Source organism: Bacillus sp. XF8 (genome assembly GCF_017498755.1).
In the GTDB taxonomy this organism is placed as follows: domain Bacteria; phylum Bacillota; class Bacilli; order Bacillales; family Bacillaceae_G; genus Bacillus_A; species Bacillus_A bingmayongensis.
Genome location: NZ_JAGDQK010000049.1, coordinates 1 through 43,275 on the forward strand (window position 1 = coordinate 1; position 43,275 = coordinate 43,275).

The following is a 43,275-nucleotide window of genomic DNA, read 5'->3' on the forward strand; positions in this document are numbered from 1 at the left end:
GAAAGGATAACGTTTTTTGGTATTTGAGGGTATTAAAATTTCCTAAGTTGATGGGCATGTATGGTGACCCCTTATAGGGGGATCACCTCATGGCTATCAGCCTAACAATAGAAACTACCCCAGAACGAAATTTTTTTACATTTTTCTCGTTTTGGGGCTACTTCAAAATCTTAGCTTGATGGGTATGGGGTGCTACCCCATCACCATCAACTTAAGAATACAAAATTACTCCAAAATGATAAAAATGAACTTCGTTGCTATAAAAAACACAAAATTACCGTTTAGGGGGTATTTTAAAATCTTAGCTTGATGGGATGGGTATGTGGCGGGACTACTGTATATTAAAAGACATATGAAAGTAGAAACACTGGATATGTGGTATACTTTTCTGAGACGTTTTAATTATTGAGGAAAGAATAACACCCATTATTTATAAGTAGACAATATAGTATCGGGGTTAGAAAAGAGGTATTTGTTGTGAAAAAAATAAGAAAAGCGATTATTCCTGCAGCTGGTTTAGGTACACGTTTTTTACCAGTGACAAAGGCAATGCCAAAAGAAATGCTTCCAATTGTTGATAAGCCAACAATCCAGTACATTGTAGAAGAAGCAGTTGCATCTGGTATTGAAGATATTATTATTGTTACGGGTAAAGGAAAGCGTGCTATCGAAGATCATTTTGATAATGCGTTTGAATTAGAACAAAATTTATTAGAGAAGAAAAAGTTTGAATTACTTGAAAAAGTACAAGCTTCTTCAAAAATGGTAGATATTCATTATATCCGTCAAAAAGAACCAAAAGGACTAGGTCATGCTGTTTGGTGTGCACGTAAGTTTATTGGTGATGAACCATTCGCTGTATTACTAGGTGATGATATTGTACAAGCCGAGAAACCATGTTTACGTCAATTAATGGATGAATATGATAAAACACTTTCATCAGTAATTGGTGTACAAACTGTTCCGGAAGAAGAAACACATCGTTACGGAATCATAGATCCATTAGAGCAAGTGGGACGTCTTTATCAAGTGAGTGATTTTATTGAAAAGCCAGCACAAGGTACAGCACCATCAAACTTAGCAATTATAGGTCGTTACATTTTTACGCCGGAAATTTTTAAGTTTTTAGAAGAGCAAAATATTGGTGCTGGTGGTGAAATCCAATTAACAGATGCTATTCAAAGCTTAAATGAAATTCAACGTGTATTTGCTTATAACTTTGAAGGAAAGCGTTACGATGTTGGAGAAAAATTAGGATTTGTTCGAACGACAATTGAAATGGCACTTCAACATGAAGAACTGCGTGAAGATATTTTAGGATTTATGAAGAAAAGTTTACAAAAATAAGAAAATTAAATTCGGTTTTTAACTTCCCAAAAATGTATTAACATGGGTTTTATGTCATTCGGTTGACAGGACTTCATCGCTATCAAGCTAAAAAATTGTATCCATAACACGAAAAAACGCTATTCTTTTTGTAGAAATATACAGAAAGGGTGGCGTTTTTGGTATGAATTTATCGATTTCTGATGAATTACAATTGTTTTCTAAAGAATTACAGCAACATATGTCACCACATGCTCTGGATCAATTAGCTAGAAAAGTAGGATTTGTTCAACGAAGAAGTAAATATCGTGCACAGGATTTTGTTGCTCTGTGTGTTTGGTTAAGCCAAGATATAGCTCATACCTCATTGGCACAATTATGTAGTCGATTAGAAGCTAACACCTGTATTTCTATGAGTCCAGAAGGACTCAATCAACGCTTTAATTCTCAGGCTGCACAGTTTTTACAACAAATACTAGCATATTTACTTCATCAACAATTTTGTTCTACTAACAAAATTACAACTCTGTATTCAAATTATTTTCGTCGTATTCGTGTATTGGATTCTACACATTTTCAGGTTCCGGATAAATTCGCTTCTACATATCAGGGCTCAGGTGGTAGTGGGAACAGTGCAATTGAATTAACAATAGAAGAGTTAGAACGATATTCAAACTATTAAAAGTGGATTGATGTCTGTAAAGGATACATAAACTAAGGAAGGTATACAAATTTCTCCTCTTTCTTGTCCAAATAAATGGATAGGAAAGAGGATATTTTTTAAATAAAAGACAAGTGGATTTGTTCCCGTAAGATTCAAATTTCCAGGAAATAGATGGGAAATTTTGTGTGTTTAAACCATTAACCATAAACACTAGTAAGAAATTTGGAAATAATAGATAGTTCTCATGTAGTTCTAAGTTATAACGCGAAGCTTTTTTATTCAGTGATTTAGAGTACAGACATTGGTTAATTATAGAATACGATTAAAGGGTTATAGATTTTTGTGAACAACCTTTACTAATGAATGCACATATAAATGGCGAATTAATGACTTCTATACAGCTGTGAAGAAATATAGTTCTTTATTTTAATTAATAAATTTGTTATTGATAATCATGAAATATATATAAATTATATACAACTGAAGCAATCTCTTTATAAAAAAAGTATCCATTTTCTTGTCTAAAAAGTATCTACTTTCATGTCTTTCTACAACAAAAGGGGGAAGGGTATGAATCGATACTTTATATTAAATTCTTATTTAACAGATAGCTGTGTTTATTAGGAGTCAAGTTAAAATGCTAGTGTTTTTTCTTGTTTCTTCAGTTGAATCAGGTAAATCTGAGAAATGATAAATAAGGAGCTCCGTTTATTCATAATAGCTATGTAGAAAAAGTTTGTAGATTGAGTTATAATTATACTTATTAAATTTGTACCTATAAATTTAATAAGTGTATACAAATTTAATTTATTGCTATGAAATGGAGGTATGTGTTTTGAAGTTTCCACATGATTTTTTATTTGGGGCTGCTTCAGCTTCTTATCAAGTAGAAGGTGCATGGAATGAAGATGGAAAAGGTGTTACGAATTGGGATATGTTTTCAAAAATTCCTGGTAAAACATACAATGGGACAAATGGTGATGTAGCTGTTGATCATTATCATCGATATAAAGAAGACATTCGATTAATGGCTGAAATGGGACTAGAGTCTTATCGTTTTTCTATTTCTTGGGCGAGAATTTTACCGACTGGAGATGGAGAGATAAACGAAAAAGGGATAGAATTTTATAACAATGTTATCGATGAATGTTTACAATATGGGATTGTACCGTTTGTGACCTTATACCATTGGGACTTACCGTTAACATTAGAACAAGATGGTGGATGGACGAATAAGCGAACAGCAGAAGCTTTTGTAAAGTATGCAGAAATTTGCTTTAAAGCATTTGGGGATCGGGTAAAACATTGGATTACATTTAATGAAACAGTAATGTTTTGTGGCTTAGGATATTTAAAAGGAGCTCATCCACCAGGGATTCAAAATGATATGCCGAAATATTTTCAAGCCACTCACTATGTGTTTTATGCGCATGCTAAAACGGTTGAAATTTACAAGCAATTAAAGCAATATGGAGAGATTGGGATTACACATGTTTTCTTACCTGCGTATAGTGTGGATAATCAGCCAGAAAATATACTAGCAGCAAATCACGCAAATGAATATGAAACATTTTGGTATTATGATCCAGTATTGAAAGGTCAGTATCCATCTTATGTTGTACAACAATTAAAAGAAAAGGGCTGGACACCAAATTGGACGATTGAAGAATTAAAAATCATAAAACGAAATGCTGAGAAAAATGACTTTATTGGTTTGAATTATTATCAACCTATAAGAGTTGAACGATATAGTAAAGATATTAAGAATGAGGAACATTCTAGAGAGAGCTCTACTCTTGCACCAGGTAACCCTTCTTTTGATGGATTTTACCGAACAGTTAAGATGGAAGATAAAACATATACAAAATGGGGATGGGAAATATCATCAGAAGGATTTTTAGATGGCTTGCATATGTTGAAAGACCGATATGGTGATATTAAAATGTACGTGACAGAAAACGGACTTGGTGATGAAGATCCAATCATTGATGGAGAAATTGTAGATGTTCCAAGAATTAAATATATTGAAGAGCATTTAAAAGTTGTAAAGCGTGCGATTCAAGAAGGGATTCATTTAAAAGGGTATTATGCATGGTCAGTGATTGATCTGTTAAGTTGGTTAAATGGTTATAAAAAGCAATATGGCTTTATTTTTGTTGACCATAATGATAACTTAAAACGTAAGAAGAAACTTTCGTTTCATTGGTATAAGCATATTATCGAAACGAGAGGAGAAGAGTTATAAAAAGGAAAAGAGAATTTTAGGAGACGGAATATGACTGTAAAGTACAAAAAAATTGCCGATATTTTAGAGAAAGATATTCGCGATGGAATGTTCGATGAGACGAAAAAATTACCAACAGAAGAAGCATTAATGAATAGATTTCAAGTGAGCCGAAATACGATACGTAAAGTTGTTAGTCAGCTTGTCAATAGAGGGTATATTTTTCAAGTACAAGGAAGTGGGATGTTTTTACGAGAAACATCTGTAACAGATTACATTAATTTAGGAAGTCTACGTGGTTTAACAAAAAATCTTGCTTCGCAAAATATTGAAACGAAAGTATTAGAATTAAAGGTAATAGAGGCCAACGAGACAATAGCAGAACGGATGCAATGTCAGTTAGGAACGAAGCTATATTTTTTAAAACGATTACGAATTGTAGACGATAAATCGTTTTCTATTGAAATAAGCTTCTTTAAAAAAGATATTGTTCCATATTTAAATGAAGAAATTGCATTGAAATCCATATACAGCTATTTAATTGAAGATTTACAGCTCAATATCGGATTTGCTGATAAAGTAATTAGTTGCGAAAAAGCAGATAAAGAAAGTGCACAATTATTAGAAATACACGAACATGATCCAGTACTTCTAATCGAAAATACAGTACATCTTGTAAATGGAACGATCTTTGAGCTATCTCAATCTATGTTCCACTATCAAAAGACTAAGCTTTTAAATCGAATTAATTTTAAATAAAGTGAAGTTTCTCTCGAGCTAGAGAAGTGCAAATTCATCAAGTTAAAAATATTTGTACACAAAACCTGGTCTTTCCATATAGTTTTTAGGAGGGTAATTATGAATATAGAGAAGGTAGAAGTAGGTGGGGAAAATATTGCCGTCGTGAGAAGCGATGAGATATTAATACGAGATGTTCAGTCAGCTTTGGATTTTATGGCAACCGTACAATATGAAGCAGCTTGCAATCGTATCGTTATAAGAAAATCTCTACTAAGTGAAAGTTTTTTTGATTTGAAAACACGACTTGCAGGCCAAATCCTTCAGAAGTTCATCAATTATCGAGTGAAGGTTGCAATTATTGGAGATTTTTCTGCGTATTCAAGTCAAAGCTTAAAAGACTTCATCTATGAATGTAACAGCGGATACGATATCTTTTTCTTACCAACTGAACAACAAGCGATTGAAAAGTTAAGCACGTTGAAGTAGAAGATGGAAAGATCACTGTAGGTCCCGAAGGTATAAGTGAAAGAATTAGAACAATATCTTGTAAAATAGTTGGCTCCTTTCATAGGGGCTTTTTTTAGTTAAACATAAATAATTTCACATACTGTATTTACTAATAAAAATAATACTTATTCACTAAGGGGTTCTTATCCTTTTTAGTTAGTGCTGAAGCGTAACTTGCGAAATATGTCACTGTACCGGTATTTATATGAAAATGTGATACGATTATGAAAAGGGAGTGGTTCATATGAAGGATTTACAAGAACAAATATATGAATAACTAAAAGAGAAAAAAGAGCAAATCACTGTATTTTTAAAGAGTGGCGTTCGGATACCTGGGCAGATTCTCGCAATGGACCAATTCACTGTTCTTATGATGGTTCATGGTAAGCAGCAACTCGTATACAAACAAGCCATTTCAACAATTACTACATAATACATATTAGAATTATGTAAGGTTTTCTAGATATTATACGTATATTCAACAAATTAATTCTCTTTATTTTATTGCTATAATTGGCATTAACAAAGAAGAAACAGATACCGAACTTGATACGTTTTTCATATAATTTGGATATAACAATATATTTAATAAAAAAACTACTTTTCTTTTTTCCATGATATTAAAAATTCCTCACTGTGTCCTTCCGTTTTAATTTTCACCTTATATGTACCATCTTTTGATACTTTGATATTTTTTCATATTTTCCATTATTAAATTCTAGTATTGTATTATCATTTGAATCCACAACATAAGCAGTTATAGTTCCTTGTTTCGTAATACCTACTCTTCATCTTTTTTGACTTTCATATCTTGAGTTGCAGAACCAGAGAATTTTTTATACTTCCCAGATATACTATCTGAAGAACCATGTACTTTCCCACCGACAATTGTTCCCTCTCTAGTAAAATAACCACTAAGCACTACTAAACATAAAAGAAACAAAATTGTATTTTAAATTATTTTCAACATAACTCCTCCTCCTATCCTAAATATTTATGTACTTATTTTTAATACTCGAAGCGTTTAGAGGTAGTTTTTACTGTTTCTATGCTTTTCTTTAATGCTTCCGTTGCTTTATCATCTGGTAAACCTAGGGAGTGAGTTAGATATAACATATCTGACTTTGATAGGACGTTATAAAGTGCGTCTTCGTAGTCTCTCGGAAGTCTCTCTTTTTTCACTTCTAAAAACGCGTTTTTTAGTTGTGTAACCTGTAACTCCATGTCGGAAATAGTGGGAACTCCGTTTTTAGATTCCTTTAAAATTTCATTCGCTTTATTCATAAAATCCTTTATCGTTTGTTTATCCCAGGATTTTGAAGCCGTTCCGCCTTCTGTTTTTTTTAATTCTTCGATTTCTTTAGTTAATTCCTTAACTCGTTCATCTTCCTTCGAAGAACATCCTGTAAATAATAATGCCGTTGTTGCTAGTGTAAATAAAACTTTTTTCATAATGTTATTTCCTCTCTTTGTTAATAGTCTTAATCTGATCTTTATATTCTCCTCTTAAAGGTTTTCTTTTTTATCTTTAGGTAATAAATCAATAACATTTGGAGCTTCAAAACTATTGTAATCTCCAATATTCACTTCTATATCTACTTGCTTTTCTATAACTTCTTCCTGATAATTCAACTAAAGTTTTATCACTAATAGAATTACTCATATTTTTCTCCCAAATATATTATTTTAGTATAAATCTTTTTGAAAGGGAAAATATGGTTTTTTTCTAAAAAAGAATATTATAATTCTAATAATTTTAGCTATTATAGTTTTAATCATAGGTTATACGATATCGATTATCCAAAATGACAACCAGACAAAAGAAAAAGCTGCTAAAGTTGCAATACAACATATAAAAACGAAAAAAATAAGGAAGTCTTGATATTATTGTAACTTAGGTTAATATTAGACCAACAATTAGCAGAGGCTTTTATTGATGTTATTAGCTGTAAAAAAATGACGAAAAAGAAAATCTCCTGTTACAAAAAATAAAACTTAAAATTATTTAGAGAGTTAGCCGAGATACGTGTGAAAATGAGCTATATAATGGAATTTATCCCTATTAAATGACCCGTATAGATTTATTCTATATAATAGAATATAAAGCATGGCAACCAGCTTTTTCTAAAGGAGAAAATGATGAAAGCCCAACGCTTGCTGCACTAGCAAAAAAATATAGTCAGTTGCCTGTAATTGTAAATGGCAGTTTCCATGATTCAGAAAAAGCGAGAGAAATCGTTGGAAAAGGCGAAGCGGATGTGATTACTTTAGGTAGAGGAGCACTAGCTAACCATGATTGGGTCAACAAAGTGAAAAATGGAGAGCCATTAGCAGAGTTTAATCCAGAAAAAGTATTGAGTCCGAATGCAAAAATTAAGGAATTTGAAATATAAGTCTTATATAAAGTGAGATTGTATAATTAAAAAGAATGCCGATGAATAGTCTATATAAGAGGCTTTCTAGGTGTTCTTTTTTGATATTATCCAATGTTATTAATAGAAGTTTGAAGCCGATGCTTAACATTAGCTTCAATTACAAATGAGCATTCGTCGCGATTTTCTGCGGATGTGAATTTTTTGAGGGAATCTTCACGTAAATTCAATTATATTGAAATTATGGTTTGTATTTCTAATATAGATGTTATTTTCTATTTAATTTACATATATTAATTTCCAGGAAAAGTAATTGTATTTTTCAGATAAATAAATTATTATGAAATAAGTAATTTTTTAATTTTATGACGAAGGAGAGATGGGTGAATTTTCGTACTATTATGAATGATCAGAGGGAAGTGGGGAATGATTTTAGGGCATCTTTTAAGAGAGAGACAAAAGTGACGCTTGCTTTATGATTTTTTACCTAATAGGAATTGTAGTATCCTATTTCGCTTATGAATCGTGGATGAGGAGGAAATGGAGTGGCAAATAAAGAACTAAAAAGGGGATTGGAAGCGCGTCATATTCAGATGATTGCTTTAGGCGGTACAATTGGTGTTGGTTTATTTATGGGTTCTGCCAGCACGATTCAATGGACAGGCCCGTCAGTAATGCTTGCTTATGCAATCGCAGGTATTTTTATATTTTTCATTATGCGTGCGATGGGAGAAATGTTGTATGTAGAGCCAGGAACAGGTTCATTTGCGACATTTGGCCATAAGTATATACATCCATTAGCAGGGTATATGACGGCATGGAGTAACTGGTTCCAGTGGGTAATCGTCGGAATGTCAGAAATTATAGCGGTTGGGGCATATATGCAGTATTGGTTCCCGGATCTGCCTGCTTGGGTGCCAGGTATTATCACAATGGTGATTCTTGGTGCGGCGAACTTAATTTCTGTTAAATCATTTGGTGAATTTGAATTTTGGTTTGCAATGATTAAGATCGTTACCATTGTGTTAATGATTATTGCGGGATTTGGGCTTATTTTCTTCGGATTTGGTAACGGAGGGAATGCAATCGGTTTATCTAACCTTTGGGAAAATGGCGGCTTCTTTACGGGCGGCTGGTCAGGATTCTTCTTTGCTCTATCACTAGTTGTTGGAGCTTACCAAGGTGTTGAATTAATTGGGATTACAGCTGGTGAAGCAAAAGATCCGAAGAAAACGTTAACGAAAGCAATTCAAAGTACGATTTGGCGTATTTTAATCTTCTATATTGGTGCAATTTTTGTTATTGTAACTGTTTACCCTTGGGATCAACTAAATTCGATTGGAAGCCCGTTTGTAGCAACTTTTGCGAAAGTTGGGATTACAGCAGCAGCTGGCCTGATTAACTTTGTCGTAATTACAGCTGCAATGTCTGGCTGTAACAGTGGTATTTACAGTGCGGGACGTATGCTTTATACATTAGGAATAAATGGACAAGCACCAAAATACTTCGCAAAAATTTCCCGTAACGGTGTGCCTTTATTTGGTACGATTGGTGTGTTAGTTGGTTTAGCGATTGGCGTTATTTTAAGTTATATTGCACCGAAAAACTTATTCGTGTATGTATACAGCGCAAGTGTACTTCCTGGTATGGTTCCGTGGTTTGTCATTCTGATTAGTCAAATTCGATTCAGAAAAGCAAAAGGAGCTGAAATGGAAAATCATCCGTTCAAAATGCCTTTTGCGCCTGTTACAAATTATTTAACGATTGTCTTTTTAATTATGGTATTAATTGGTATGTGGTTCAATGAAGATACACGAATCTCACTTATTGTAGGAATTATTTTCCTAGCGATCGTTGTCATTAGTTTTTATGTTTTTGGAATAGGGAAGCGTGTTCCAGTTGATGTTAAAAAAGAGAATGAAGTGGCTAACCGTTAATTCGCTTTGATTGGTTAACATTTTTCTAATTAATAATTTTAAAAATTTTTGATGTAGGTATAAAGAAGCCCAAATGTATCAGAGAGCTAATATAAAGCAAACAACCGATGAGAAAGACTCAGTAGGTTGTTTGCTTTTTTGTTGGTATTGTTCTTTTTAATAACTTCAAAAGGAAGTTTACATTTCTTTTTTACTTTTTAGTGGTAGTAATTTCTTAGAATCCCTATTTTATACTCGTAAAGTGGATGAGCAAAAAGTTGTAAAAGTGGATGGTCCTTTTTAAATAAATATCCCTTATTATAAAAGAGAAAGATAGTATTCTTTAAGTATCTCGGTTATGTTCTCATCCGGAAAAATATAAACTTTTAAGTTGAAAGATTAGATTTTCTGTTCGAATAGACGGTTTTTAGAGAGGGGGAAGCCAATGAAATTTGCAATTTCGTTAGTCGTTATTATTGTAATTGTATCACTCTTGGGAACGGTACTAGTGGCAAGAAACGTGGAGGAAAAATACGGTCAGTCTACGAAGCAAAATGTGACGAACTTGTCTGCTATTTATATCGTCCTTCTTTTAAGCCTTCTCGTAGGAGTTACGTGGTATGCGGTTGTCGTTTTGTAGTTTTTCTATTTTCGATAAGTAGATAGTCTAAATTATAATAGTTGGAATGGTTATTTCTTAGCACTATTCTTTGTTATAAGGATGGAAAGATTATATTATCTTTTAACGAAAAGAAGTTCCATTCCTCAAGTATGTGGGTGTAGTAGAAGAAGGGGGTTATATGTCTGTTTAGTTACTACTATTCGCATTGTAGAATGAGTGAATATCTTCATAACTAGGAATGAATAGAGCAAACTATATGAAACCCAAACAGGAAATACTTTCAAACTAACTTACTTACAGAAGTATTTAGTATATAACAAACAGAGGTTAACGCTTGAACTTTATTTCAATTAGTAAAAAACCTGCTGATAAGGGGAAGAGGGAATGAGATGGAATGGAGACCCAATCGTGCAGACAAGACGCCGATCTACAAACAAATTGCTGACTATATAGAACGGGGGATTTCTTCAGGAGAGTTTTCTTCAGATAGTATGTTACCTTCGGAACGTACTTTGGCGAAAGAGTTGCAAGTGAACCGCAGTACGATAGTAGCAGCATATGAGGAACTAAAATCACTTGGGGTAGTAGAGCGAAAAAAAGGAAGTGGAACGCGTGTAAACACAGATATATGGGGGATATCGTGTAAACGTATTCCAAATTGGGGTAGGTATGTAGAAGATGGTTCATTTCTCCCGAATTTGCCATTGGTTCAACAAATTCGAGCGGAAACGCAAAAGGATGATTTGATTAATTTGGCTAGTGGTGAATTGTCACCAGACTTGTTTCCAACTGATCAGTTTCGTACAATTCTCTCAGAACAAACATTTATAGGAAATTTAGGCTATGATCATCCACAAGGAAATGAAATGTTAAGGAAAACAATTTCTTCACATGTTGATAAATATAAAAACATAGATGTTAATCCGCGTTCTATTTTAATTACATCAGGAGCTCAACAAGCGCTTAACCTTATCGTTCAATGCTTGCTTAAGCCGGGAGATGCGATTGCGATTGAAGATCCATCTTATTGTTTTTCGCTTCCAATGTTTAAATCTGCTGGGCTAAAAATATTTCATTTACCAGTGGATCAACATGGCATGAATCCAGATGATTTGATAGATTTACACAGAAAGCACCGAATTCGAATGGTATTTCTAAATCCAGATTATCAAAATCCAACTGGAACGATCCTTTCATTGTCTCGTCGTAAAAAGATTTTGGGATTGTCATCTGAATTTGGTATACCAATTGTGGAAGATGATCCTTATAGCTTAACTTCTTTCAATGGAGAAGTAAATCAAACTTTAAAATCCATGGATACGAATGGAAATGTTCTATATATTAGTTCATTATCGAAAATCGTAGCATCTGGATTGCGAATTGGGTGGATTATTGGCCCCCCTCGGGTCATTGAACGTTTAGCAGATGCAAAGCAGCAAGTAGATTTTGGACATAGTGTCTTTCCTCAATGGGTGGCAAATCAATTTTTAGAATCAGAAAATTTTCATGCACATATCTCTATGCTTCGTAAACAACTCAAACAGAGAAGGAATCAATTAATTACAAGTCTTGGTGAACTCTTAGGTGATCGAGTTGATTTTCTTGTTCCAGAGGGTGGAATTCATTTATGGTGTAAAGTGCAGGAGTCAGTTCATGAATATGATTTATTAGGAAGAGCTATACAAAATGGTGTAGCTTTTCTTCCAGGAAGTGTTTTGGGATCAAAAAAAAATTATGTACGCTTTACTTTTGGAAGAGAGAATACAAACCATATTGAAGTAGGGATTACAAGATTTGCGGAGACTCTAAACAGCATCCGATGAAAATATGAGTCATGTAATAACAGGAATTTAGCATGTAACGGAGGTGATAAAATATGACGACCTGGTTTATAGTTATGTTATTTCTTTTCGGTGGCCTAAAAATATTAGTGTCGAGCCTTCCAACCTCTGTTGTGGAATCTTTTATCAGTAGATTTGAATTGCATCCACAACTTAATGGTGAGGCTGTCACCGTAACAATTGACGGCAACCGATTAGAAGGTGCAGATAAACTTCAAATTATTGATTACTTTAACGAAGCAATATTTTTAGAGAAATATTATTTTCCGCCACAGCACGATGGAATTCCATTGGTGATTGAGACAAAGAGAGGCAAATATGATGTTAGGTTTTCGATTTACAGTTTCGATGATCACGTTGATGTAATTAAACAATATAAGAAGAAAGTAATTGCGTATAGCCTACGTTCAAAAACACTTCAAAACCGTTCTATGTTAGTAGTGGGAGATGTAGTTTAACGGATTGTCAAAGGGACAGTCTAAAATCCATTACAAAGACGAATCATAAAGAGAAGGAGCAATTGGAATGAGTTGCTCCTTTTTGAAATGCAACTTAGTATAACGATATTATTCGTATCTTAAACCATTAGAAAGTCGTTCAATAGTTTCCCAGTCATTAACGATAATTTGTTTGTGTTCTTTGCGAATTGTATCCGTTTCACTTAATTTTTCAATGACACGATTTAAGTGCCGAGTGGTAGTGCCGATGAGCGAGGCGATTTCATGATGATCTGTAGTGCGAATTTCTCTTCCGAATAGGTTGGAAGTATTCTTTATTGTACATAAATAGCTAGCAAAACGTGTTTCTACTGAAGCTAGTAAATTGATACGTGAAGCAGTGGTACATGTTTGGAGTTTGTAGGTCACATGGTGTAAAAGCTCTTGTAAAAAAGCAACGTCATGTAAAAGTGTATTTTGAACATAATGTTTATGAATAACAATAAAATCTGTTTCTTCCTCGGTACTTACATGGGATTGGATATCTACATTTTGAATGAGTTCAATATCACCTATGATGGAAACGGCAGAACAAAATCGAAGTAGCAATGCTTTTCCTGTAATAACGCTCGTAGTTATTTTCGTACGCCCGGACATTTGAATATATAAGCCGTCAATCGATTCTCCCTCGCGTAGTACGACTTCTCTTGCATTGTACCTTTGAATTTGAAATGGATGATGGAGATTAGTAAACAGTTTTTGTACATGCTCGTTCTTTAAATAAGTTGCTAGTAATAACTCGTCTTCAATTTTTTTCATAATTATTCCCCTTTTTCGGACATCTGTCCTGTTCATTATATAAGAACTCTTTTACATTAAAAAGAAAGGAGAAAGGGGCGATGTATATGAATTTTATTTTTGATATTGATGGTACAATTTGTTTCAAAGGAAAACCACTAACAGAAAGTATAGTGCAAGCATTAGATGTTTGTCATGCTAGAGGGCATGAAGTTGTATTTGCATCTGCTAGGCCAATTAGAGATTTACTACCTGTGCTACCAAGTCATATGCATCACTATTCAATGATTGGTGGAAACGGAGCATTTGTTGCAAAAGAAGGAAAAATTATTGAAGTCATGTCATTTCATGCTCAGATAATGAATGAGCTTCGTTCTTTAATTGATACATATCAACTTAATTATTTAATTGATAGTCATTGGGATTATTCCTATACAGGTAGCGAAAACCATCCGATTTATTGCAATATAGATCCTCATCAATTAGCTATGAATGTATCAATTGACTGTATTAAAGAAATGGTGAAGGTTGTGCTATTTCCTGATGGTGATAAAGAAAGAGTAGTACAAACACTTAATGACCTTCCCATTCAAATGTATGAACATCAAGAAGAGGGGATTATTGATATAAGTCCATTAGGTGTTCATAAATGGAAGGGATTGCAAAGACTAGGAATAGAAGAAGGGACGTTCATTGCGTTTGGGAACGATGCAAATGATGTATCAATGTTTTTACATGCAAAAGAGGGAATTTGTATTGGTGAGCATAGGATGCTACGATCTGTTGCAACGATGAACTTACATAGCGACGAACAATGTATTATGAACAAAATTATTGAGTTATCGGAGATATATGCATAATTTTGAACTGTAAATATACAAGAAGGTGTGTACATGCTGAGGGATACAAAAGGTTAGGAGTGAAGGGATTAAATATTAGATTTTTTAAGTAATTAGCACCTCGAGAAAGGGAAAAGAGGTGCTAATTACTATTTTTTATTTCGCATTAACGGGCGGCAAGCCCCACACCTCAAGATTCAGAGAGAAACAAGGAAGGTAGGTGGGGGAACAACTGCCCGTAAAAGCCCGATTGGTGAGGGTTGATAATCAATGGGGGATGAAGAAAACCCACTGATTAAAGTTTCACTTTATGAAGAAGGATTAGGCTTAAAACGGATAGGTGAGTTTCATAATCACGAAGGATATGATGGAGTTATGTTTGGATTACCTGATGCAGAATATCATTTAGAGTTTACAAGGGCATATAAACGGCAGTCCATGTTCAGCTCCAACACAACTGTACGAATTCGAATTCAAGAAAAGTTAAACTACCTGTCCCTTAAAGAATATAGGGAACAAGTAGTTTAGGTGTTTTGATGTGTGTCCTATTTTCAAGGTTTACTTCAAAATACTATGCTTTTTGTTGTATAGGTTTGTAATTCGTTGATTGAAAAGAAAGGTTACAATAAAATGAATGGACTTAAAGAAAAATAGGAAGTAATCTTTTGAGCAGAAAATCCAGATGAAATACGCAGATTACTAATCTGATTATGTTTTGAAACGAAGTGAACTTGTTAGGATTTCCTATCGAACTGTTTTCTGAAACGTGCGCTTTTTAAAAGAATAAATCATCTATATCGGGATGAGTATATCTAATTTTTGATAATCAATATGCATGTTATTTAGGTAGTTTATTGTGTATTATTGATGAGTGTTTTTAACGGGGACAGACGGAAATAAAACATACGTCATCTAAATCAACTTCTACGATTTTATTAGCAACTTTTATTTGTATTTTAGCTGGGGGTCTTAAATCATCATCAATATCTTCTTCCTGAACATCAATTAATATCCCTTGTATAGGTTCTTCCTCATGTTGCAGTCGAATTGTAATTTTCTTTCCAATAAAGCCTTGTAAGTAAAGTGATAAAGAAATACCAAAGAAAGTATTAATTAAAAGGGGATTTGCTGCTACTGTTTTTCCAAAATGTAATATTAAATTTTGCCGAATTGGTGGAGTAAAGTTAAATGGTAAAGGTTGAGGTATAGGATTTTGATTACAATCTCGTTTCAATAAACAAAGTTGTAGATATGGAATCAGTACTTTTCCTTTTTTTTCGTTTGTTAACTCAATGAAATCTTTCCCTGCATTTGTTAAAGTTCCTATTAGTTTTTCCTGTGTAGTGTCACATGCAATAGTTGCTTGTACTTTTAAACCACGAAGTGTTAAAAGAAAAAGCTGTAAAGCTCTTGTGTTTTCTGGATCTCTTGGATTTGAAATAACATGGAGTAAGTTATTTGCTTCTTCAATGCACTCTTGTAATTGATTTAATTCTTCTTGTGGAAGTGAACTGTTAGGAGAAGGGAAGGCTGGTGGGGCATCCGGAAAGCAAGTAGATAATGGAGGACAGGGAGTGGTATTAAAATAAGTTGGAATCCAAATTGGGTTTGGGTTGTCCTTTTTCATTATTTGAAGGCTCCTTTCGTTTCATAAAATATGACTAGTATAATAAATGCGGTTTTCATACTTTCTGTGCCATCATTCATCCCGTTGTATACGAAAAAAAGGCTATCACCTACTCTTTACAAGTGGGATAGCCTGCTAAGTTAAACTCCTGGGATTTGCTGAATGTTTGGAATTTCAAATTTTCCATCTTCAATAAAGAACACTTCAATCTCGTCAATGTGTATACGAGCCGTCATATTATCAAATTCATTAATATGAGTTGCTTCAATTTTAATAAAGGCGTAATCTCCGTTTACTTCAACAATGGTACCGATAATCATAAAAGGAAATTGTGCAATAAGAATGAAAACCCGAGAACCGATGCGGTTATCAAATTCTTGTGTAACATTAGCACGGCGTAATTCATTAATTAAAGGATTGTTAACTGAACTTCTACACATCGGAGGAAGCGGCTTTTTCTCTTTAAGTTGATCTTGATTTTCCATTTTTTACACCACCTTTATTATCATGGAATTGGAAAGCGAGTATTAGGGTCAAAGGGTAAGAAGAAGGCGATCATTTCAATTGCAAAATTGAGAGGTGTAGGAAATTGGAAAAATGGTGCATTATTCATTTTAATGATGACAGGATAAAGTGTAATGAAACCATCTGTTACTCTTACAATTTTTCCAGTGAAAATAGGACGGAATGTTTGCCCTAAAATATTTAACTGATCAGAACGTGTAGTTAATAAGATGTTTTTTCCTAATAAATCGACAAATACTTGGTTTTCAGGTAGAGTGGCTGTATTTTCTAAAGGGATTTTTTTGCTTGGTGAACAACCTTCTGTTTCAGGTGGTCGTTTTTTATGTTGTTGCTTGGAAGTGTTTTTTGACATACGTATAGCGTGAAATCTCATGGTATGTACCAAGAGAAAATACGCATATACCCCCTTTCATTATGGATTTTTACTACCAATCTATTATTATGCAGGAGTTTATACTTTTATTTTGGGGAAAGAAAAAATTTCCTTTTTTTATTTTTGATATGTGTCCTTTTCATTCTCTTTTTCATAAGCTAAGAAGAGAATGAGTCAAAGGAGAGGTTGTCTTTTGTGGTCGGATAAACCAAATAGTAGGGGATCACGCCCTTTATTAAATATTCCTGGATCAGTAAAAAAGAAAGAAAGTTTAGAAGATAAAACCCGGAAAATGAAACAACGTAAAATAGAAGCAGAACAAAGAATAGAAAAGAAAGAAGAAGTGGAGCAAAAAATAGAAGTAGAACAAAGAGTAGAAGAGAAACAAGAAGTAGAGAAAAAAATAGAAATAGAACAAAGAATAGAAAAGAAACAAGAAGTGAAGCAAAAAATCGAAGCAGAACAAAAAACAGAAGTTCCTATAGTTCAAGACGAACAAGTGAGCAAGTTGATAGGTAATAGAGATCCTTTATGTAAAGAGTTGGTCCCATTGAATGTTAATGGTTTAAAGGATAGATTAAATTTCCGTCTTTTAAAAAATATTGGCAATAGAATAGAAGTAACAATACGTTGTGATGAGAATGATGAAAAGGTTATTGTTGGAAAGATTCAAGAAGTGGGAACAGATTTTATCGGCGTATTACAAGAACCAAAAGTGATAGTGACAATACTATGGGAAAATATAAGAGAAATTCGTTTTAAAGATGGAGATGTAATTGTGATTGATCAACCTGATGCAGAAGAAGTGATTTAGAGTGTATTTGATACAGAGAATATGAAGGCTATCCTTAAAAAAGCAGGGATAGCCTATTTTTTATGGATTTCGTAAAGGAGGGAGTTTGCTATTATTCTTTTTTAGTACCCGAAGTATGCCCCACATACCAAGTTCAATATCCCAGCGAATGTTACCCGAGCGGTACATATAATCCCCAGGTCTCCCGTTTAGGCCACCAGCTCCATGTGCAATGACGAAATTTGATCTGGAACCGACGCTATTTTCTCCTTGGACAGCGGTAAAGGTTGAGTATAAATTATTCTCATTTCGGAGCCATGAATGACCGTGTATTGTAAAAACATGTGCTCGTGGTTTGTCAGCAGGAAAAGTATAACGAAAGATAATTGGATCATTTACATGTGCTAAAAAGATCGGTGTAGCAGGATCTCCGTGAATTTTTGTACTAAATACTTTTGAAACATCTCGATTTTTCTTTAAGCGATGAATGATGCGCTCTGAGCGGTAGTTAAAGCCGCGAGATCCTTGATCTTCTGGATCTTCTAATTCTTCTTCTGGTTCTATAAAAATTGGTTCAGGATCAATAATAAGGTTACCATTTTTATCTACGAGGCGAACACCATCATGCATCAATAAAGCGAACTCACGAAATTCTGGGAAAAGTGGATGTGAAATAACTGCTTGATTACCAGCTCGAATTGGTGTGCGTTTCATAGGGTCGAGATGAAGAGCTCCTGCTTGTTCTGTAATTAGCATGCCAAAAGCTCCATGGTGCCGATGGCTACGTAAATCAGCCATACCCCAAAGATTACAAGTACCGATGTTACGATCAATAAACCAACGATACGTAATACTTTCCCCAGGTGCAACGGTTTGATCAGGATTAAATCCAACTGTTGCCCCATCTGAACCTAGAACGTCATATGCGACCATTTGTGCATGAAGAGATATTCGTCTGGATGGTGTGAAGATAACATCTTCATCAGGCACTTCTGGATAACCATGAAGTTCTCCTTCATTATGAAATAGCTCTGTTAATTGGTTGTGAAGTGTAACTTCTACACATTCACCGGTATTTGCACGTAATATAAGTGGTTCGGGGTTTATTTTTCCGCTTTGTATGTTTTCAACATCTTCTTTTAAAGCGAAAATAATACCAAATGGATCATTATCACCAGCTTTGTTATATTTAATTTTTGTTTGAAATGCAACAACTTCAAATTTTCGAACCGGTGCATTCGGTGAACAAGGCTTACCAGGATCTGTTGCTGGTGGTGGATTCTCTCCAGTAGGTTTTGGCAAAGGCTTAGTTCTTTTTGGTGGCTGTGGTCGATCAGGAAGAGGGAATAAATGAGAAACCCGTTCTTTAAATGTGCGTAATATTCCCCAAGCGCCGAGCCAAATATCATCAATTCCACCGAAATGATATAGCATATCAAAATCGCCATCGCCTTCAATAGCAAATTCAGCTGTAAAAGCTTCTGAAATGCCAATGATTTGCTGCTGAGTAAATTCTGATTCTAAATCAGGACGATTTCTGTGCCAACGTTGTCTGTGTAAGTTAAAGCTATGAGATTCTTCATGAGCACCTTGGATTATACGAAGACGTACTGGATCCCCGTTATAAGTTTGTAATAATGGAGTGACAGGGTCTCCGTGAAGAAAAGAGCTAAAAACAAAAGCTGGATCAGTATCAGGATTTACTAACCGATCTGAGAACGGCTCATTCCGGTAATTAATTGCCATGACACCAGGATCGGCATCAGAACCTGAAAAACCTGGTGGATTAAGCGGTTTACCTCGACGATCAAATAGAAGCGAAAAATCATGAACAAATAAGGAAAATTCACGGAAATCAGGAATGAGTGGATTTGTAATGATTGCTTGTGTACCTGATGGTATTATTTCTCCTGTACGAGGATCGAGAAATTGAGACCCTTTTGGTTCAATACAGACTCCACCAAATAACCCGTGTTGCTGATGCGAATTTGCAAATAGATGGTCATGAAAGAAAACAGCTTTTAATTCTGCATCTGCAAACCATTGGAATTGGATTGTTTCGCCCCGTAAAGCGCTGCTATCATAATTCCAACCAACGTTAGCAGCATCAGAAACGAGGGGGTCAAATTTTACGAAATGTACGTGAGTACCTGCTTCGTATGTTCGTTCTACAAGTTGAAACGCATTTCCACCTAATGTTTCTGGAAATTTATTTGTAAAGTTAATACGAATACACTCACCGGCATTCGCACGAATGACAAGGGGTTCTGGTTTTTTACGGCCGGATAACACAGCTTCTTCATCTTCTTCTAATACATATATACGGCCTTCGGGATCATTCCATCCTTCTTTGTTATAGATAATGGGAACTTGAATGCCGACAATATTAAAAACTCGTTCTACTTTCGTACCTTCTGGACAAGGATTCACAAATACTGCACCAGGACGAGCGTTTGGATCAAATTGATTAATTTCAAGCTTAGTTGACTCGCGGCCTCCTACAATTCCAAGTGGTGGTCGAGGCGCTTTACAACCAAACACACCAGGAATAAAGTTTGGGAACCCTGGTTTTTCTTTTGTCGGTGCAGGTGGTATTGGCCGATCAGGAAGCGGCTGTAATGCTGCGATTGGTACACCGTTTGGATAAAATTGGCTACCGTCTTGTAATGTATTAAAAATACGGTTTAGTCCCCACATTCCCTCGCCAAAATGAGGATAAAGATGACAATGAATAATAACATCACCAAATGCCCCTTGTAAACTTCCCGCGCCGTATAAAGGTGAAACAGTAAATGTACTCTGCGGACCGAATGACAATGAGTCAATTAACATAGAATTGACATTATTACGTTCAAATAGCCATTGATGAACATGGTAATGAAAGACATGGGTTTCTTTTACTCCGCCATGAATAACTCGAATTTTAAGAGGGTCTCCTACGTAAGCTCGTAAAATAGGGGTGGCTGGATCGCCGAATACCCAGGAATCATGATGAACTTCTTCGCCCTCACAGTCAGGACATACAATACCCTCTTGAATAAGGCGAACGCGATTTCGCATCGGTTCAGACCGGTAATTAATAGAGTGTGTTTCGCCATTTTGTAATGTATGAGGATCAATTGATTTGGCTCCAGTTAAATCTTTTACTTCCATTTCATCGTGGAAAAAACATGCGAATTCCCGAAAGGAAGGCAAAAGTGGATTATGAATATCTGCATAAACTCCGCTGTTAATAGGTAAGCCTGTTATCGGATCTGTCCATGTAGATCCTTTTGGTTGTGCAATTAATGCTCCAAATAAACCATGTACGTTACTTCCTTCTTCGCTGGAAAGAGGATTACCTAAATCAGAAAAAAGATGGATTTCTTCTCGAATGATTTCCCAAGTATAAATTCGTTTTTGTCCAGGCGGAACAGTAGTATCTTTGTTATTTCCTACAAATGCGCCATCAGAAGTCTGTACATCATACTCCGCTAACTGAATATGCATGGAAGTACTAAAAGGTAATTGGTTTTCAAAGGTTATTTTCACGGTGTCTCCAACATTTGCACGAATAACGAGTGGTTGCACCAGATCTACCGTTGAAAAGGGATTTTCGTCTACGAGCTTTTTTATTTTACTGACATTTTCTTTTAAAACATATATCTTGCCTTCAGGATCGTGATCGCCAAAGTTATTAATAACAATACGAATCGGAATGGCCACTACATGATACTCCCTCAGCATTATATCAAGCCCCCTCCAATTTAAAAAGGATCGCACTCTATCTCAAATATAAAAAATAATATGAAAAAATATTCATACTTCACCGGAAAATTTTATAAAAAAAGGTAATTATAAAATCCTATCCATTCATGAATTATAATATTACATAATAAAATACTTAATTGAAAACAGAGCGAAAGAGAGCTGTTTTTTTTCTGCTTGATAAACATGTGTAGATGTATTAAACAAAGGAGAATGGTTAGTAATTGAATCGTGAAAAATGCTGCTCCAGATGTATTTAAATTCATATAAATAAACAAATTATAGGTGAATAAAATCGCTGCTAAAATACAAGCATATAGATGAAATTTAAAAAGAAGAGACTGAATAAATAGTTGCTTTTGAAAAACAGTTATAAATAAGTAACCACCTCCCAAAATAGTAACAATATATAAATAGATATTTTCAAAAACTATTGTAAAAAGAGATGGAAATATAGTTAGGGTATAGGCTGTCATACTTTTAACAAACAGAATAAAAATTACCCATATAATACAAACTACATTTGAGCGGGAAAGAAAGAAAAAGCCCATGAAAGCTAGTGAAAGTAAGAGAATCCAGGCAACTCCATATAATATATCTATAGGTATTGCTACTATTTTTTCATTCATATTGAAATCAATTGTACTAATGGATTGGATGATGAGTAAAAGTAATGTCGCGAGCAAAAAAAATAATTGGAACATAAAAAGATTAGTTTGATAACGTTTGAAATTTATAGAATTAGTCGATTTAAGCAAACTTCCCCATATAATCCATCCAATTAACGCAATGATACTAACATACTGAAATACACTCATGAAATAAAGAAGCATAATCCAAGTGTTGTTTGAGACGGTTGCGAAAATATTTCCGCAAAATTGAGAATCATACTTAAGTTGAAAGAGGGAAAGAAACGAAAAGATGGATCGTTTCGCTGTGTCTTTTGACAGCGTATCGATTGTAAATATGTAAGAGTCACGAATCACTTCCCCAGTATGCAATGGTATATAATAAATAACGGTATATATCCCGCTTGTTAATGGGGGTAATTGTATAGATAAAGTTGTTTCGTTATTCGAAAATTCAATCGGACCTTTAACCATGTTCGTTCCTTTTTCATCAAAAATTTGAATAGTAGCTTTTTCTTTATTGATTTGAGCTGAAAAAGTCATTGAAAGATTTGATGGAGCATTTGTCAGTTTCTGATTAGGCCCAGGGTCCGTTTGTATAGTGTTTGTTTCTGCAAAAACGGGTTTTGTTTGCAAAAAAAGACAGATAAAACTAAATAAGATGAGTATACGTTTCCATCTAAGAAGTTTGCGCATAACTGAATCGCTCCTCCACTAAAAATTCGTTAATTTCGAACGGAAAAGCGTAGCAAAATGAAAGATAAAAATACAACTACGGTTGTGCAAATAATTAAGAAAGCGGGCTGTGTTGAGTGTAAACCAAGCATCGGTCCCATGAGTCCAGACATAATACCACTTGCGACGCCTGTTAGCAGTGTTTGATAATCAACTAATGCTCCAAACACAATGCCAACAGCAACAGCAATTATCGTTGTGACAATTGTAATTACTCCTTCATCTAAAGGGAATTGTGATCCGAGAACGGTACCGACAGCTAAACCAATAGCAGTACTAGATAACATTGCAATATTCATACCTAAATGATAGCCTATGAGATGCCGAGATTTGTATAAATGGAAGTATGAAATAGTTGCGATAAAAAAGTAGCTAAATAAAATAATTGCACTTAAAAAATTCATTTGTGTTTTCACCTCCATACTAAACTATGAGTTACCATCATAAAATATTTATGATGAATGAAGAAAAAGGAGGTTTGTATGGAGGAGAAGGGCATAACAAAGGTTCATACTGAGGATCGTCTTGTTTTGGACTATAAGGAACAAAAAGGAGAAGGATATATATCTCCAGCTAGTGCTTTGCCGACTCATGAATTAAAGATGCTCCAAGAATACATGCATGGTGTTAATTTAAAAGTGCTAGGTGAATGCTTACCAGAGCGAAAACAAGTGATGATGCTAATGAAGTTTTTTAAGCATAAACGTTATCAACGCGTGGAAGTTTTTTCGAATCGGGGTGGGAGTAGCTTACATACAGTAGCGAAAGTAAATGAAATTGGCCGAGATTTTGTTGTGCTTACAACATTAATGGAGCGTATTTTTATCCCGTATACAGCGATTCAAAACGCGAATATTCCTTATGCAATACCGAATGTTTCTACATCTCATCAGCACTTAATATATGATGAAACTCTCCGGAAAAAATTGATGCTACAGTTCGGGAAAACCGTAGCAGAACAAGTAAATTTAAAACAACAATTTTTTGAAGAGGCTTTTATGAATCATTTGCAATTATGGGAAGGGATGTATATAAAACTATACGATCAAAAAGAGGTTTATACAGGACGAATTACAAAAGTTACGAATGAATATGTATATTTAAAGAAACGTAGCAATACACAAGTGATACGAATAAAAGATATTACTTATATGAATATCGTGCGCATTTTTACAATGTTTTCAAGCCTTGTAAGAAGAACAAAGAGAATGCTTCATCAATTAAGTAAAAAAATAAAAAATCTCATCGTAACACGATAGGAGATTTCGTCATCTTTGTTTTCGTAAGATGATGACTTTATGCTTTATAAACACTTTGTGATAAACAAGGTGTTTTTTTGTTTTAAAAAATGGTGAATTTATAATATGTAAAACCATTGAGGCATTTTTGAAAAGTATGGTGTAGAAGTGGACAGTGTTTTATTCGAAAATTAAGCAACTATGTTTTACACTATTCTAAATTCGAATGATGAAAAGGATGTTCGGCTTATTTCCTTATTGTAACTGTAAGAAAGAGAGAAATCTCTTTTTTTATGCAGATATACTCTTTTTTATCAGTTAAGAAATGCTTTGTAAATTGATAATATATAGTTCCTAAAACATTTTAGGAAATTTGTTTTTAGGTTCGTCGAACACCGTTGCTTATCATTGAAGCCATCTATAAATCTTCCATATAAGGAACATGAAGAGCATATATCCGAAGAAAGAATAAGAATGATACCATTTCCCGCTATGATTGAATAACCCTAAGCTTTCAGCAATTTGTTCAGATATGCTTGCGCAAACTCCAATCAAAATGATAAACAGAATTCTTAAAAATGCAGATAACGTTTTTGTAATCTGTAAAAAGAGAGCAGTAAAGGCTGGAAGTATTAAGAATGTAAAAGCGATATTGATTGTAAATATATTGGGGAATGGTCTTACTGGAAAGTTGTACATTTGTTTGCTCACAAATAGGAAGTCTAAATATGTTCCGATGAAACAAGAAAGGATCATCGTGATTACAAACGGTAGATGATTACTCTTCTGTTTCTTCTTCTCTGAGAAGAATATTTTTTTTCGCAAGAATTGCAAGTTCAATTTTTTCAAGTGTTTTGCAATAGTCATCCTGAATCTGTCCATTTATATTGTCTCCCTTATTAATTAAATAGTCTATGATACGCCAGTCTTCAAACCAGTCGCCTTTTTCAGCTGCCTCATGTTTTAAATCCTTCCATGCATATATTAACTGAGGGCTATATAAGCGATTCGCGCCTTTTCTAAGCTGACAGTTTTTTGTTCTGCGTTTATAAAATTCTCGGGAAAATGCCTCATTTACATCAGAAAATAAATGAGGCCAGTAGTCTTTTCGTGAAGCAGTATGTGGATGATCATGAATCCAACTTATTGTTTTTGATAAGATGCTTTCATCTCGAAATAACAATGAGTACAAACGTTTACCGAGTAAAATTCGTTCATGCAATGAGGTGAAATGTGTCATAGTATTGCCCAATAGTAACGTTTTTTGTTTAGTCTCATCTTCATAGAATGGAAAAAGGATATGATTGAATCGGAAAAAGTCAAACAGTTTAAATCCCACACTATTTAGCACAGTCTTTTTAAAGTATGTATTTTGAATCACCCTTTTTTCCAAATAATTTTGTTCATTAATAATCGTTGCGATTGCTAGCGTGTATTGATTGCCCGTTCTCCAAAAATGATTCCACATTGTTTCCATAAACGTTGATACATTGAGGTGTGGTAGAAGGTGAAAGAGATTTTTATATCTTTTGACGCTTTGCTCATATAATAAAAATTGCGGATACACATCTTGGAAGATTAACCAGTTTCCTCGTTCTAAGAAAGAGAAGAAAGTAAGTTGATCTTTTTCTGACAATAGCCTTGTATATAAATCTCCTTTTAAATCTGTCATATTCCAGCCACCGTTACGTGATACTATATGGCCAAGGAGTGCCCACTGTATTTCAGGGTACCAAAAGTAAAACTGATAATAAGCACGTGTTCTCGTTACATTATTTTTGTTAAGTTGTTTTGTTCGCTCTTTAATTTCATGAATTAGCATTTTTTCTTCTTTCGTTAACTTACATGTTTTAATAGGAATTTGTTTGAGTTTGCTTTTTTTCTTTAACTCATTTTTTACATCTAAAAGAGAAAGCGGGATTAATTTGGAAGATCCGTTCCATTTTCTTTTTCGATCGTTTTCATACATTGTGTTTCCTCCCGTTAACATGAATTTCAAAAAATAGTTTAATAGAACGGTTATCATCATTTTATTACGCACATTTTGAATAAATGTGAACTGTTTTTTTAGGTCATAAACAGTGTAATGTTTTTTACGATAAGCCCGATTAAACTTTTGTACTACTGCATCTTCATACGAATGAGGGATTTAATAAATGTTGGACTTCTTTATATTAGTAGTTAAGGATGTAATGTGGCTTTATAGGGAGGGAAATGTATGAAGAATTGGGTTCAACTTAGAATTGCACGCCCGACAGATAAATTTGAAGAAGTTATCGTATTTTATGAAGAAGGATTAGGTTTAAAACGGATAGGTGAGTTTCATAATCATGAAGGGTATGATGGAGTTATGTTTGGATTACCTGATGCAGAATACCATCTAGAGTTTACAAGACATGTGGATGGCAGTCCATGCCCAGCTCCAACAAAAGATAATCTACTTGTATTTTATATGACTCAGAGAGCCGAAATTGAAAAAGTAGCTAACAGGTTACATACAATGGGGCACCATGAAGTTGAGCCAGAAAATCCATACTGGAAAGAAAAAGGGATTACAATAGAAGATCCTGATGGATGGAGAATTGTACTTATGCATAAAGAGAAATAAAAGTAGTATATTCATAAAAAAAGAGTCTGTTTTGATGATAATCTCTTCAAAATAGACTCCGATATTTTTTGTAAACGAAGATTTATATGTTTATAAATTTGCGCTAACCTGGTCTTTCTTTTTCCTCTCTAAATTATTTAAAAACATTTGAAATGCTTTAAATGATTGCTGAAATATTGGACTTTGGATAAAAGTATATAAGAATGTCACGATAAAAACAGGACCTCCTAGAATATATCCAATTACTAACACAATACTTTCCACAATGATTCTAGCACGACTTACAGATAATCCAGTTTTATCCGAGATGGCAAGCATAAATCCATCTCGTGGTCCTGCACCAATTCCCGCAGCAACGTACATACCGCCTCCAATCCCTGTAATTATAATTCCAGCCAGTAAAATAAGAAGATTTATCCACAAATAATGAGTGGCTTGAGGAAGAACGTTCAGTCGTAAGAAAAAGTCCATAATAGGACCGATTAGTAGTGCATTTAAGAATGTCCCTACGTTTATGTACCTTGGATCTACTACTAAAGAAACAAGAACGAGAAATAAACCGCATATTACACTCCATGTACCAATTGTCCATCCGAATCGTTGAAATAATGCCATATTTAGAACTTCCCATGGATGCAAACCAAGGAATTTAACCTTCACCGCAATAGCGTTACCGAGTCCAAAGAAAGTTAGTCCTAAGAAAAAAAGAAAATACCGAAAGAGTGTGAGCCCCATTTTGAATCCCCCTAGTATTGTATATAATTATGTATGTTACATATTAAAATTCAATTATACAAATATTTTGTCTTTTTTATGAAAATAAATAACTTCAGTTTTTATGTGTGTTTAATAATCAAAAAAAGGAACTATTTTTATCCCGCATTAACAGGCAGTAATACTCCCATCTCAAAATTCGGCGAAAGCAAAGAAGTTAGGTGAGAGATAAACTGCCCGTAAAAGCCCGGTTGGTGAGGGTTAATAATCAGTGGGGGATGGAGAACCCCCCCCCACTGATTAAAGTTTCACTTTATTCTTATGGGCTGTTACTATTTTAAGAAGAATACATAGATTTTTATGCTTTAACTAAGGAAGAGCATGCATTTTTATGTGGACAAAATACGAAATGTAACAGAAAAAACGATATGGTTACAGTTAAAAACTTTAAAAAATTTCACCATGAGGATTATAATAAAGAGAGATTCATGAAAAAGGAGTGAAATGATTTGAAACAAGAGCTTATAGAAAGATTTACAAGATATGTGAAGATAGATACACAATCAAATGAAGAAAGTCATACAGTGCCATCAACACCGGGACAAATTGAATTTGGGAAATTATTAGTTGAAGAATTAAAACAAATTGGTTTGACAGAAGTAACGATGGATGAAAATGGATATGTCATGGCAACACTTCCTGCAAATACGGATAAAGATGTTCCTGTAATTGGATTTTTAGCTCACTTAGATACAGCAACTGATTTTACAGGGAAGAATGTGAAACCACAAATTCATGAGAATTTTGATGGTAAGGCAATTACGTTGAATAAAGAATTAAATGTAATTTTAACGCCAGAGTTATTTCCAGAATTACAATCATATAAAGGTCATACTTTAATTACAACTGATGGAACAACACTTCTTGGTGCAGATGATAAAGCAGGTCTTACAGAAATTATGACTGCTATGAATTATTTATTACATAACCCACAAATTAAACACGGGAAGATTAGAGTAGCATTTACGCCTGATGAAGAAATCGGTCGTGGACCATCTCATTTTGATGTGAAAGCTTTTGGAGCGTCTTTTGCTTACACAATGGACGGAGGTCCACTTGGGGGACTAGAGTATGAGAGTTTCAATGCTGCAAGTGCAAAGCTTACTTTTAAAGGAAATAATACGCATCCTGGAACAGCAAAAAATAAAATGCTCAATGCAAGTAAATTAGCGATGGAATTTCATGGGCAATTACCAGGAGAAGAAGCGCCAGAATATACAGAGGGATATGAAGGATTCTATCATCTTATTTCTATAAATGGTGATGTTGAGCAAAGTAAAGCACATTACATTATTCGAGATTTTGATCGTGAAAATTTTGGAGCCCGTAAAGATAAGATCAAAAGTATTACAAAGCAAATGCAAGAAAAGTATGGTGAAGAAAATATAATTCTTGAGATGAATGATCAGTATTACAATATGCTTGAGAAAATTGAACCGGTCAGGGAAATTGTTGATATTGCATATGAGGCGATGAAAAACCTAGATATTGAACCAAACATTCAACCAATCCGTGGAGGAACGGATGGATCTCAATTATCATATATGGGCTTGCCAACGCCAAACATTTTTACTGGTGGAGAAAACTATCACGGTAAATTTGAATACGTTTCTGTAGATAATATGGAAAAGGCTGTTCAGGTTATTATAGAAATAGCACGATTATTTGAAGAGCAATCATAAAAAAGAAATCCAGGTAGTGAAAAAATGCTGCCTGGATTTCTTTTCGTTGAATTTTAAAATTTTACTTTGTCAGTGATATACTTATTTATAAGTATATTAGGTATTTTCGCTTTCGCACCATATAATTCTTGCATCGATTTTTCATACATAATTTATATGTGAAAGGGGCATAAATGTTATGAATAAGGATGAATTTCTCGGATATATAGGCACGTATACAAAAGGAAATAGTAAAGGGATTTATAGATTTGTGCTTGATATAAAAGCAGGGACGATTAAGGATATAAAAGTAGTAGCGAATATAGGAAGCCCTACTTATTTATCTATTAGTCACGATAATCAGTACCTTTATTCCGTTGTAAGAAAAGATCAATCAGGGGGAGTTGCCGCTTTTTCAATTAACAGTGAAACAAAAAATCTTGACATAATAAATATGCAAATTTCAGATGGGCCATCACCTTGTCACCTGAGTATAAAGCAAGAAGATATTGCAGTAGTTATGGCTAATTATCATAAAGGAACAATTGAATCCTATATAATAAATAAAGAACAGGGAAGTATAAATCCTGTAACATCAATTGTTCAACATAGCGGTTCTGGTCCGAATAAAGAGCGACAAGAAAAGCCGCATGCTCATTATGCAGGTTTTACGCCGGATCAGAAATATGTGGTAGCGATTGATTTAGGAATAGATAAATTGATTACATATAAAGAAAGTGACGGGAAACTAACAGAGGTTCATAGCTTATCTGTCAATCTAGGAAGTGGACCAAGGCATCTTGCGTTTCATCCAAGTGGAAAATATGCTTACGTAATGACTGAGCTTAGTTCTGAAGTTATTGTTTTAACATACGATGAACAAAATGGTAGCTTTGAAGTCATACAGTATATCTCTACATTGCCTAAAAAATATAGTGAAAGTAATTCTGGAAGTGCGATTCATATTACTTCTGATGGACGCTTTGTGTACGCAGCAAACAGAGGACATAATAGTATTTCTATCTTTCGTGTGAATCAGGACTCGGGGAAGCTTACTTTTGTTGAAACTGTATCGACAGAAGGGGATTGGCCACGAGATTTTGCTTTAGACCCAACTGAAAAATTCGTTGTTGTTTCAAATGAAAAATCTAGTAACCTTGTTTTATTTTTAAGAAATAAATCTACAGGAAAATTAACACTTTTACAATCGGATGTAATTGTGCCAGACCCAGTATGTATAAAGTTTTTACATGATTGATTAGAGCTAGTTTATAATATGAATAATAGATAGGTTTTACCTATTGAAATGAAACCTATCTATTATTGTGCTTAAGAATTTAATATAGGACTCGCCATAAATAAAAAGTCGCATAGGATTCCCAATCTTTCCATGCTGAAGCGTACTCTCTTATTTCTTTTTTTGATGGCTTATTCTCTGATCCTGTTAAAAGTTTAATCACATTATGCAGGCCAACATCATCAATTGGAAAAGCAGAAGGGCATCTTAAACAACGCATTAAAACATAATTTGCTGTCCATGGTCCGATACCACGTATGTCAGTTAAGGTTTTTTCAGCATTTTTTAGGTCGATTTGTATGAATGCTTCTTTATTTAGGCTACCTGTTGTAATGAGTTTTGCGACGTCAATAAGGTATTCGCATTTCCTCGTAGTCATTTTTAATTTTGTTAGATCCTCTACTGTTAGGTTTGCAATGACCTCTGGTGATGGGAATATCCAATATTTTCGTCCATCCCACTCTATATATTCACCGAATGATTCAACAAATCGCCTTTTTAACGTATAGGCAAATGTGAGATTAATTTGTTGACCGAGAATACCCCAGCATAGCGCCTCAAATAAATCAGGAATTCCCATATTGCGTAGTCCATAATATTCTTTGATTGGTTTAGAAAGAAGTACATCGTTTTTTGCTATAGCGTAAAATGGAGTTAAATCCGTATCTAAATCGAACCATTCTCTTACATATCTCGCTACTGTAGCACGAACCCATTTTTTTAAAGGAGCTCTATCTCCTAAAAAGCGGATATGGATGTTTCCTTCAGCATCTATGCTTGTCTCGATTAAAGGATTTACTCCTTCAATCGGAACAACTCTATAAATTTTGTTATTTTCAATGTGGAACATACATTCATTTTTGGAACGTGAAAGATAGTGCAAATTCTGTTTAAAGCTAAATTCTTTCGGAACAATTAATTTTATGTTTTCACCATAATCTTTCCAGGCTCCATATGGAAGACCAGAACAACAATTTTTACAAGGGTGGTAACCAGTTCGTTCAGCTTCTTTTCTAGATTTTAATTCTATATTGTTTTTTGTAGAGCGTTTTTGTTTACAATAAGGAAAACAGTAGATTTTCGTTGTTTTTTCACCTATAAAATATGGAGCATCCCATTCAAAAGGACTTCCAGTATTCTTCATTTGCAACCTCCTCCAGTATTTCTAGTGCTTTTTTTCTAGTGTCAATAATTCTCTTTTCATTTCTAAACCACCTCTAAACCCAGTTAACTTTCCATTCTTTCCAATTACACGGTGACAAGGGATTGTAATTAATAGAGGATTTGCACCAATCGCGGTACCAACAGCACGTACTGATTTTGGTTTTTGAATAAGCTTTGCAATATCTGAGTAGGAATAGGTTTTCCCATACGGAATTTCACGTAATGCATTCCAAACAGTTAATTGGAAAGGAGTTCCGTGAACATCAACAGGACATGTAAATACTTCACGTTGATTTTTTAGGTATTCTACTAGTTCTTGAACATATGGCTGTAGCTTTAGGGGATCTTGGACTAAAGTATGTTTCGGAAAATGTTTTTTCGTCCAAGTTGTTAATTCTTCAAAAGTTTGATTTTGAGATCCTATAAAGCATAATCCTGTTGATGTTGCGGCAATATACATATGCCAATTTTCATGAACAAATAGCGTCCAATATATAATTTGATTTGTTTTAGATTTCATACTATTGTACCTCGTTTATATGATTCATTTTTCGATATTCAGTAGGGGTATACCCCGTTTTTCTTTTAAACAATGTTGCAAAATGTGCAGTGTTGGGTATACCGACAGCAAACCCGATTTCCATAATTGTTTGATTTGTATCTGTAAGATATTGCATTGCTTTAGTGATCCTTATTTGTTGTATATATTCTAGTGGAGTGATACCTTTCATTCTCTTAAAAGTACGCTGTAAATGATAGGGACTGCCGTGACACATATCGGCAAGTATTTCGAGAGTTAATGGTTGGCGATAATTGTTATCAATGTACTTTATAATTTGTGTTACCCAATCTTCATCAGGTAACTTTAGTCCATTTGGTTTACAACGTTTGCATGGACGAAATTTTTCGGATAATGCTTGCTGTGCATTGAGAAAAATGCGGACATTGTTTTTGTTAGGTGTTCTAGATTTACATGATGGGCGGCAAAAAATACCTGTTGTTTTTACAGCGTAAAAAAACTTGTCATCATAAGAAGAATCGTTGTGTATAATTGCTTGCCAGCGTTCATCCGTCAAATTATTTACACTTGTTTCTAATCGTAATCTCTCATTTTGCATGGAATCACCTCCGAAATTAGTATACCCTGAAACAAGTACGTATGTACGTATTTATGAATGTAAGAGCAAGATTACAAAGATGAAAAATGATAGTCTTTTTATCATTTTAACCGAGAAGACCCCTTCTTCTAAATGGAGTGAAGGTGGGGGAGTTCAATATGTGTTAGCATGTAAGTAGAAAATAAAAATATGGGACAAGTATTGTATAATGCTATGACATCAAGAGGAGGAACAAAAAGTGAAATTTATTTCGTGGAATGTAAATGGCTTACGAGCGGTTATTGCAAAAGGCGGTTTCATAGAATACTTAGAAGAAACGGATGCGGATATTTTTTGTTTACAGGAAATTAAATTGCAGAGTGGGCAAATCAATCTAAATCCTAAGGGGTACCATGTGTATTGGAATTATGCTGTGAAAAAAGGTTATTCAGGAACTGCTATTTTTACAAAAAAAGAACCACTTTCTGTTACATATGGTTTAGGAATTGAAGAGCATGATCAAGAAGGAAGATTAATCACATTAGAATTTGAAAAATTTTATATGCTAACGCTCTATACACCGAATGCTAAACGGGGGTTAGAACGTTTAGATTATCGAATGAAATGGGAGGATGCCTTCTTATCTTATATTAAGCAATTAGATAAACAAAAGCCTGTTATTTTTTGTGGTGATCTGAATGTGGCACATAAAGAAATCGATTTAAAAAATCCAAAAACAAATCGAAAAAACCCAGGATTTTCTGATCAGGAAAGAGAAAAATTTACTCGGATTTTAGATGAAGGATTTATCGATACATATCGTTATTTATACCCCGATCAAGAAGGGGCTTATTCATGGTGGTCATATCGTATGAATGCAAGAGCGAAAAACATTGGTTGGCGTTTGGATTATTTCGTCGTCTCTGAAAGATTAAAAAATCAAATTGTTGATGCGAAAATTAATAGTGAGGTAATGGGATCAGATCATTGCCCTGTGGAATTGAATATGGAATTTTAGAAAAATAAAGAAGTCGTATTTATCTTGGATGAAGGATAGATACGACTTTTTTATTTATTTTGTTAAAATTTTTCAAATCATTCTTGAAATAATTGACTTATAAATATATAATTAGTAACGATAATCATTATCATTTGATGGGGGTAGCAGATAATTTGGTATTAGGGGAAGTGAAGTGAATGGGCTTTAATTTCAAATAAATGTATTGTAAGGGGATACATAAAAAGTTTAGTTCAATAAACTACTATATTTAAATATTGCAAATTTGGAGAGGAGCATTTATAGACATGAATAAGAAGTTATTTACACTAGGGATGGTTACAGTATTAAGCGTAGGTCTTGCAGCATGTAACAGTGCAGATAAAAGTTCAGGAGAACAAAAACAAGAATCAAAAGCAACTGAGACAAAGAAGGATGAAAAACAAAAAATCACATATTTAGGAAAAGAATATACAGTTCCTGCAAAAGTATCAAAAATTGTAACTGCTAGCTTAGAATCTATGGAAGATGCAGCTGTGCTTGGTATTAAGCCAGTAGGAGCAATTACAGTAGGTGGAAAATTACCTGGGTATTTAGCAAAAGATTTAGAAGGTGCAAAATCTATTGGTGAGAAAATGCAACCGAATTTTGAAACATTACTTCAATTAAAACCAGATGTAATTACATCTAGTTCGAAATTCCCGCCAGAGGCAGCTGAGAAATTCACGAAGGTAGCTCCAACATTCCCAGTTTCACATATTTCTACAAATTGGGAAGATAACTTAAAGTTAATGGGCGAACTATCTGGTAAAAAAGATAAAGCTGAAAAAATTATTAAGGATTATAAGAATGATGCTGCAAAAGCAAAAGAAGAAATTGGAGATAAATTAAAAGATAAAAAGGTTCTTGTAGTAAGACTAAGAGCTAGTAACTTGTATCTATATCCAGAAGGAGTATACTTCAATCCTGTTATTTATAAAGATTTAGGATTAACTGTTCCAGAGCAAATTAAAACTGTAAAAGCACAAGAAGCAATCTCTTTAGAAAAATTAGCTGAAATCAATCCAGATTATGTCTTCTTGCAATTTGAAGCAAGTGAGAATAAAGATAAACCACAAGTATTGGAAGAGTTACAAAGCAATCCGATTTGGCAAAGTATGGCAGCTGCAAAAAATAAAAAAGTATTTGTAAATGCTGTTGATCCAATGGCACAAGGTGGTACTGCTTGGAGTAAAACAGCCTTCTTAAAAGAAGCGGTGAAAAATTTATCTAAATAAGTAAGGTGCGTTGAATGATATGCGGAAAATAAATTCAGTACCAATAATAATTTTATGTTTAGCCCCCATATTGATATTACTGACGATTATGCTATCTATTTTATATGGGGCAAAAAATATTGATTTTGAAACAGCTTGGAATGCACTGTTTCATTTTGACTCAGGGAATGTAAATCATAATATTATTATTACTTCTCGTTTACCGAGAGTAGTTGGAGCTCTATTAGTCGGAGCATTTCTAGCCATATCAGGAGCACTTATGCAGGGGATGACAAGAAACTATCTTGCATCCCCTTCTATTATGGGTGTGACAGATGGCTCTGCATTTGTAATTACAATTTGTATGGTATTTCTTCCGGGAATGTCTTCAGTAGGTATGATTTTATGTTCTATGCTTGGATCAGCATTAGGAGCCGGAATTGTTTTTGGTTTTGGTTCATTACTTCGAAATGGATTATCACCAGTCAGGTTGGCGATTATAGGAACTGTTATAGGTACATTTTTAAGTAGTATTTCAGCTGCCATTGCTTCCTATTTTCAAGTTTCGCAAAATATTAGTCTTTGGTATAACGCAAAATTACATCAAGTGGATCCGAATATACTAAAGTTAGCCATTCCTTTTGGTTTAGTGGGTGTTATTCTGGCGCTTCTTATCTCAAAATCTATTACGATTCTTTCGTTAGGAGAAGAGGTTTCTATTAATTTAGGACAACGTACAAAGCTTGTAAAAGCTACTGCAATTATAGCTGTTGTATTTTTAACTGGGACTGCGGTTGCATTAGTTGGGAAAATTGGTTTTGTAGGACTAATTATTCCTCATATTACTCGCTTTTTAATTGGGGTAGATTATAAATGGATTGTACCGTGTGCTGGTGTAATTGGCGGGGTTTTTTTAGCTTTATGTGATGTATTAAGTAGATTTGTAAATTATCCATTTGAAACACCAATAGGAGTCGTTACGTCATTAATTGGAATTCCTTTCTTCCTTTACTTAATTAGAACAAGAGGAGGAGAGAAGCATGCTTAGAGGCTCACTGCAACGTTATGTAATGACAATGAGTATTATCATTTTTTTAATTTTGAGTGCAATTTATATTAGTTTAACAAATGGCACGTTTGATATTACGATTACAGATGTATTTCGAACAATCTTTCGAATTGATCCAGTGCCTGAACATGATTTAGTTATATTTGATTTCAGGCTTCCGAGAATAATAATTGCAGGGTTAGTAGGATTAGGTCTTGGAATTGCAGGTGCTGTTATTCAAGGGGTTACAAGAAACGGTTTAGCTGATCCTGGTATTTTAGGAATTAATGCAGGAGCGGGAACTGCAATCGTTATCTTTATGTTTTTCTTCCAAGGACAAATAAAAAGCACAGATTGGATTTCAATCATGATGATGCCGTTGTTTGGCTTAGTCGGCGGGCTAGGAGCTGCTATATTAATTTATATGTTTTCTTGGCGAAATGGAAGATTAGATTCGCAACGTCTTTTGCTAACAGGGATTGCGATAGGTTCAGGATTTGGAGCATTTTCTATGTATGTATCATTGAAAATGAAAGCAACTGACTTTGAAATGGCCGCTGTTTGGGTTTCGGGAAGTATATATAATGCAAACTGGAAATATATTATTGCGATGTTGCCGTGGCTTATTATCTTAATTCCAATTATCAAAAGAAAAGCGTATCTGCTCGACTTATTTCAATTGGAAGAGACGAGTATCACAAGTTTAGGAGTTTCGGTAGAAAGAGAAAAATCTATTTTATTATTAAGTAGTATTGGATTAGTGAGCGCTTGTGTTTCTGTTTCAGGAAGTATTGGATTTATTGGGCTAATGGCGCCGCATATTGCGAAACGTCTAGTTGGTATTCAGCATAAGCATGTAATTCCTGTATGCGGAGCAATTGGAATGCTACTTGTGATTGCTTCGGATTTTATAGCGAAAACAATTTTTACACCTGTGGAGTTGCCAGTTGGAATTGTCATTTCAATTGTTGGTGTACCATATTTCTTATATTTGCTATACAAAGCGAAGGCGTAAAAGGAGTGATAGGAAGTGAGTGTTCTAAGTGCAAAGGATTTAGAAACAAGCTACGAAAAATTCACGGTATTTCGTGATTTGAATGTAGAGATACAAGAAGGTAAAGTAACGACGATTATTGGACCGAATGGGTGCGGGAAATCTACATTATTAAAAACAATGGGACGGATTTTAAAGCAAAAAAGTGGAAAAGTGTATTTGCAAGGACAAGATTTAAATACGATTTCTACAAAACAAATCGCAAAGCAGCTAGCTTTACTTCCGCAAAATCCAATTGCTCCAGGGGAACTGAAGGTAGAAGAGTTGATTTCTTACGGGCGATATCCACACCGTAATAATGTAAATAAAATATCATCTAAAGACAAAGAAATTATTGAATGGGCGATGGATATTACAAAAACGACAGCTTTTCGCAAACGCCAAATTGCAAATTTATCGGGTGGACAAAGACAAAAAGTATGGTTAGCCATGGCGTTAGCGCAAGAAACGGAAGTATTATTATTAGATGAGCCAACTACATATCTTGATATGTCCCATCAATTAGAAGTACTGCAAATCGTTGAACGATTAAACAGAGACCATAAATGTACGGTTGTTATGGTTTTACATGATATTAATCATGCAGCACGATTTTCAGATGAGATTATCGCAATGAAAGAAGGAAAAATCATTACAAGCGGGAGCCCGGTAGATATTATTACAAATGAAGTATTAAAAAGTGTGTTTCATATTGATGCACGCGTCATGATAGATCCGTATAATGGGTCTCCTGTATGTTTTGGTTATGACAGTGTATTCCAAGAAGAAAATACGGAAATATATGTAACTAGTTAAAATGATAAAAGGAGGGGAGAATGCCATGAATACGAATATTGAAAAAAAAGATGTTACCATTTCAGGTGCAGAGCAATGGAAGGTGCATTCGAAAACAGAGAATCGTGAATATCAAATTTATATTTCGATGCCAAAGCAACCTGCTCCAGACTCTGGATATCCCGTTATATATGTATTGGATGGAAATGCATTTTTCCAAACGTTTCAAGAGGCTATTAAAATTCAATCGGTAAGAGCAGAAAAAACAGGAGTTGCACCATCTATTATTGTTGGTATTGGTTATCCGATAGAAGGAACCTTTGCAGCTTCTGAAAGATGCTATGACTTTACTCCTTCCTCACCTTCAGGTGATGCACCACCAAAACCTGATGGAAAACCGTGGCCTAAGTCAGGAGGGGCAAGTGAGTTTTTAGAATTTATTCAAAATGAATTGAAGCCGCAAGTTGAAAAGAATTTTGAGATTGATAAAGAAAGACAAACAATATTTGGGCATTCACTTGGTGGATTATTTGCTTTACATGTATTGTTTACAAATATAAATGCTTTTCAAAATTATTTCATCAGTAGCCCGTCGATTTGGTGGAACAACCAGTCTGTCCTTGATAAGGAAGCAGTGTTTATAAATGAACTGAATAGAGCGAACTCTGAAGTTGGAGTCTTTCTTACGGTGGGAGGACTAGAAAGAGAACATATGGTTCGAGATGCCAATGCATTATCAGAGCGTTTGTTGAAGTTACAACATAATAAGCTTCGATTTGTATTTTATGAAGCTGAAGGAGAGAACCATGCATCGGTGGTACCAACAACTTTGAGTAGAGCGCTAAGGTTTATAAGTAACGGATGCTAGAATAACCAAGAAAGGGATTTGAAAATTAACTGTACCCTATAGACGAGACATTTGAAATAGTCTACTTTATAGGGTCTTTTTTGTTTGATAGGATAGGCAAATTATATATTTGGCTAAATAGTTGTGAATAAAAATTAGCGTCTAGTCTTTAACTAGTAGTTAGGGATATTTTATAGTAATGGTAAAATGTAGTACAATACATATATTGTTTATTCGCATCTGAGAGGAGAGGGTAATATTGGAAAGAATACCATTATTAAATAATCCTGAGAAAAATATATTAATAAGAGTTATTATGAGCAGTATGATCGCGCTGCTATTAATAGTTTGTCTTTTTTTATCTTTGAGGATGTTTGGCTTAGAGGGAGCTAAAATTTATATGAATCAAAAGCTGCCTCTAGCTATTAGTTACGTTCTTTTGTGGGGGGGAGCAATATATTTAACACTCTCTTACAAAGGAATAGGTGAAAGAAGGAAGCTAAAGTCACTAGTTTATGTATTTGCGGTATTATTCATATTAGCAAATACAATGAGTGTATTTCTAATGTATATGCAGAATGAACTAAATGTATTCAAGACAGTGGATTGGCTGTATGGACATGTGGCACATTTTATGTTTAGTTTTGTGCTCATTTATATCATGTATATTTTGACGTATGCTTTGAGTGGCAGTGTATTTTTTAGTAGTGTTTTCACAAGTATTTTATTTCTTGTATTTTCTACTATTAACTATTTAAAAATTTTCTTTAGAGGAGATCCATTTTATCCATCTGATTTTACCCAAATTGCTCATTTGCAATCTGTAATACCAATGGTAATGGATTCTATTCATACAAAGTCTATATGGATAAGTATATTAGGAATAGTATGTAGTATTTTGCTTATCATGTATCTTTGCAAGTACATTAAACCCATAAAAATCCATTTGGTAATAAGAATGATTATCAGTATCAGTTCTATATGGATTTTCTATATATATGCGAATTATTCTGATAGCTTTGTAGGAAAATGGTTTCAAAAATGGGATGTAAATTTTGTCTTGTGGGACCAATGGGCCAATTACACTGAAAATGGTACGATTTTAGGATTTATTAGTAATTTAGATACAACAGTTGCTAAAGAGCCTGATGAATATACAAAAGACAATGTCATCAAAATTGCAAATAAAATAAAGAACAATTATAAGCACAATGTTGCGAGTGAGAAACAAGTGGACAAGCCAAATGTTATTCTTATAATGAGTGAGTCATTTTGGGACCCAACGAAATTAACAAATCTTACTTTTAGTGAAGATCCCCTGCCAAATCTTCATCATTATATAGGTGAGTTCCCAGCAGGACAAACGATTTCACCAACATTCGGTGGTAATACTGCAAATACCGAATTTGAAGCATTAACGAGTTATTCTATGAGTTTTTTAAATCCAGGATCTATACCGTATCAGCAAGCGATTCCGAAAAAGAAGGAAATACCATCTATTGTTAGTGAGTTGAAAAAAAATGGTTATCATGCGACAGCAATTCATGCATTTGGCCGAAATTTCTTTAAGCGTGATTACGTATACAGCATATTAGGATTTAATAAATTTAATGCATATGATACGATGAAGCATAAGGAACAAGATGGAGAAGGGTATGTTAGTGATGTATCTATGAGTAAGGAAATTATGGATGAGTTAAAAGCTGAGAAGGAACCTACTTTTATTCATGCTGTGACGATGCAAAATCATTTTCCATTTTCTCCAGGAAGATATGAAGAAACGAGAACAAAGATTGAAGGATTAAATGAAGAGTCGAAGGCGCAATTAGAAGAATACACAGAAGGCTTGAGACGATCAGATGAAGCACTTCAATATTTAATCGAAGAAATCAATGCTTTATCAGAACCGACTTTGCTGGTGTTCTTTGGAGACCATCTACCAGCATTAGGAGTAAATAAATCGATTTATAAAGAGGCTGGATATATAAATGCGGAGAAAACGGTACAGGAAAGATTGGCTATGTCAGAAACTCAATTGCTAGTTTATGCGAATTTTCCATTGCAAAATGATGATTTAGGAATGGTGAGTCCGATTTATTTTTCAAATATGGTATTTGATTATATAGGAATCAATAAGTCGCCATTCTATCAATTTTTATCCAAATTGCAAGAGGAAATCCCTGTGTTAAAAGATGATTTAAAAGTGAATCGGGATGGAGAAAAGATAAATTTAAATGCAGAGCAAAAAGAAATGTTAAAGCAGTATCAATTAATTCAATATGATTTATTAATTGGAAAACAATATAGTAAAGATATATTATTTTCATAATTGGAATGTCAAAAAGACTGTGGAGAAATTTCTCTCCACATCTTTTTTGTCTGAGGTCCTTGTGATTTGTTAACACTGATAAAAAGTAATGAACAGATATGAGATAAGTTATGAGCCGATACTTATACGGGGTATCATCTCATAGATATTTAATGCTATAATTGGTGTACTCGTGGAGGCAGTATGTTTATATATGGACGAAGATCAACATTAAGAAGGTGATAAAATGAAGCATAATGAAAATGAAGCAGCTACTACCCATAGGTCGGATAAAGAAAAAGAACAAATCATGAATCGGTTAAAGAGAATTGAAGGGCAAGTACGCGGTATCCAAAACATGATTGAAAATGACCGCTATTGTGTGGATATTTTAGTGCAAATTTCAGCTATTAATGCTGCGATGAAGAAGGTTGGTTTAGGAATACTTAAAAATCATACAAATCATTGTGTGTCTAATGCTATTAAAGATGGTAATGGAGACGAAGCAATTGAAGAGTTAATGACAGTGTTTGAACGATTCTCAAAAGCGTAATGAAACAAGCTAGTGATTTAACTGGCTTGCCCGCATTAACGGAATGAAAAAACAGCCTTCTCATAAGCGAGAAGGCTACTTTTTTATTATTTTACTGCTTCTTTTAGTTCTTTACCAGCTTTAAATGCAGGTACTTTTGAAGCTGCGATTTGCATTTCTTCACCTGTTTGTGGGTTACGGCCTGTACGAGCAGCTCTTTCACGAACTTCGAATGTACCGAATCCGATAAGTTGTACTTTTTCACCAGCAGCTAAAGTGTTTGTGATAGACTCTACTACAGATTGTACAACTACAGTAGCTTCTTTTTGAGAAATTTCAGCTGTTTGTGCTACATTTTTAATTAATTCTGTTTTATTCATTTCTTCACCTCATATGTAAATAATGCTATTTAAGTTGTTATTATAACGTATAAAAGAGAAGAGAACAAGTGTACTGTGAGTTTTCTATTAAATTCTTTTTGTTAAGCAGTTACAGATTTTTTCTTTAATTCAGTTGTTTTATTTTTTGAGTGTCCTTGTTTGTTATAAGCTAAGAAGTATGGTAAAGCTACAAATAGCATACCACCGACTAAGTTTCCAAAGAAGACGACAATAAAATTCGGTAAGTATTCCATCCAAGTTAGATGCCCTGCAAAGATGGCGGCTGGAATCACAAACATATTGGCAACAACATGTTGAAAGCCAATTGCAACAAAGGTCATAACAGGGAACCAAATGCCAATGACTTTTCCAGTGAATTCTTTACTACTCATACTTAACCAAACCGCTAAGCAAACGAGCCAGTTACACCCAATAGCAGAGACAAATGCTTGTAATGGTGTATCATGGAGTTTTGCTTGAGCGATAGATACGGTTTTTGCTAAAAATTGTCCTTCTGTTAATCCAACGATGTGGCCGAAAAAATAAGCCACAAATATAGCACCAACAAAATTACTAATTGTCACAATTAGTAAATTTTTTAATACCTTAGAGAAAGAAATCTTTTTTGAAAACCAAGCAATTGATACGGTCATCATATTACCGGTCACTAGTTCACCACCGGCAAGGATAACTAGGATTAGACCGATAGGGAAAACAGCTGCTCCTAGAAAACTAGTAAAAGATCCCCAAGATTTTGGCATTGTTCCAATAACGTGAATATCAAGTAAGTAACCTAACGCGATGAAAGCGCCGCCAAAAAAACCTAGAATTAACATGGGTAATAGTGGTAAAAGTGCTTTTTTTTGACCTGAACTTGCGGCCAATTCAGTAACTTCTTGTGGTGTATAGACAGACATAAATACTCCCTCCATATTTTGATAAATTACTTCATTTCCATTCATGAGTTTTTCCGCCTCATTGATAGTTAATTTGATAAATCCGTGGGAATAAGCAAAGCCCGTCGATTAAGGGTTTTCTTTTCTCAGAACGTTAAGATGATATTTTTTCGGAATATACATAAAAAACACCAAAAATGAGACTCATCTTGGTAAGTAAAAGTAGGGATTACTTAGAGTTGTTCTGTAGAATCTTTCATCAACAATGAAATATGAATAAAAAGTACACACATTGCATATTGTGTCGATAAATTTATGTTACATAATTTTAATAATTTTGTCAATTGATGGTAAAAAACTTCAGGTGAAATAGAAGGTAGTATACTCAAAAAATGAAAGGCATACGGTTTAATGTTTATATGTGAGTAATTATAAGAGATTTGTTTTTTCTATAAAATAATAAAATTGACTATTATACGAACCTAGACCAGTGATAAAAAATATACATAAGGTATAGCATATGAGTTTTTAAAACTCTAAAATTTTTATAAAGAGGAGAATGTAAAATATGAGTGAAAAATGTCCAATTAACGTACCATGTCAAGTTCCAGGCCAAACTCAAATTCCA

At 34.2% G+C, this 43,275-nt stretch carries 40 protein-coding genes and 4 pseudogenes; 26 read left to right on the top strand and 18 right to left on the bottom strand.

All coding sequences use genetic code 11. The features are described from left to right. The first annotated feature begins 477 nt into the window (after positions 1-477). The 6 genes and pseudogenes from galU (at position 478) to hfq (ending at position 5,895) form a co-directional block, all read left to right on the top strand. Positions 478-1,347, top strand: a complete 870-nt coding sequence (galU, locus tag J4P91_RS25060; RefSeq protein WP_207996241.1) for a UTP--glucose-1-phosphate uridylyltransferase GalU — start codon at positions 478-480, stop codon at positions 1,345-1,347. 163 nt (positions 1,348-1,510) lie between these two features. Then, positions 1,511-1,963, top strand: a pseudogene (locus tag J4P91_RS25065) (transposase); the annotation flags it as partial. An 862-nt stretch (positions 1,964-2,825) separates the two neighbouring features. Then, positions 2,826-4,235 carry a glycoside hydrolase family 1 protein gene (locus tag J4P91_RS25070; RefSeq protein WP_207996242.1) on the top strand — a complete coding sequence of 470 codons (1,410 nt, stop codon included), beginning with the start codon at positions 2,826-2,828 and terminating at the stop codon, positions 4,233-4,235. 30 nt (positions 4,236-4,265) lie between these two features. Beyond that, positions 4,266-4,973, top strand: coding sequence for a GntR family transcriptional regulator (locus J4P91_RS25075; RefSeq protein ID WP_207996243.1), 708 nt, complete (start codon positions 4,266-4,268; stop codon positions 4,971-4,973). A 99-nt stretch (positions 4,974-5,072) separates the two neighbouring features. Beyond that, the gene (locus J4P91_RS25080; protein WP_207996244.1) at positions 5,073-5,441 is read left to right on the top strand and encodes a DUF4180 domain-containing protein; all 369 of its coding nucleotides are present in this window, start codon (positions 5,073-5,075) and stop codon (positions 5,439-5,441) included. Between the two features lie 265 nt (positions 5,442-5,706). After that, a pseudogene (gene hfq / locus J4P91_RS25085) lies at positions 5,707-5,895 on the top strand (RNA chaperone Hfq). Positions 5,896-6,059: 164 nt separating this feature from the next. Here hfq and J4P91_RS25090 read toward each other — a convergent pair. The 3 genes and pseudogenes from J4P91_RS25090 to J4P91_RS29475 form a co-directional block, all read right to left on the bottom strand. Beyond that, a pseudogene (locus tag J4P91_RS25090) lies at positions 6,060-6,408 on the bottom strand (hypothetical protein). A gap of 62 nt (positions 6,409-6,470) precedes the next feature. Then, the gene (locus tag J4P91_RS25095) at positions 6,471-6,914 is read right to left on the bottom strand and encodes a hypothetical protein (RefSeq protein WP_207996245.1); all 444 of its coding nucleotides are present in this window, start codon (positions 6,912-6,914) and stop codon (positions 6,471-6,473) included. A gap of 54 nt (positions 6,915-6,968) precedes the next feature. Then, positions 6,969-7,094 carry a hypothetical protein gene (locus J4P91_RS29475; RefSeq protein ID WP_279538707.1) on the bottom strand — a complete coding sequence of 42 codons (126 nt, stop codon included), beginning with the start codon at positions 7,092-7,094 and terminating at the stop codon, positions 6,969-6,971. Between the two features lie 434 nt (positions 7,095-7,528). Between J4P91_RS29475 and J4P91_RS29145 the strand changes: the two genes are divergently transcribed. The 5 genes from J4P91_RS29145 (at position 7,529) to J4P91_RS25120 (ending at position 12,671) form a co-directional block, all read left to right on the top strand. After that, positions 7,529-7,855, top strand: coding sequence for an oxidoreductase (locus tag J4P91_RS29145; protein WP_243764006.1), 327 nt, complete (start codon positions 7,529-7,531; stop codon positions 7,853-7,855). A gap of 524 nt (positions 7,856-8,379) precedes the next feature. Next, positions 8,380-9,771: an amino acid permease gene (locus J4P91_RS25105; RefSeq protein WP_207996246.1), complete on the top strand. Its 1,392-nt coding sequence runs from the start codon at positions 8,380-8,382 to the stop codon at positions 9,769-9,771. A 424-nt stretch (positions 9,772-10,195) separates the two neighbouring features. Beyond that, entirely contained in the window at positions 10,196-10,390 is a 195-nt protein-coding gene (locus J4P91_RS25110) for a hypothetical protein (protein ID WP_017151316.1), read from the top strand. Between the two features lie 371 nt (positions 10,391-10,761). Beyond that, complete coding sequence (gene pdxR, locus J4P91_RS25115; protein ID WP_207996247.1) at positions 10,762-12,195, top strand: MocR-like pyridoxine biosynthesis transcription factor PdxR; 1,434 nt, start codon at positions 10,762-10,764, stop codon at positions 12,193-12,195. Positions 12,196-12,248: 53 nt separating this feature from the next. Next, positions 12,249-12,671 (top strand): YfmQ family protein, encoded by a 423-nt coding sequence (locus J4P91_RS25120; RefSeq protein WP_207996248.1) that lies wholly within the window; start codon positions 12,249-12,251, stop codon positions 12,669-12,671. 108 nt (positions 12,672-12,779) lie between these two features. Here the strand turns inward: J4P91_RS25120 and J4P91_RS25125 are convergent, their stop codons facing one another. Beyond that, positions 12,780-13,469 (bottom strand): Crp/Fnr family transcriptional regulator, encoded by a 690-nt coding sequence (locus tag J4P91_RS25125; protein ID WP_207996249.1) that lies wholly within the window; start codon positions 13,467-13,469, stop codon positions 12,780-12,782. A gap of 80 nt (positions 13,470-13,549) precedes the next feature. Between J4P91_RS25125 and J4P91_RS25130 the strand changes: the two genes are divergently transcribed. Both J4P91_RS25130 and J4P91_RS29150 read left to right on the top strand, forming a co-directional pair. Beyond that, positions 13,550-14,308: an HAD-IIB family hydrolase gene (locus J4P91_RS25130; protein ID WP_207996250.1), complete on the top strand. Its 759-nt coding sequence runs from the start codon at positions 13,550-13,552 to the stop codon at positions 14,306-14,308. Positions 14,309-14,557: 249 nt separating this feature from the next. Then, positions 14,558-14,707 (top strand): annotated as a pseudogene (locus J4P91_RS29150) (hypothetical protein); the annotation flags it as partial. Between the two features lie 457 nt (positions 14,708-15,164). On the opposite strand, the gene J4P91_RS25140 reads toward J4P91_RS29150, so the two are convergent. The 3 genes from J4P91_RS25140 to J4P91_RS25150 form a co-directional block, all read right to left on the bottom strand. Beyond that, positions 15,165-15,914: a hypothetical protein gene (locus J4P91_RS25140; protein ID WP_017151322.1), complete on the bottom strand. Its 750-nt coding sequence runs from the start codon at positions 15,912-15,914 to the stop codon at positions 15,165-15,167. Between the two features lie 140 nt (positions 15,915-16,054). Next, a complete protein-coding gene (locus J4P91_RS25145; RefSeq protein WP_017151323.1) occupies positions 16,055-16,399 on the bottom strand; it encodes a hypothetical protein in 345 nt (114 codons plus the stop codon). A gap of 20 nt (positions 16,400-16,419) precedes the next feature. Continuing rightward, positions 16,420-16,791, bottom strand: a complete 372-nt coding sequence (locus J4P91_RS25150) for a hypothetical protein (RefSeq protein WP_237741364.1) — start codon at positions 16,789-16,791, stop codon at positions 16,420-16,422. A gap of 313 nt (positions 16,792-17,104) precedes the next feature. Between J4P91_RS25150 and J4P91_RS25155 the strand changes: the two genes are divergently transcribed. Next, positions 17,105-17,626, top strand: coding sequence for a hypothetical protein (locus J4P91_RS25155; RefSeq protein ID WP_207996251.1), 522 nt, complete (start codon positions 17,105-17,107; stop codon positions 17,624-17,626). A 60-nt stretch (positions 17,627-17,686) separates the two neighbouring features. On the opposite strand, the gene J4P91_RS25160 is transcribed toward J4P91_RS25155, so the two are convergent. From J4P91_RS25160 to J4P91_RS25170, 3 genes are all read right to left on the bottom strand, one after another. After that, on the bottom strand, positions 17,687-21,331 hold the full coding sequence (locus J4P91_RS25160; protein ID WP_207996252.1) for a multicopper oxidase domain-containing protein: 3,645 nt from the start codon (positions 21,329-21,331) through the stop codon (positions 17,687-17,689). A 92-nt stretch (positions 21,332-21,423) separates the two neighbouring features. Continuing rightward, the gene (locus tag J4P91_RS25165) at positions 21,424-22,677 is read right to left on the bottom strand and encodes a copper resistance CopC family protein (protein ID WP_017151327.1); all 1,254 of its coding nucleotides are present in this window, start codon (positions 22,675-22,677) and stop codon (positions 21,424-21,426) included. A 29-nt stretch (positions 22,678-22,706) separates the two neighbouring features. Continuing rightward, positions 22,707-23,120, bottom strand: coding sequence for a hypothetical protein (locus J4P91_RS25170; RefSeq protein ID WP_017151328.1), 414 nt, complete (start codon positions 23,118-23,120; stop codon positions 22,707-22,709). 78 nt (positions 23,121-23,198) lie between these two features. On the opposite strand from J4P91_RS25170, the gene J4P91_RS25175 reads away from it, so the two are divergent. Beyond that, positions 23,199-23,975 carry a hypothetical protein gene (locus J4P91_RS25175; RefSeq protein ID WP_017151329.1) on the top strand — a complete coding sequence of 259 codons (777 nt, stop codon included), beginning with the start codon at positions 23,199-23,201 and terminating at the stop codon, positions 23,973-23,975. A 384-nt stretch (positions 23,976-24,359) separates the two neighbouring features. On the opposite strand, the gene J4P91_RS29155 is transcribed toward J4P91_RS25175, so the two are convergent. Next, positions 24,360-24,710: a CBO0543 family protein gene (locus J4P91_RS29155; protein ID WP_243764008.1), complete on the bottom strand. Its 351-nt coding sequence runs from the start codon at positions 24,708-24,710 to the stop codon at positions 24,360-24,362. Positions 24,711-24,732: 22 nt separating this feature from the next. Further along, positions 24,733-25,923 carry a DUF2515 domain-containing protein gene (locus J4P91_RS25180; protein ID WP_017151331.1) on the bottom strand — a complete coding sequence of 397 codons (1,191 nt, stop codon included), beginning with the start codon at positions 25,921-25,923 and terminating at the stop codon, positions 24,733-24,735. Between the two features lie 249 nt (positions 25,924-26,172). Here J4P91_RS25180 and J4P91_RS25185 point away from each other — a divergent pair, with 249 nt between their 5' ends. Continuing rightward, positions 26,173-26,562 (top strand): VOC family protein, encoded by a 390-nt coding sequence (locus tag J4P91_RS25185; RefSeq protein WP_017151332.1) that lies wholly within the window; start codon positions 26,173-26,175, stop codon positions 26,560-26,562. A gap of 90 nt (positions 26,563-26,652) precedes the next feature. Here J4P91_RS25185 and J4P91_RS25190 read toward each other — a convergent pair whose 3' ends face one another. Continuing rightward, positions 26,653-27,297, bottom strand: coding sequence for a YczE/YyaS/YitT family protein (locus tag J4P91_RS25190; RefSeq protein ID WP_207996253.1), 645 nt, complete (start codon positions 27,295-27,297; stop codon positions 26,653-26,655). Positions 27,298-27,785: 488 nt separating this feature from the next. Between J4P91_RS25190 and pepT the strand changes: the two genes are divergently transcribed. Continuing rightward, a complete protein-coding gene (gene pepT, locus J4P91_RS25195; protein WP_207996254.1) occupies positions 27,786-29,018 on the top strand; it encodes a peptidase T in 1,233 nt (410 codons plus the stop codon). Between the two features lie 178 nt (positions 29,019-29,196). Beyond that, positions 29,197-30,255: a lactonase family protein gene (locus tag J4P91_RS25200; protein WP_207996255.1), complete on the top strand. Its 1,059-nt coding sequence runs from the start codon at positions 29,197-29,199 to the stop codon at positions 30,253-30,255. 79 nt (positions 30,256-30,334) lie between these two features. Here the strand turns inward: J4P91_RS25200 and J4P91_RS25205 are convergent, their stop codons facing one another. Genes J4P91_RS25205 through J4P91_RS25215 form a run of 3 tightly spaced genes read right to left on the bottom strand, consistent with a single transcriptional unit; the run spans position 30,335 to position 32,576 of the window. After that, positions 30,335-31,438, bottom strand: coding sequence for an Ada metal-binding domain-containing protein (locus J4P91_RS25205; RefSeq protein WP_207996256.1), 1,104 nt, complete (start codon positions 31,436-31,438; stop codon positions 30,335-30,337). Positions 31,439-31,459: 21 nt separating this feature from the next. Next, positions 31,460-31,978: a methylated-DNA--[protein]-cysteine S-methyltransferase gene (locus J4P91_RS25210; RefSeq protein ID WP_207996257.1), complete on the bottom strand. Its 519-nt coding sequence runs from the start codon at positions 31,976-31,978 to the stop codon at positions 31,460-31,462. A gap of 1 nt (position 31,979) precedes the next feature. Continuing rightward, positions 31,980-32,576, bottom strand: coding sequence for a bifunctional transcriptional activator/DNA repair enzyme AdaA (locus J4P91_RS25215; protein WP_017151338.1), 597 nt, complete (start codon positions 32,574-32,576; stop codon positions 31,980-31,982). A 238-nt stretch (positions 32,577-32,814) separates the two neighbouring features. On the opposite strand from J4P91_RS25215, the gene J4P91_RS25220 reads away from it, so the two are divergent. The 8 genes from J4P91_RS25220 to J4P91_RS25255 all read left to right on the top strand — a co-directional run bounded on the left by J4P91_RS25220 (position 32,815) and on the right by J4P91_RS25255 (position 41,392). Beyond that, complete coding sequence (locus J4P91_RS25220; protein ID WP_017151339.1) at positions 32,815-33,573, top strand: exodeoxyribonuclease III; 759 nt, start codon at positions 32,815-32,817, stop codon at positions 33,571-33,573. A gap of 287 nt (positions 33,574-33,860) precedes the next feature. Further along, complete coding sequence (locus tag J4P91_RS25225; protein WP_207996258.1) at positions 33,861-34,829, top strand: iron-hydroxamate ABC transporter substrate-binding protein; 969 nt, start codon at positions 33,861-33,863, stop codon at positions 34,827-34,829. A gap of 19 nt (positions 34,830-34,848) precedes the next feature. Next, the gene (locus J4P91_RS25230) at positions 34,849-35,856 is read left to right on the top strand and encodes a FecCD family ABC transporter permease (protein WP_207996259.1); all 1,008 of its coding nucleotides are present in this window, start codon (positions 34,849-34,851) and stop codon (positions 35,854-35,856) included. Next, positions 35,849-36,871: a FecCD family ABC transporter permease gene (locus J4P91_RS25235; RefSeq protein WP_017151342.1), complete on the top strand. Its 1,023-nt coding sequence runs from the start codon at positions 35,849-35,851 to the stop codon at positions 36,869-36,871. The genes J4P91_RS25230 and J4P91_RS25235 overlap by 8 nt, the downstream gene beginning before the upstream one ends. A gap of 15 nt (positions 36,872-36,886) precedes the next feature. Continuing rightward, complete coding sequence (locus J4P91_RS25240) at positions 36,887-37,705, top strand: ABC transporter ATP-binding protein (RefSeq protein ID WP_207996260.1); 819 nt, start codon at positions 36,887-36,889, stop codon at positions 37,703-37,705. Positions 37,706-37,730: 25 nt separating this feature from the next. Continuing rightward, complete coding sequence (locus tag J4P91_RS25245; protein WP_017151344.1) at positions 37,731-38,552, top strand: alpha/beta hydrolase; 822 nt, start codon at positions 37,731-37,733, stop codon at positions 38,550-38,552. A gap of 295 nt (positions 38,553-38,847) precedes the next feature. Then, positions 38,848-40,860 carry an LTA synthase family protein gene (locus tag J4P91_RS25250; protein ID WP_207996262.1) on the top strand — a complete coding sequence of 671 codons (2,013 nt, stop codon included), beginning with the start codon at positions 38,848-38,850 and terminating at the stop codon, positions 40,858-40,860. Positions 40,861-41,086: 226 nt separating this feature from the next. Next, entirely contained in the window at positions 41,087-41,392 is a 306-nt protein-coding gene (locus J4P91_RS25255; protein ID WP_017151346.1) for a metal-sensing transcriptional repressor, read from the top strand. An 86-nt stretch (positions 41,393-41,478) separates the two neighbouring features. Here J4P91_RS25255 and J4P91_RS25260 read toward each other — a convergent pair whose 3' ends face one another. Together J4P91_RS25260 and J4P91_RS25265 are read right to left on the bottom strand one after the other, a co-directional pair. Continuing rightward, complete coding sequence (locus tag J4P91_RS25260; protein ID WP_003199316.1) at positions 41,479-41,751, bottom strand: HU family DNA-binding protein; 273 nt, start codon at positions 41,749-41,751, stop codon at positions 41,479-41,481. 101 nt (positions 41,752-41,852) lie between these two features. Then, complete coding sequence (locus J4P91_RS25265; RefSeq protein WP_207996263.1) at positions 41,853-42,668, bottom strand: formate/nitrite transporter family protein; 816 nt, start codon at positions 42,666-42,668, stop codon at positions 41,853-41,855. Positions 42,669-43,275: the final 607 nt, after the last annotated feature.

Excerpts from the sequence above, each read along its gene's own strand:
- J4P91_RS25075 (WP_207996243.1), top strand. The coding sequence starts at position 4,266 with ATGACTGTAAAGTACAAAAAAATTGCCGATATTTTAGAGAAAGATATT.
- J4P91_RS25080 (WP_207996244.1), top strand. The coding sequence starts at position 5,073 with ATGAATATAGAGAAGGTAGAAGTAGGTGGGGAAAATATTGCCGTCGTG.
- J4P91_RS25095 (WP_207996245.1), bottom strand. The coding sequence starts at position 6,914 with ATGAAAAAAGTTTTATTTACACTAGCAACAACGGCATTATTATTTACA.
- J4P91_RS29145 (WP_243764006.1), top strand. The coding sequence starts at position 7,529 with ATGACCCGTATAGATTTATTCTATATAATAGAATATAAAGCATGGCAA.
- J4P91_RS25110 (WP_017151316.1), top strand. The coding sequence starts at position 10,196 with ATGAAATTTGCAATTTCGTTAGTCGTTATTATTGTAATTGTATCACTC.
- pdxR (WP_207996247.1), top strand. The coding sequence starts at position 10,762 with ATGGAATGGAGACCCAATCGTGCAGACAAGACGCCGATCTACAAACAA.
- J4P91_RS25120 (WP_207996248.1), top strand. The coding sequence starts at position 12,249 with ATGACGACCTGGTTTATAGTTATGTTATTTCTTTTCGGTGGCCTAAAA.
- J4P91_RS25125 (WP_207996249.1), bottom strand. The coding sequence starts at position 13,469 with ATGAAAAAAATTGAAGACGAGTTATTACTAGCAACTTATTTAAAGAAC.
- J4P91_RS25130 (WP_207996250.1), top strand. The coding sequence starts at position 13,550 with ATGTATATGAATTTTATTTTTGATATTGATGGTACAATTTGTTTCAAA.
- J4P91_RS25140 (WP_017151322.1), bottom strand. The coding sequence starts at position 15,914 with ATGAAAAAGGACAACCCAAACCCAATTTGGATTCCAACTTATTTTAAT.
- J4P91_RS25145 (WP_017151323.1), bottom strand. The coding sequence starts at position 16,399 with ATGGAAAATCAAGATCAACTTAAAGAGAAAAAGCCGCTTCCTCCGATG.
- J4P91_RS25150 (WP_237741364.1), bottom strand. The coding sequence starts at position 16,791 with ATGTCAAAAAACACTTCCAAGCAACAACATAAAAAACGACCACCTGAA.
- J4P91_RS25155 (WP_207996251.1), top strand. The coding sequence starts at position 17,105 with ATGAAACAACGTAAAATAGAAGCAGAACAAAGAATAGAAAAGAAAGAA.
- J4P91_RS25160 (WP_207996252.1), bottom strand. The coding sequence starts at position 21,331 with ATGCTGAGGGAGTATCATGTAGTGGCCATTCCGATTCGTATTGTTATT.
- J4P91_RS25165 (WP_017151327.1), bottom strand. The coding sequence starts at position 22,677 with ATGCGCAAACTTCTTAGATGGAAACGTATACTCATCTTATTTAGTTTT.
- J4P91_RS25170 (WP_017151328.1), bottom strand. The coding sequence starts at position 23,120 with ATGAATTTTTTAAGTGCAATTATTTTATTTAGCTACTTTTTTATCGCA.
- J4P91_RS25175 (WP_017151329.1), top strand. The coding sequence starts at position 23,199 with ATGGAGGAGAAGGGCATAACAAAGGTTCATACTGAGGATCGTCTTGTT.
- J4P91_RS29155 (WP_243764008.1), bottom strand. The coding sequence starts at position 24,710 with ATGATCCTTTCTTGTTTCATCGGAACATATTTAGACTTCCTATTTGTG.
- J4P91_RS25180 (WP_017151331.1), bottom strand. The coding sequence starts at position 25,923 with ATGTATGAAAACGATCGAAAAAGAAAATGGAACGGATCTTCCAAATTA.
- J4P91_RS25185 (WP_017151332.1), top strand. The coding sequence starts at position 26,173 with ATGAAGAATTGGGTTCAACTTAGAATTGCACGCCCGACAGATAAATTT.
- J4P91_RS25190 (WP_207996253.1), bottom strand. The coding sequence starts at position 27,297 with ATGGGGCTCACACTCTTTCGGTATTTTCTTTTTTTCTTAGGACTAACT.
- J4P91_RS25200 (WP_207996255.1), top strand. The coding sequence starts at position 29,197 with ATGAATAAGGATGAATTTCTCGGATATATAGGCACGTATACAAAAGGA.
- J4P91_RS25205 (WP_207996256.1), bottom strand. The coding sequence starts at position 31,438 with ATGAAGAATACTGGAAGTCCTTTTGAATGGGATGCTCCATATTTTATA.
- J4P91_RS25210 (WP_207996257.1), bottom strand. The coding sequence starts at position 31,978 with ATGAAATCTAAAACAAATCAAATTATATATTGGACGCTATTTGTTCAT.
- J4P91_RS25215 (WP_017151338.1), bottom strand. The coding sequence starts at position 32,576 with ATGCAAAATGAGAGATTACGATTAGAAACAAGTGTAAATAATTTGACG.
- J4P91_RS25225 (WP_207996258.1), top strand. The coding sequence starts at position 33,861 with ATGAATAAGAAGTTATTTACACTAGGGATGGTTACAGTATTAAGCGTA.
- J4P91_RS25230 (WP_207996259.1), top strand. The coding sequence starts at position 34,849 with ATGCGGAAAATAAATTCAGTACCAATAATAATTTTATGTTTAGCCCCC.
- J4P91_RS25235 (WP_017151342.1), top strand. The coding sequence starts at position 35,849 with ATGCTTAGAGGCTCACTGCAACGTTATGTAATGACAATGAGTATTATC.
- J4P91_RS25245 (WP_017151344.1), top strand. The coding sequence starts at position 37,731 with ATGAATACGAATATTGAAAAAAAAGATGTTACCATTTCAGGTGCAGAG.
- J4P91_RS25250 (WP_207996262.1), top strand. The coding sequence starts at position 38,848 with ATGAGCAGTATGATCGCGCTGCTATTAATAGTTTGTCTTTTTTTATCT.
- J4P91_RS25255 (WP_017151346.1), top strand. The coding sequence starts at position 41,087 with ATGAAGCATAATGAAAATGAAGCAGCTACTACCCATAGGTCGGATAAA.
- J4P91_RS25260 (WP_003199316.1), bottom strand. The coding sequence starts at position 41,751 with ATGAATAAAACAGAATTAATTAAAAATGTAGCACAAACAGCTGAAATT.
- J4P91_RS25265 (WP_207996263.1), bottom strand. The coding sequence starts at position 42,668 with ATGTCTGTCTATACACCACAAGAAGTTACTGAATTGGCCGCAAGTTCA.